Consider the following 44,361-nt stretch of genomic DNA (forward strand, 5'->3'; position numbering starts at 1 on the left):
ACTGCAATCAGTAAGTATCTTTTTTTCATTTTGTTACCCTCCTAATAAAATTTACAGGTTGTTCTGAATTAATGAGTACAGGTATAAGAATTCTCAAAATCTCCTGTTTTACTCTGTATCTCTACTTCTTTTAAATCGTGACAACATTACAATATATTATTTTCTCTGCAATTAATAAATATATAAAATAGGTTTCTCAGTATGATTTCTGTAATACGGCTTTTTTATACTGAGTTCTCAACTCAAGGAAAAATTCGTCATACATCCCTGTTTTAAAATCAGGGAAACTCCATGGATACGAAGTAAATCTGCCCTTGGAATAAAACAGGGTAAGATCAGCCCAAATACCCTTTTCAAGATAAACCTTGTTTCCGTTGTACTTTGCAGAAGGAAGAACCACCTTATCATAATCAAGATAACCTGGATCAAGATTTACTTTACGGTCAGATCCTTCAGCTATCCGGTCTTCAATTTCATTTGTCTTGATTTTTATTAAAGCAATACTGCCCGGATCGATTAATTTTTTATAGCTGTAAAAACATCTATAAATAGGAGTTCCCATCTCTTTTACATAATAATCGGAGACATCAAAGCTGTACTCTCTGCTCTTTACGCCTGTTTCACCAAATTCATCGTATAGAAGAGAGAACGCTTTATCCAGCAATTGTTTTTGTGAATAAAGAATACCGACAAATAATTGTACGGGAACGGGGTTTTGAGGTTTCATTTTATTTTACCTGCAAATTAATTAAATACCATAAATTTAAGATGTTATAGGACATATCTTTCTTTTCTGCCCTGCACCTGGTCTCTCGCAACGCTCGCAGAGACCGCAAAGACAAAAAGGGATAAAGGATAAAACATTTTCTGAAAATCTCCGCTCATGACGGTATTCTGATGATGTCATTCCCTCATGTTTTTAGAGGGAATCCATGGGTGGGGTTTATTTAATCCTCTATCAGAAAAAACATCATTTAACAGAATAATCAATCAGTTCCAGTATCTCTTCAAAAGAGAACAATTCCCCCTGCCCTATTCCGGGGCAGTTCTCTGCAGTCTTTTTCCACACATCTTCATTTCTCAAATTTTTAAACCAGAAAGGGAATGACCTGCACTGCACCGGTCTGACAGGATAAATCCTGCATCCTTTATCAAAAAAAATACATCTGCCGTCATCAAACTCCCTGACAACAACGCCATGTTCACCTGTTTTCAGATATTTGGAAAACAAGTCTTGTTTGGAAATATTTAAAAATTCCGAAATCCTTTTAACATCTTCTCTGCTTACCCTTACAATACCCGGAGCTCCTGTACAGCATGCTCCGCATTGTTTACATGAGAATCTTAACCCCTGTTCAAAAAAATATCTGTTTTTATCTGCTTTTAACTTATCAGTCATTTATATTCCGGCAAACTTTCTTACTGCATCGGAAAATCCGTTTTCATTGTTGCTTTTTACAACAGTGTATAAATTCTTAAGAAGAGGAATTCCGTTTGATACAACTGCGGACTTTTCTGTCCATTTGAGAAGATCAATATCATTGTAGTCATTCCCAATACCAAAAGTAGTTTTTTGTTCAATACCTATAAACTTACACAGCCATTCGGCTGCACTGCTTTTTGACACCTCAGGAGGAAATATCTCAATCCATATTGACTCTCCGTCAAGCGGGGATGTGCTTCTGATTATGTGAGTCCCTTTCAGCTCATCTGTTATAGAAAAGTAGCGATCCTCATCATTTGGAATAATCACAATAAACTGACATGCCGGCCCGAATTTTTCAGCTCTGCCGTTTAAGGGCTCTGCATAATCTTCGTAAAGAGCAACTCTTGCAGAAAAATCCGTTTCTTCTCTTCCCGAATAAAAATATTTAAATGCATGATTTTCAGGAACAGGATAATGTACAAAAAAATCAACATTCATTTTGATTAGTTTATCAATCATTGTCTCAACATAATCAGGATGCATTGAATGCTTTTTAAGAATTTTTCCGGTTTTCCAGTCCATTATTCCTGCACCGGAAGAAAAAATTAAGAAATCAATGGGGAAATCATTCGAAACAACATTTGAAAATGAAAAATAGGATCTTCCTGTGGCAACAACTCTTGTAACACTGTTTTCACCCAAGCTGATAAGAGTATTCCAATCCCGCCTGCTGACAGCTCTGTCAGATCTAAAAAGCGTACCGTCGAAATCAGTCAGTATCATTTTTATATTAGAATTTTTCATTCTACTCCTGATTAGGAAGGTAAAAAACAGCGTCTTTAAATTAAAAAATATAATAAACTTAAGATATTATAAAACATACTGCAATCTGAAAATCTCCGCCCGGAAATGGATGTAGAAATGTTCGCCTACAGCAGCGGGGATTTGTGACAAGTATCTACCCTACCTTACTACAGCAATTTTACCCTTCCTTATCACATTACTACCCTGCAGAATATAATAAATATATACCCCTGACGCTACCTGCTCTCCGATGTTTCCAATACCGTTCCATGAATAAAAATCAAAATCAGGTAAACACATTTTTTGATTTTTATACACAAGAAAACCTGAAGGTGTTATAATCCTCAATACACACAAACCCTCCTTATCAGAAAGAAAAGGAATAGTTAATAGGCTGCCTGAACCGGGGTTAAAAGGATTTGGAAAACTTTTTGGTAAATTCTCTTCTGAAAGCGGTTTTGCACCTTCAAATACTTCCGCATTGTTTACATATCCTTCAGAGCTGTAATCAACAGATCCGCATTTCCATATCTGAGGATTATCAGACACAATACCGGCACTTGCATAATTGCCTACTGGAGTTAAAAACGGAGACTTTGAATAACGTGAAATTTTCAGATATGCCGAATCCGAAGCTGAGTATGTGCTTCTTCTTATATTAAGAGGTATAAGCATACAGCTTTCACCATTGCCATCAATGAATTTATAGTATGCAGCACCTGTTCCCACGATATTTACAGAAAACGCAGTATCACCTGACAAAGTAAAAATTCTATCTGCACGCTGCTGAGGATATAAATCGCCTTCAGGATAGAAACGTGCAGTATCAGACATAGGCCCTGTAGTAGCATTCCACGTATAGAACAGAGATAATTCATCGTTAAACGAGGAACCATGGGTTTTAAGAGTTTTATCAATAGCATCAATCACAGGCAAGGTTACAATATTTTCCCATATTGACGGGACTAAGTGTTTATCTCCGAATCTTTTACTCAAATAGTGAAACCACAGGCACTCTCCGTACATCCTCATTCCGGAATTATAACTAAAGCTGTAATTTGAGCCCCTAAAAAATTCCGGCAAATAATATATATAATCATTAACATAATCATAAACAACATCTTCCATCCACGTTGCACAGGCTTCCATTAAAAATATATCGGTATCACGGAAATTGTACCCGAACTGAATAACATGATTAAATTCGTGTGCAGTTGTGACCCGCATCCCTTTAATACCCTTTGTGTTCGTCTCCTTATAGTCATTATCAATTACTATGTAGGTTATCCAGCCTCCTCCTGATCTGTCTGAATAACTCGTGTAACCGTAAAATCCATTTAAATCCATAATGTAAACATCCCATTCAGGGCCGTCAATATTGTTATCATCCGGAGGCGATTTAAAACCCATATTTTCGACTTCAACATGAAAAGAATAATCAAGGCTGTATGCTGTCTCCTCAACATAGTCGGGAACACCTGAATTATCTAAATCTGCATTAGAAACACTGCTTGAATCACTCTGCTCTGTAGTATAGTGTATCTTAAACAGCTTTTGCGGACTTACAAAACTATTCGGCAGCACAGGCCTGCTTAATATTTTGGAAACTATTTTTCTCTGGCTTGATGAGAATTCATTCCTGTGAAGATAAATTTGATGCATAAGCTGAGTTCCGCATTTAACAGGTTCCTCTTTATATGCTTTTAAATATTCAGGCAGAAATCCGGGTTCAAACATTCTTACTGCTTTAAAGTACAGAGCATCTGTTGCTGAGATATTGCCCTGCTGCATCTCTTGATTAAGCTTTGCCTCAAACGTCTGAGAGAATAAATTCTTAGTAAAAATAATTATAACCACAGCATACAGAAGGTATTTCATTATTAATTCTTTCTAAATGTTATTGATATCGGTACACCTCTGAATCCAAATCGTGACCTGATTTGATTTTCCAGAAATCTTGCATAATTTTTACTTACAAGTTTCGGATAATTTGAGAAAAAGACAAACCTTGGAGGGCTTGCATCAGGCTGAGTTCCGTAAAGCACGCGAATACGTTTTCCGCGCACTGCAGGATGCTGATAGTAACGATTAAGTTCAGCAAGCATTTGATTCAGTTCATGGCTGGAAACTCTCTTTTTACGCTCATTTGCAACTTCAATTACACCTTTTATAACCTGATTGATTTTAAACTTTGTTTTACAGGACACACGTAAAAGCGGTACGTATTCGAATCCTCTCAATCTGATAAAGGAATCCATAGCTTCCCGCGATTTATCTTCATCATTTCTTACAAGATCCCATTTATTCACAACAAGCACAACACCCTTTCTGGACTCTACTATACTTTTTAATATATGCATATCCTGTGAAGTTATACCTTCTTCTGCATCTGTAAAAAGGCAGGCGACATCACTTCTTTTAATTGCGCTCTGTGTCCTTATGTTGCTGTAATATTCAACGCTCTTTTTAACGCGGGCTTTTTTTCTCAGGCCGGCTGTATCAACCATAATAAACCTGTACCCCTTTATATTTGTATAAGAATCAATTGCATCTCTCGTTGTCCCGGGCTGATCTGTTACAACATGCCTGTCTTCTCCGATTATAGTATTAATAAATGTTGATTTGCCAACATTAGGCCTTCCGACAACTGCAAGGCGTATTTCATTCTCATGCGAAGGGATTTCTTTATAATCGCAGTTCTCAATCTCTTGTGCAACAATAGTGAGCATATCACCCACACCTCTGCCGATTAATGCTGATATAGATATAGGGTCGCCAAGCCCCATCTTGGTAAAGACTGCAATTTCCGATTCTCTTAATTCATTATCAACTTTATTAACAACAAGTATACATGGTTTTTTGCTCTTTCTAAGCTGCCTGGCAACATCATCGTCAATATCTGTAATGCCTGTTGTAACGTCAGTAAGAAATATAATTACATCCGCCTCATTTACAGCATGCTGAGCCTGTTCCGTAACCTTCTCTTCAATTACATCTGCAGATTTCGGTACAAATCCTCCTGTATCAATAACAGTAAATTCTTGTCCTATCCACTCGGCATCTGCATAATTTCTGTCTCTTGTTATACCCGGCTGATCATCAACAATTGCTTCACGTCGTTTAATCACCCTGTTAAACAGAGTAGATTTGCCTACATTCGGCCTTCCCACAATTGCCACTACAGGCTTATTCATAAATTTCCCCACATCTCTGCAAAATTATCAACCGGTATAACATTTTTACCAGTTGCTTTTTCAACATCACCGATATTCAGGTTATCAAGAAAAAGTCCCTTATTGTTTATTGTTTTCCCCGGAATCACCAATGTATCCGCATCTGTATTTTCCCCTGCATTTATAAAATCTTTTCCGCACAGCAAGCCGGAAACAGTGACATCGGGCCCGTAAAGAGAATTTTCAGAAGCATGCATTTTTACACTAAGGTTTTTAATTTTGTTAAGTTCTTTAATAACATGCTTTTCAAGTATTGATACAGCCAGCTTTCCTGTAATAATTAATACACTCTTTTCTTTTTCAATAATTTTTGGAAATTGTTTTTTCTCTTCCCTGAAATTATCAATAAAATCCCTCACAAGCCCCACTCCGTTTTCTATCTGCCAGAACTCTCCGTAATGGAATTTATCAGGTAATTTCTCTCCGGCTTTAAGATAAAACTCATCACTGAAATAGACAAACGATTCCTTGAATTTTTTAATAAATTTTTTCTGATTCTTTCTTCCATTTTTCAGAATCTCACGTGCAATATTTTCATTAACTCTTTTAAGCGGTGGAAGTTTTGCTCTGTGAGACGTAAGGCCTACCGGTACAACTGCGAGAGATCTGAAATCAGGATAATATTTTGACAAAGATTCAATAGTATTTTGCAAAATTTCTTCGTCATTAATTCCGGGGCATAAAACTATCTGTCCGTGAAGCTCAATATTGTTTGATGTTAAGAATTTTATCTTCTCTAACAGATGATCGTCCTTCTTAAGGCCAAGCATTTTTTCCCTTACATCAGGATCAACAGCATGCACAGATATGTAAAGGGGAGAAAGCCTCTGCTCTGCAATTCTTTCCATATCATGCTTTGTTATATTTGTTAAAGTAACAAAATTTCCATGCAGAAAAGAATATCGGTAATCTTCATCTTTAAAATATAGATTTTTTCTTAATCCCGGGGGGTTTTGATCAACAAAACAAAAAATACAGGAATTTCCGCATCTCCTCGGTTTCATTGGACAAAATTCAATACCGAGATTACTGCTGTCATCAATATTAACAACTACTTTTTGATTTTCTCTCTTAAGCTCAATTGAGAGATTATCTTCAATAGAATAAAAGTGGAAGTCCAGAACATCTTCCACTCTATTGCCGTTAATACTTTTGATAACATCATAAGGTTTTATCCCTGCTTTTTCAGATACGCTCCCCTTATCTGTTTTCAGAACTATAAGCTCTCTTTTGTTCAAGAATCTCTCTCCAACGTTCTCTTCTTTTCCACTCATCTATAAAGAATTTTATTAATGCCGCAGTAGGAACTCCTATTATCAGCCCCCAAAATCCGAATATCTTTGCGAAAATAAGTACTGAAAAAATAACTGCAACAGGATGAAGCCCAACTCTGTCACCGACAATTTTCGGAGATATTACATAACCTTCAAGCCCTTGTACAACAAGAAATACAGCGCCTATTTCTATTGCAGCCATAAGAGGGTTTGAAGTAAAAAGTGCTGTAAGAAGAGCTAATCCCAGGCTTATGTAAAGGCCTAAAAACGGGATAACATTTAAAAGCCCTGTCATAACACCGACTAAAATTGCAAAGGGTATGTTAAAAATAAACAGCCCTGCCGTTGTAAGGACTCCGACAAATGTACAGACGATTATCTGTCCTCTGACATACTGTCCCAGGATTCTGTTCAGTCTCCATGAATAAAAATAGATATTTTTTCTATACTTTTTCGGGCCAAGGTCAAGAAGCCATTTTTTAATTACATCAAAATCTTTTAAAAAATAAAATGTTAAGATCGGAATCAGAATCAAATTAAAAATTCTGCTTAAAAAGGTGCTCATTCCTGTAACACCTTTCAGCACATTGGACAGAATCTGCTCAAAAGTAGTAGGTATATTCCCCATAAAATGTTCTTTAAATGTATCAACATCTATGTGCAGAAAATGGAGGACTCTCGGTGTCATATCCTGGACCAGATCAGCTGTCTGTACTGCAAGTTGCGGTACTTTTTGTATAAGATCCTGTATTTCCTTGACAAGTGCTGGTAAAAGCAGGAACCCGAAGATTATTACAAGCCCCAACGAAACCAGCATAATAATCATTACCGATACTGTTCTTGAAAAACGGGCATTCTGAAGCTTATCTGCAACAGGATCAAAAAGATATGCTGTAATACCTGCAATGACAAATGGGAATATTACAGACTGAGTCCACGATAAAAACCATATAAAAAGTATAAAAAAAACAACAAATGAAAGAATTCTTGCCGCCTTGTACTCTCTTAACCCTGCAAGTATAATTAGCAGCAGAATCCCCACAAAAAGGGGAGATAAGACTGAATATGCAGCCCATATAAATGCAGACAGAAAAACTAATATGGAAATTACAGACAGATAATTTTGGGTAATGTTATTTTTCATAAAATATTTAAAAAGGAGGGCTTTTAAAAAACCCTCCCTGTTACCTGTTTCTTTTCAATTAATTAACTTTTATAATATCGCCTTTTTTCATACCTCTGCCGCTTACAATAACAGCTTTTGCAGCCTTACCTCCTGTAATCAGCCCCGTTATTTTAATTACTCCTGTCTTCTTTTCCTCAACACCGAGAGAAAGCCCTGTATCCGGATCTATCAATTCTTCCCCTTTTGAATAGACCGTAAATAAATCCCCGGTTTTTACTCCTCCCTCAGATCCAGGTTTAATATAGATAATCGAACCTTTGACAAGAATAATCTTACCGCTCCACGGCATGACTTCCATCTGTTTTTCTATTAAAGCAACTACTGCATTAACAGCATTACGCGTTGCTTTTCCTACAAGAGAATTATCAAAGCTGGTCCTGTCATTAAATCTTCCATTCCTTGAAGAAAATGACAGCCCGGATGAAGATTCTTCTTTCCTCACATTCTCCGCTGCAAGAATTTCTCCTGTAGTAGTATTCACAATTCTAACATCAATTGCCACAGTAGCAGACTGTTTTTTTACACCAATACCAATTCCTTTAATTCTTCCCCGTGTACTGGATTTCTTATAACCGAACTCACTTACTGAACCAAATACAGCAAGTTCAACTCCAAGAAGACGGCCGATTGCTACAGCACTCTGCTGAGTAACTCTGCCGCTTTGGCCCAGGTTCTGCTCCTGCATAATTTTATCTATTTCCTGACGTTCAATCACTCTGTATTTTCCATTCTTTACAAGAGTGGTTACAAGCATGTCAGCCATTCCGTCTCCGGGAGAGCCCCCGTTCCACCATCTATAGGGGTGAGAGGTTTTATCTTCAAACGAAAATACAGCAATACGGCGTTTCAGCTGTGCATTGGCTGCTGATGAAAGTAAAATTATTACTGCAAAAAAAGTAAAATATACTATATTTTTCCGCATAGCGCTGCCTCAAAATTTAATATATCGAAGAAATAAATGATATTGAAATCACATTCTGACTTATTCCGGTAACTTTAATTTTATAATCAGAAACTTTCTGGCCGTCAAGCCTTTCTGCAAATCTATCAGCATTCTCAGTTACAACAACTTCAAGAGTTGCAAAACCATTGTACCAATCACGCTGACTTACTGATTTTACTCCCCGCAAACTTGTAGACAGAAACCTTTTCAATTTTGCCAGTGTAGAAAAGCCTTTAACCCCTTTTACTTTCAGAACAATAACTCCTCCTGAAGACAGATCATCCTGCCATTTATCAAGAATCTTATTCATAATCTTAGTTGAAACAATATGGGAGGCTTTAGCTATTGCTTTTGTACCGCCTACAACATCATCTATGTGCGGAAATGCTCCGTTTGCCATTGCAGATCCAAGTATATCTCCCGTATCAGCTCTTATTGCTTTCACGCTGACAGTTGCCTGCTGAGATTTCTGTTTTGCACCAAAGGCCTCCACAATCGTAGATTTAGCCATAGCCTTGCCTGTAATAATTACTTCAGCTCCTATTGCACGTGCAAGGCTTGCAGCTTCTGCAACATCTCCTTTTAGGATTGCCGCGGCTTTTTCTCTGTCAAGGTTCCTTTGAATAGTCCTTTGATCTACGAATTTAAAACCTTTTTCCATAAAATCATTCATTATAGTATTTTCAGCTGTGTTTAAATCCGTACTTAGATAGGAAAATGACCCCGGTGCTTCACCGATATTCTGCTCATCAATAATAACCATCATTCTCGGCGTGTTTTTCCTGCGCATAAGGTTCTGTATGGCTTCAAGGTCATTTTCAATATCAGCCATTTTAACAGTCGCCTGAACTGTAACTTCATACAGATATTGATCCCTTTTGCGTTCCCGCACAATTTTATAATTTTTTACATACCCTTTTGTTTTTGACATTATATTATCATCAATAACCTGAAAATTCTTCACAAGTGTTTCAGATTCGATCATCATGCCGAGGGTTTGTTCAACACTTCGCCTGAGAGCTTCAAGTATGGCATCATCACGAGCATGTGCGATATCGTTCCCAATTATTGAACCTGTTCCGGTGGCAACAACACTCTTCTCTTTTTGGAGTCCTGCCTGGTCCTGAGCGTATACAAAAAATGTAGCTCCGGAAAGCAATAGAAGGACAAAAAGGAATAAAACGATATTTTTAACAGCTCTCATGATACTCTCCCTTCTCTAAAAAGTAAGCCTTAAAGCATTCTGAAACTTTCTAATCATCAGAAGAGCATCTGCTCCTGATACATGGTCTCTAATACCGAAAGCGCCGTCAAGGTTCTTTGTAGTCATGAATCCTCTGTCAACAGCGAGGCATATTGCATTATATGAAAAATGGCTCGGATTTACATCCGGAAATCTTGAAGTTGATCCGAGATATTTTGTTGCAATAGAATTATCGCCTTTAATAAGTATCAGCATATTCTGAAGGATCATGGCAAAATTTGCACGCGTTATTTTCTGGTCAGGATGGAATGTATTATCAGGAAATTTCTCCATAATTCCCGCATTTACTACCTGTGCAATCCATGTTTTTGCCCAGTGATCAGAAATATCAGCTATTTTTGCCTGTTCCGCTTCTTTCTTTTTCATTTCCGTCCGGCCTTCCGGTGCCCTGAAACTTGTATCATAAGTTTTTGTTTTTCTTTTATCAATAACAGTCAAAATTTTCAGTTCTTCAACGAGAAGAACAGCAAGATCCGACCTGTCAATCTCAGGTATCAGTGCTATTTTTTTACCGAGTTCAGTACCAGGCGCAGCTCTCTGAATTTTCTGTACAAGTTCCCATTCTTTATCTGCAGCCTGTGCATAATCACCTTTTGATGCAATGACCTTTCTAAAAGAATCTGCAGCATCATTAAACATAAAAGCTTCTTTGTACGCAATACCTTGATAGTACATTGCTTTATAGGATTTCGGATCAATTTTCAGCGCTTTGTTAAAACTTTTTTCAGCATTTTTGATCCAGTCTTTGTCTTTTTTCTCTGCAGTAAGAATACGGCCTTTTATAATATATGCATCAACGAATTTTTTGTCTTTGCCAATGGCTTTATCAATCATTTTAAAAGCCATTCCAAAATCTTTATTTTTACAGTTTATCAAAGCTTTGCCCGCATATCCTCCTGCGTAATCCGGTGCAAGCCTGATCGCACGGTCAAATTCTTTATCAGCATCTGTTAGATTTCCTCTTTCAATCTCGCGCAGGCCTTGTTTGTAATGGTTCTGCGGTGTATCGAGAATAGACTGCTGTGGGATTGGCTTTGGGCCGCACCCTGCAATTACAAGAAGTGCTGCAATACATACTCCCGCTGCAATTTTAATTCTGCTATTCATAATTGCCCTCCCTATTGTCAATAAGTGTCTGAGTTACTGAAGAATAAACATAACTTTACAACGCTGAAGGAAATTCATATTACTTGCTGCATTGTGAATTTTCTTCGCATCAGCTTCACTTATTACAAGATCTGTTTTATTGGGCCCTTTTACATCAAGGGCTTTAACAACAAGCGGATTATCTGCAACTCTCTCATTTTTCACAGCACTATTTACGTCCTTATCATATCCTACCATTCCTATATCCACTGCATAGTCTCTGCTTACATATTTGGAACCGTAAATTTCATTGCCCTGAGGGTCAATTAGTTTAGGAGCCATTGCGGGACGCACATTAAGGCCTCTTGCATCAATAATCAAACCCGTATAAACAGCAGAGCTGTTACTATTTGCATTTCCGCCTGTTCTTATAAGTTCTACTCCGGCCGGTACCGGTTTACCGGCAGGCCAGGGCTGTCCGCATACAGGGCATAAAAGCTGGCCGCCTGTCATAAGAACACCGCCTCCGAAATCATGAGGCAAAAGTGCATCTGACATAACGCCTGTAATCGGAACTTCAACATCAACTTCAACATCTCCTGTTGACATATACCTTGTGTCCACAACTCTGAACCCTCTGATTGCGCCCCGGATACGGCTGCTTATATTATCATCCACAATCATAGCATTTCTCACTTCAGTCTCTGATGAAAGAGTAATCCCCTTGACAGTCTCAAGAATATTCCTCAATGCATCAAGTTTTGCAGCTCGTAATGCACCTGCTCTCTGAGCAGTTACAGGATCATTCGGATTAGGTGCACCGATTCCAGTGCATTTAATAACCTGGTTTGACCAGTCTACCCTTCCTGTACCCCCTACATCCTGGACATATCCCTGAGCAAACAGCAAAGGCGATACCATTAAAATAACAGTTATAACTACGCCCCAGATCAAACTTTTCTTATTCATAATAACCTCCATAGACATTTATTGGTTATCTTCAAAAAAAAGAGCGAATGACGGGAATCGAACCCGCGACATCCAGCTTGGGAAGCTGGCGCTCTACCATCTGAGCTACATTCGCATACCATAGTCAAAAAGAATTTATATAAAAGTTATTCTTTCTGATGTAAAAGTCAAGATTTTTCTTATTATTCATCATTCTTCGTCATAGGATATAAGAGACAGTACCGGCACTCCCTTAAACCTATCTCTTCCATTTAAAAATGCAAGTTCAATTAAAAATGCAGCTCCAACAACACTGCCACCCAACTCCCTGACCAGATCAATTGCTGCGTTTACTGTTCCGCCTGTTGCAAGCAGATCATCAACAATGAGTACCTTTTCGCCTTTCTCAATTGCGTCTTTATGTATCTCAATAACATTTGTACCGTATTCCAGAGCATACTCTTTCTGCAGGGTTTCTGCAGGCAGTTTGCCTTTCTTTCTTATAGGTACAAATTTTGTGCCTAATTGTACAGCCATTGCACCGCCGAAAATAAATCCTCTTGATTCAATACCCGCAATAACATCCAAGTCTGAATCTTTATAAGGCTTGCACAAACTGTCAATTGAATCTTTAAAACCCCTGGGATTCTTAAGCAGGGTTGTAATATCCTTAAAAATAATACCTTTCTTCGGGAAATCGGGAATATCTCTTATCAGATTCTTAAATTTATCCATTTTTAAATCCTTTACGATTAATAGGCTACGTCAAAGCCTGTAAATTCATTCCTCGGATTTTCTTTTTTAACATTCAAATCTGTAACATCTGCCATTCTGTTTCCAACCGGAAGTGTTTTTATTAACTCGTCCACCATCCCTTCTTCGCCTTCAACAAGAATTTCCACTTTGCCGCTGTATAGATTTTTAACCCACCCTTTTAATTTCAGGTGCCTTGCAATCTTCATAACAAAAAATCTGAATCCTACTCCCTGTACACGCCCTGAAACAATTATATGTGCACGGATTTCAGCCATGTTTAATCAAACCTTTTTTTCGAGTATTGCAAAAAGAGCCGCTACTGCGGATTCAGGAGTTTCTTCATGAATTATTTTATCTGAGATTTCCCAGCTTTTTAATGACACAACCGGTATTCCCTTCTGCAATGCGAAACTAATTTCTGACAATGTACCGAATTTTCCGCTGACTGCAATCACACCGCATACTGAATTAATGATAAGTGCATTCCTTGCTGATCCCATACCAGTTGCAATTACATAATCAACAAAAGCATTTGCATCCTCCGGTTTGTCTGCAGGAATAATCCCGATTGTAACGCCGCCGAATTCTTTAGCTCCTCTGCACGCAGCTTCCATTACGCCTCCCATACCACCGCATACAAGAGCCGCTCCCCTCTTTGCAATTTCGCATCCGACTATGAAGGCATCATCCAGAATTTGAGATGATTCTGATCTGCCTCCTATTACGCCTATCTGCATTTTATGCATGCCTGCTATCCTTACGGTGTCAGCCTGTGCATTAATCTCGGGAACGGAATTGTTTCCCTTACATGAGGAAGCTTGCAGATCCACGCAACAGTACGTTCAATGCCAAGCCCGAATCCGGAATGAGGCACACTACCGTATTTTCTGAGGTCAAGATACCAGTCAAATGCTTCAACAGGCAGTTCCTGTTCCTTAATACGGGACACAAGGACATCATAATCCTCTTCACGCTGACCGCCTCCGATTATTTCACCGTATCCTTCAGGCGCAAGAACATCAACGCCAAGGGCTTTTGTGGGATCTTTTTCGTCGTGTTTCATATAAAAGGCCTTAATTGCCGCAGGATACCTGTGAACCATGACCGGCCTGTCAAATTCATCGGAAATAATTGTTTCATCAGCTCCGCCGAAATCATCGCCGTATTCAAAATCAGCATTGTTTTTCTTAAGTATCTCTGTTGCCTCGTCATAAGATATTCTCGGGAACGGTGCTACAACTTTTTCAAGAGGTGCAGTATCTCTTTCTATCACTTTTAGTTCTTCCTGCCTCTCTTCAAGTACTCTTTGAACAATGTATGACACAAACTCTTCTGCAAGTTTCATATTGTCATCAAGGTCAGCATATGCCACTTCCGGTTCAATCATCCAGAATTCAGTAAGATGCCTGCGTGTTTTGGATTTCTCTGCACGGAAGGTCGGGCCGAAGCAGTAGACTTTTCCGAATGCACCGATTGTTGCTTCACTGTACAGCTGGCCGCTCTGAGTCAGATAGGCTTTCTGTCCGAAATAATCGGTTTCAAACAGAGTTGTTGTACCCTCACATGCAGCAGGCGTAAAAATTGGTGCATCAACAAGTGTAAACCCTCTGTTATCAAAGAAATCCCTGCATGATTTTATTATTTCATGACGAATTTTCAGTATAGCATGCTGTCTCATAGACCTTATCCACAGATGCCTGCGGTCCATGAGGAATGCAGTTCCGTGCTCTTTCGGAGTAATAGGATAATCCTTTGCAAGCTGCTGAATTTTTACTGTGCCAAGCTGCAGTTCATAACCTCCGGGAGCTCTTTTATCTTCAGCAATTTTTCCTGTAACAATAACAGATGATTCCTGAGTGATTTTGTCGCACTCCTCAAAAGAAGAACTGTCAACATCTGATTTTGATGCAACGCACTGAATAAGTCCTGTACCGTCACGTACAAGCAAAAACCACAGTTTGCCGCTTGATCTTTTATTATAAAGCCAGCCTCTGACTTCTACCTCTTTTCCTGCGTAATTTGAAACTTCGTTAATGTACACGTGCTCCATTGTTACCCCTTTTTCTTTTTCATCCCCATTTTTCTGCTTTCGGATCTCTGGTCATAAGGTCTCTTACAGCATCTCTCGGATCTTTGCCTTCAAAAAGAACTCTGTATACCTGGCCTGATATAGGCATTTCTATTCCTTTTTTTATTGACAGGTCATGCACAGATAAAGTTGTCTTCACCCCTTCGGCAACCATGACCATTTTTTCAAGAACCTGATCCAAAGTTTTTCCTTTTCCGATTTCCTCACCAAGATACCTGTTTCTGCTGTGTCTGCTGGTACAGGTAACAATAAGGTCTCCCATACCGGACAGCCCTGCAAATGTCATCGGGTCAGCTCCCATTGCTGTTCCCAGCCGTGTGAGTTCAACCATTCCTCTATTCATCAATGCTGCTTTTGTATTGTCTCCATATCCGACACCGTCACTTATTCCTGCTGCAATTGCAATTACGTTTTTTAAAGCTCCCCCCAGTTCAACACCTGCCACATCAGTACTGGTATAGACTCTGAAAACTTCATTCATAAATATTGCCTGTGCTTTTTCCGCAGTTTCCCGGCTTTCCGAAGCAATAACAACAGCTGTCGGAATTTTTCTTCCCACCTCTTCAGCATGACTCGGCCCTGACAGTACTGCAATCTTTTGAGTAGCGGCCTGAGATAGATTTTCTTCCAATACTTTCGATAAACGTATTAAAGTTTTATTTTCTATACCTTTGCTGCAGCTTATAATAATTGCATCTCCAAGCATGAACTTGTCAACATTTTCAGCAACGCGCCTGACAATATGAGAAGGGACAACAAATAATATAAAATCTTTATTTTCAACTGCTGTCTGCAAATCCGAAATTATTTTAATAGAGTCCGGAAGTTTGACTCCGGGCAGAAAATTATTGTCTTCTCTTTCCGAAGTTAGTTTTTCACAGCGTTTTTTGTCAAATTCCCATAAAGTAATTTCATGGCCGTTAGAGTTAAGAAGTACTGCAAGAGCAGTGCCCCAGCTTCCGGCCCCAAGGATTCCGACTTTTACTTTATCTTTCACTTTACACCTTTTGGTTCTGCTGCTTTTCTGTTCCCGAATTTATTTTCAGTTCCCTTAATCAGTCTTTTGATGTTAGTTCTATGTGTAATTAATATCAGCAGTCCAAGCACAAATCCTAAAATTAAAAGAGGATTTGATACATCTTTATACAAAACATATTTTTGTATTGATAATACTGCAGGAATTGTAATTCCCGCTGCAATTGATCCGAGAGATACAATTCTGACAAGAAGCACAATTATAAGCCACACACCAAAAGCAATCAGCGACGGTATTGGAGTAAGTGCAAGAAGGGCTCCGAATGCTGTTCCCACGCCTTTTCCGCCTTTAAAACCTGCAAACATAGTCCATATATGCCCGCATATTGCAGCCATTCCTGCAAGAATTTTTATCAGATCTGCATTAACGACACTGCTGCCTATTCCTATTCTTGAGATAAAAAGCACTGCTGCAGCGCCTTTGCCGATATCAATTAACAGCACTGCGAGCGCAGGCTTCCACCCCATTACACGGAATACATTTGTCGCGCCTGCATTTTTGCTTCCGTAATTTCTTATATCGTCTTTAAGAACTATTTTACCGGCAATTATTGCGGTAGGAAAAGAACCAGCGAAATAACTTAGAATAATTGCAGCTGCGATCTGAAACATTATCCCTCCTCCTAAGCTCTGCCGGCCTGTACAGTTCCGATAACAACAGGTTCTTCGCCTTCATCTTCCAATATCTTCATAAGAGGTGTAACTACTTCCGGCCTGATAATTAAAATAAACCCTATTCCAAGATTAAAAGTCTTGCGCATCTCTTCATCAGGCACGTTTCCCGCTTCCTGAATAAGCCTGAAAACAGGCGGTACAGTCCAGTTTCGCCAGTCAATTTTAAGTGTAAGGCCATCAGGAAGCACGCGAATTGTATTTCCTATTATGCCGCCTCCAGTAATATGCGACATACCTGAAATTTTTACTTTACCTAGAAGAGGCGAAATAACATTAAGATAACTTTTATGAACTGCAAGCAGAGCCTCTGCTACGGTTGTGCCCAGTGCATCAATATAGGTATCAGGTTTATAACCTGCTGCATCAAAAAGTACTTTTCTCGCAAGAGAATACCCGTTTGTGTGCAGCCCGCTTGAAGGAAGCCCCAGAAGCATATCTCCATCTTTTATCTCTCTTCCGTCAATAATATCTTTTTTATCTACAATACCTGTAATTGACCCTGCAAGGTCATAATCTCCCTCTTTATAGAAGCCTGGCATTTCTGCCATCTCTCCTCCTATAAGTGCACAGCCATTATTTTTACACCCCCTTACCATTCCGCTGATTATCTGTTCCACAGCATCGGGTTTTAATGTGCATGTGCCTATATAATCAAGGAAAAATAGCGGACGCGCGCCGCCTACAAGTATATCATTTACCGAATGATTTACCAAATCTTCGCCGATTGTATCGTGTTTTCCTGTCATTATTGCGACTTTAAGCTTTGTTCCCACACCGTCAATAGAGCTTACAAGAACCGGTTCCGCATAGCCCTTAATATCCGGCATAAAGAAACCTCCGAATTTGCCAATATCCGTAAGGACATTATCATTAAAAGTCGTACGCACTGCAGATTTTATACGGCGTACAGCTTCTTTTCCTGCTTCTATATCAACACCTGCATCTTTATAACTAATCTTTTTTGTCATATCTGTCTCCGGATAAATATTTTTCTCTCACTCTTTTCAGAAAATCAATAACTGTATCCGATTTATAATCAGGGAAAGTCCAGGGATGCGGCCGGAAATCATTCTGCCTGTACTGCAGCTGAAGATCTCCGTAAACACCTTTTCCTATGTAAATTCTATGGGCAAAATTCTTTGCAGATGCAACAACAAGTTTTGAGCCTGAAAGATATGCAGGGTCAAGATTAACCCTTCTATTGTTTTTTTCTGCAAATTCCTTTTCAATCTCATTAGTTTCTGTCTTAATTTGTGCAAGTTCTCCCGGGTTTATCAAATTTTCAAAACTAATAAATAATTTCTTGAGATATTTGCCCATTTCCCGTTCATAATAATCCGTATATGAAAAATCGAACTCATTACTTCTGTCATCAACCTCGCCGTATAAATATATTAATCTCTCTTCTACTTTATTAAGATCTACTCCTTGCGCGAATGTTACAGCGAATATAAGTTTGACAGGCTTAACTTTTCTAAACTCAGCCACAGGATGCCCTTAAATTTTCTTTTTTTAATAAGGGGGGAATTGCTGTTAACTGCTTAATTGTCGTTCGTTTAATATCGAAAAATCCTTGAAGAATGTCAAGCGATTTTCATTAACATTTACTTTAAAAAAAAATAAGAAAAAAGGATAAAGGATAAAAAAAGACAAAAGACAAAAAAACAGTTGTTTGCCGGCATCTGGAAATTTCCGTTAAAAAAATATTAAAAAACGAACGTCCCGAGAATCGGGAGGAAACCAAGGGAGGAGGGGTTAATCAATAATGTATTTAAAACCCCCACCCCTCCTCTGGATGCCCATTTTCATGGGCACGACAGGATTGAGAATTTTTTCTCCGGCATCTGAAAATTTCCCTTAATTTATTTTAAATTCTTTTAATTCGTGTTAATTTGTGTAATTCGTGGATTAATTAGTGGATCAAGAGGTAAAATTCAACATCTCTTTATCTTTTAATTCAAAATTCAACATTTAAAATTCAAAATTTTTCTCTTCTAATTCACTATTTAAAAATAATCCCCCAATGCCGTCAAGCAGGCCTTTATCACAACCATAGGATAGGCATTTATACAAATTTATAAATATAAAGGCTCTATAAAAGCCGATTTACACATTTTCATTATTGTACACAGTCTCTACTTCATCATGCTGTTTCTGTGTCATTATTTTTTCAATATCAAGCAAAATGAGAATATCATCTTTAATTTTTGCGAATGCCAGAATAAATTCCGTATTCATATTTGTTCTGAAACCGGGAGCATCATCAATATTATTCTTCATAACATCAATTACAGCAATCACTTTATCAACAACAACTCCAATCTGGACAGAACCTTCCAAAGATTCGAATTCAAGTACAATAATCCTGCATTTTCTATCACAATCTCTGTGTTCCAGCCCCATGGCAAGACGAAGGTCAATTACAGGTATAACCCGCCCCCTGAGATTCATAATTCCGGTTAATATTGGATCGGATTTCGGAACAGAACGCATAGGAGCGAATTGTATAATTTCTCTTATACTCATAATATCTATTCCGAACTGCTGGTCTCCTAGATCAAAAGTTAAATATTTCCCTTCAATTCTTCTATCTTCAGCAATTATATCTTCTCCTTCGTCAACTCTTGAGCTGAGAATATCCATGGCCCTTTCACCTGCGCTGTATCCTGTTGTTTTTTTTGCGGCACTTCCATTAACACCACAGGCAGCATCTGCAAATCTAAGATCAACAAACTCATCAAGATCAATAATCTTTCCGATATTCATCTGATCGTGCATATAGTGCTGAACCCGCTCAAGGTCCTCTTTTACAGGATAAAGATCGTCTGTAGTAATTCCCAATGGTTCCGTCAGAACATTTTTCACAAGCTGCGGTTTAATTCCCAGGCTGCCGTCAGGATCAAGGAACGATACCCCAATCTCTGCAGCAAGCCCTGGCTTTTCAGAAATAAATTTTCCAGCTTCTACGAGATATTTTGAAAACTCATATACAGCATCCGAATATTGATCAATAATTTCATCCCGCAATGTTACTACACAGCAAGGATGATCTTCCCACAACTCTTTTGAAAAAAACTGCAGAGAAGCATCCCCTGAAGCAATGGCTTTTGTACCAAGAGGTTCAGCAACGAGATAACCGCAGGCATCAGGGTTTTCAGCCAGCAGATTGGGCATTTTAATGGGAGGAACAACTTCAAAATTCACATCCGTACCTTCTCCTCCTGTAAAACTTGCATTAAGCCCTATATTATCGAAAAACATATGCGCCAGCATGTGATGAATCGACAGCATGTGGGGGATGTAAAAAAATTTATTCCTGAAAAAATCCTGATACGGCTTTTGGTAATCCCCTCCTTTATTATTCCTTACAAAAATACTTCCGTTTTTATGAGCAAGAAGCACCAGTTTGATTGGAACGCCGTAACCGAACAAATCCATGGCAATGGGTGCAAGAACGCATGCTCCGTCAACACTCCCGCTCTCCAGCCCGCTGCTCACAGGATTCCAGCTTTCCATGCAGACTGTTTCAAGCTCAAAATATTCCGGAGAAACTTTACCTGAATCAATCATATGTTTAAGTACACCGAGAACAAGATGGTCTGTAATCTGAATATGTGCAACACGGAATATCACCTTACCCGATTCACTGATTTTCGGCTCCCATGTTCCTTTTTTATTCCCCTCACTCGGGCCGCTGAATGCTTCTTCAATCTTTTTACTTAACTCTTCAGCATTAAATGGTTTTGCAATAAAACTGCTGACTCCTGCATTAGACGCTTTTTCAACCTCTTTTTTCTCACCGCGTCCTGTTGCCATAATAAAAGGGACATCTTTAAAATTCGGTTTCGATCGGACCCATTGCAAAAGCTCATACCCGTTCATGTTCGGCATGTTCCAATCACTGATTACAAGCTCAATATCTTTTTCTTTCTTTAATTTATCAATCGCCTCATTCCCGTCTTTTGCTTCAATGATATTAGAAAACCCTATGCTTTGAAGAGTTTTTTTCTCCATTGACCTCATTACACCGGCATCTTCAACCAATAAAACTACAATGTCCCTGCTAACCGCCATCTTTTCCTCCCTCATCTATTTTACAGCTTCTTTTAATTTTCCATTCTCATCAACTAATTCAGGATAGAGCTTCTTTAAACAATCAGGACAATAGCTGTGTGTAAATTCAGCCTCAGAATGATTTTGGATATAAACTTCCACTTGATTCCAGTATCCTTCATCATCTCTAACTTTCTTGCAGTTGGCACAAATAGGGATGAGTCCGCTGAGAGTCTTAACTTTTGAAAGAGCCTCTTCAAGTTCATTAATCAATTTTTCCTTTTCAAGCTCAAGGCTTTTTCTTTCAATTGCATACCATATAGACCTCGCCAACAGGCTGCTGTTAACCGTACCTTTTACAAGATAGTCCTGTGCCCCTTCTCTTACTGCATCCACAGCTATCTTTTCATCATTCAATCCGCTCATAACGATAATTGGTATCTGGCCGGCATGTTCTCTGATACTCTTGAAGGTATCCAGGCCGCTGCTGTCAGGAAGGGTTAAATCCAAAAGGATAATATCAACAGCTTTTTTATTAAGTGCAGCTGTAGCTGCATGAATACTTTTCTCCCACTCAAGATGATACCTGGATAAGATTGACCCTTTCCCCTCCTGATCCACAAACATTTCATGAATGAGGCGGGCATCACCTTTATTGTCTTCTACAAGAAGAATGCTTATATCTTTTACTTGATTTTCAGACACTTTACTACCCTCTTTTTTCAAGTTATAAATAACTGGTTCCATTCAGGTTTATCTGTTTTAGAGAGCGTTTCCTGTACGTTCTTTCTTAATTCATGTATGTCAACAGGTTTTCTAATATATGGCATTATTGTCTGCCCTCCGGTGACTTCCATTAGAATATTCCTGTCAAGATGAAAACCGCTTATTATTATTAAAGGTATATGCCTGCTGTTAAATTGATTTTTTACCTTTTCAATAAATTCATATCCGTCAATTCCCGGCATCATTAAATCCAGAATTATTAAATCGGGTTTTTCATCTTCCAAAATCCTTAAAGCATCTTCCCCGTCTGTTTTGCCAATTACACGGTACTTATCTCTCTCAAGTACATCTTTAACAAGCATCACAGTATTAAGGTCATCATCTATGATCATTACTGAAGGGACAGGCTCTTTTGTTATTGAAAAATTTATAGAAGTATTGTTATTTCTGTTCCTGCTCAGCCATATTCTTCCCTTATGGCTCAATATACTTGCTCTTGCAATGACCATGCTTAAAATCTCTTCATTTGACATCTCTCCCATAGAAGCCTGCCCGTTTATAAAGACCCTGTTAAATGCACCTCTTGAGAAATCGTGGAATTTTCCTGCAATTGTAAATATTATATCTGATTCAGTATCAACAACGTTAACCAATAACTTATCATTCTGATCAGAATAATAAACACAGAAGCCCAATATTTCAATAATTGCATTCTTTATTTTATCAGAATCCGCATAAACAAATATCTCATCATCAGAGAATGACTTATCAACAGAAAGATTCTTCTCTTTTAAAAAACCATTGGAAGCATCAAGAGACTGCATCACAACTTGGTTCATATTGAAAACGCTTCGCTTTAAACTAAAATATCCTGCTGCTATTGCTGAAAAATCCGCAAGTTTCTCAATAGGCATTATTATTTTTTCAAAGGATTCTCTAATCTCCAATAATTTTTTAATATTCCCGGGTGAGAGTGACTTTTCAGAATCAACAACAAATTTATCAACCTTTTCCCGCATAGTCAGCATATTAATCTTTACGTTCCGGTTTAAAATACCAGGTATTGCATCCCTTAAGGCCTTAACATATTGGTCACTTTTTCTTTTTTTATAATGTTTTGCCGCCTCTTTTTCTTTTTTCATTACAATTATTGATATCATGCTGCTTGACAAAATAATTACAAACACACCGAGAAGCCTTATCCATATTGTAATCGAATCTCCTGGCAGCAGATATTTGAAGAAATATTTACTGCCGGATAAAAATTCATCTCTCAAAGTATCGAGAAGCCAGTACAACATACTGAAAAACACACCTGTCAGCATGATTTGAGTATAAATTTTTTTCTTTTTCATATTGTACATATCCCGATTTTTATGATAACATTGTTTCTACGGTATTCAACAGATCATCTTTTTCATAAGGTTTTCTGATTATCCTTTTCACTCCGTATTTATCTGCAGTTTTCTTAATAGAATCGTCTATTATTCTCCCTGTCAAAATAATTACTGGTATTGTAGATGTCATAGGAATTTTACTGATACGATCCAAAAGCGAAAAACCGCCGCCTGCAGGCATCATAAGATCTAATATTATCAGATCCGGATTTGATCTTATTGCAGATTGAGTACCTCCGTATGCATCAGTTGAAATACTGACATCATATCCTGCAGACTGCAGCCTCACTGCAATCATTTTTGCATATTGGATCTCATCCTCAACAACGAGAATTTTCTTTTTATTTTCCACTCACGCTTCCTTGCTGACAACAGGGGAATTAACTATTTGGTTTTCCATACCTTTTACATTATATACAGGTATAGTGAAAAATATATCCGTACCTTTTCCTAAAACAGATTCCGCCCAAATTTTTCCGCCATGCCGCTCAACAATCCTTTTACAGAGCGCTAAGCCTAATCCTGCACTTTTTTGATTATTCCTATTCCCCAGGCTTTCGAATAATCCAAAAATCTTTTCTGAATCTTTCATGTCAAATCCGATACCATTATCAGAAAATCTAAACTTCCATAATTTCGAATTTCTTTCTGCATGAATATTTATTACACATGTTTCATTCCTTCTGAATTTAATGCTGTTTGAAACAAGATTTTGAAAAAGATGCCCTAACTGCACATTATCGCCTAAAATTACCGGCAGTTCATCTTTAATAATTACAGCACCGCTCTCCTCAATTAAAAATCTTAAATCCGAAAGAACTTTTTCAAGAACCATGTTTGTATCCACAGCCCTGAATTTTCGGCCGTGTGTATTTACCCTTGCAAAATCAAGAAGCCCTTCAATCATTTCCTGCATCCTCTTTGCACCCTGTACAGCAAAATCAATAAAACTTCTTCCGTCTTCATCAATAGAATCTTTATACCTCTTTTCAAGAAGTGTTAGAAACTCTGACACCATTCTGAGAGGCTCTCTTAAATCGTGGGATGCAAAATACGCGAATTGTTCAAGATCATTATTGGAACGATATAGCTCTTTATTTAATTCCGCCAATTTCTCCTCTGCCTGTTTCCGCGGAGTAATATCTTTTATTACACCTCTATAACCTTCAAAAGTGCCGCCTTCCGAGACTATTGGGATTCCTGTTAATGAGATGCATACCTTCAGCCCATTCTTATTTTCGGTCCACCATTCAAGCTCATTAATTATTTTTTGTTTTACCGATAGTTCATTAAATTCTGTTTCACCCTCTCCACCCAGAAACTTTGATAAATTTTTATTTATAATTTCATGCGGTTCAAAACCTAAAATAGATTCTATTTTCTCTGAGCTGTATATACAAATTCCCTTTTTGTCCGTCTCCCATATCCAGCCTGCCATACTTAAAACAATATCTCTGAACCTTTCCCCGCTTTCCCGCAGAGCCTCGTCAAGTATCTGCCTCTCTGAAATCTCAAGTTTCAAAGCATCATTCTCAAGAACCAGCCTTTTGTTCTCATCTTCCAGCTTCTTCTCTGCTGTGCCGACAAGGACATCGATTTTTTCAGTTCTTTTCCTCATAAAACGGCAGCCTTACTGTTTTAAACCAAAATCTGTCAATAGTATCAATAATTTTGAAATATTCTTCCACATCTACAGGTTTCACAATAAAACAATTTGCATGAAGATCGTAAACCATATTCACACTTGCACGAGAATCGTCTGTTGACATAATAATTACAGGAATCAAACGAAGAGTTCTGTTATTTTTTATTATTTCCAATATTTCCCAGCCGTTCTTCCCTGGCAGGTTTAAATCCAGAAATATTAAATCGGGAGAAAGTTCAGGATTTTCAGCTACTCTTTTTAAAAGATACTCAATTGCCTCATTTCCGTTACTCTGTACAGTAATTTCATAATTCCGGTATCTGCCGAATGCTTCTTTTGCCAGCCAGATATCTCCCTCGTTATCCTCAACAAGAAGAATGTTGTATTTATTATTACTCATCTTCCGTTTCATACTCTTTTTTAGGTAGCGTAAAAATAAATTCAGATCCTGTGTTATTTCGTGATTCCGCTTTTATTGTCCCTTTGTGATGTTCAATTATTTTTTTACACATAGCAAGCCCGATTCCCGTTCCCTGAACAGAATCATCCTTATCAAGCCTTTCAAAAATATTAAACATTCTTTGTGAATCCTTCACCTTAAACCCGGGGCCGTTATCTGTAACACAGAACTCAAAGAAGTGATCTGTTTCCCTTACAGAGATATCTATTTCAGGCCTCTCTTTATCACAAAATTTAATTGAATTTGTAATTAAATTCTGAAAGACCTGGCCCAGCTGAATTGGATCGCCTGTAATGACAGGTAAATTCTTTTTTGTGATTTTTGTATCTGTCTCATCAATATAAAACATCAAATCAGCCTGCACTTTTTTCAGAACATCATTTAAGTCAACATTTGAAAATTTCGTTTTCCTTGTTGTCAATCTTGAGAAATCAAGCAGGTCTTCAATCATAGCCTGCATCCTAACAGCGCCATTGGAGGCAAAATTTATAAAACTGTCGGCATCCTCACCAAGCCGGCCCTTGTATCTTTCCGAAAGAAGCCTCAAAAACTCTGTGACCATTCTGAGCGGTTCCCTTAAATCATGGCTCGCAACATAGGCGAATTGTTCAAGTTCGCTATTAGACCTCTCAAGTTTTCGATTTAAATCTCTTAACTTGTCTTCTGCAATTTTTCTCTCGGAAATGTCCCTGCTTATGCCCAGAATGCCTTCAGGTAAATTTGAATTATTTCTAATAAGGGATATTTTTGTTTCAGTCCATATATCTTTATTCTCTATTGTCCTGAACGGAAGTTCGATCATTATAGACGAAAATTTATTATTTTCTGCTGTAATTTCCGTTAATTTTCCCAATTCTTTTTCCAGGACAACCTTTGCCTCGTCAGCCATAATATCCAGCCAGGGTTTATTAATTATTTCATCGCTTTCATATCCCAGAAGATTTTTCACAGAAGGGCTTGCAAACGTAATTTCAAGGTCGTAATTAACTATCCATACAAAATCACTCATATTCTCAGCAAGAAGCCTGTATCTGCTCTCACTTCTTTCAAGTGCCTCCTCAGCTTCACGCCTTCTTGTTACATCAGTAACTATCAGCATTACAGAAGATACAGCATCTTCTTCAAAAACAGGGCCGAACCTTACCTCATACCAGGCCTGTGCATTCGGATTTCCACTGCCTCTGCAAATAATACTATCAGGCCTGCCGGATTCAAAAACCCTGGTTATGTGCTCGTTAAATATCTCCGTATATTCTGTATCTGTAAATGCTTCAAACTTTTGCCCTATAACTTCTTCTTTTAAAAATCCGGGGAGTTTTCTGTTTACATAAGTAATTTTCCCTCTTTTATTGATATTCATAATAAAATCGGGAGAATTGCGCAATAGAACTTCGAATCCTTCGGCCTCAGGAAAATTGTTGCTTCTTTCAGTCAATGTACCCATATAAGGCATTTCCATTTTCAGAATAACTCCTGTAAATCATGCACTATAGACCATGCATTTTTCTGAACTTCCGCAGAAATTTTATGTTCATCAAAAATAATAATCAAATTTTGAAATTTCCCGTTTTTCGAATACAGAAAATATTTTTTTTGTATTATTTTTTTAATTATTCCATTTATCGTTTTAAGATAAAGCCTCTGTATAGCAGGCCCTCTTTCAGTAATGATCCTGCTGCTGAAATTTATTCTTCTCCGGACACAATCAGAATCTCCATATGTTTTATAAATCAAATCAACATTTGATCCTATGGTTTCTGTTTCAGGCCATTCTGTTATACCTGCCGCTCTATTATTAATCATATTTATTTCACCTGCATCATCAACTAAAATTACCCCCGCGGACAATCTTCCTATCATACTGACAAGTTTCATATAGGCCATGCCCATCTTCTGCTCGAATTCAGCTTTATCCAAAGCGCATTTAATCGTTAAATTCAGCTCTCTTGAGTTAAATGGTTTTTGTATATAGCCGTAAGGATTTGTCGCCATGGCCCTGCCGTATGTATTCTCATCAGTATTGGCTGTTAGAAAAATTATCGGTATATTGAACTCCTTTCTAATTTTCTGAGAAGTCTCAATACCATCCATATTGCCCTTTAATTTAATATCCATCAAAATAACATCAGGAGTATGGTGATAAAGCTTTTCAATAGCATCAATGCCTTCATCAACAGACCCGATAATTCCATACCCCATTTGTTTTAAATGTTCCTGCAATTCAAGAGACACAATCCATTCATCTTCAACAATGAGTACAGATGGTTTCTGAACAGTCTTCAATTCCGCCGTATTCATAAATCTCCCTGGAAGCAATGATATTTTTCAATTTATATCAGGGCAAAGTTCTTGCCATGAAGCCTATTTTTCAGATTTAAATTGGGCATGAAAATAAAGGAGTTACACGTAGAAATGCAATTTATTTAAAGTGAAATAATAAAAGGCAGGGAATTTCTACCCTGCCTTAAGTAATTTTTTCTTACCGGGGAAATATTCTATGTTTAATTATTTATTTAGATTTTCATTTAACTTATCAGCAACAGTTTTAACAGCAGACATTATGTGTTCTGTTTTTGATGCAGTATTAATGATAACTAAGTACTGTTTATTTAAAAATGAATATATTTTAATCTCACTACTGTCTTTGATATTGTACTCCGGGTTATCAATCAGGATAGAATCAGACAACATTTCGGCAATGCTGTCGTTTCCTGATTTATAAATAGTAACTGTAAATGATGAATCAATATTACTGCCCCAACAATAGACAGCCTTTCCCATTTTATCAATTTTTGCGCTCAATCTCTGTTCTATCTCGCCCGCTCTGCCTGCAGCAATCTCTGAATGTTTATATTCCACAGGCATATTGTCCCATGACCATCCCTTTTCAAATCCAGGTCCGGGAAAAAGCGTCCTTAAATCATTTTTATCACCCTTATCACAAAAAAGAGAAACTGAAGCTAATGCAATTATTACAAATAAAATCCGGTTCCTTGTCATTTTTACTCCCTTATTAACTAATACTAATTCTCATTCTTTCCTTTCACAGCAACTATTATGGAAGAAAACCTTTTTAACCATTTATGCCTTACTTTAGCATCCTCATTTGAACGCGGTTTAACCTTGCTCCAGCTGTATGCCTGGCTTTCCAGAATTGAAGCCCATTCTCTTGCCTGTTTTATCAGCTTATCTGCACTTTGCTTATCTTTTTTATCTTTATCCCACTCTGCCTCGACAATTCTTGAAAAAACAATTGAGTATGTTTTAATGCTCCTGCAAGCTTCCCATGCAAAATGATCTGTAGGAGGGAATGTGTGGTTACTCAAAGAATCATTGATTTTGTGTAAAATGTCCAAAGACTTTGTATAATCTTTATCCAGCCAGCATTCTGCAGCTTTATTAATAATAGTCTCTGTTTTCGTCAAATACTGCTCAATGCTGACCTGTCCGAAAATAGGGCCTGCAAACACATTAAAAACAAACAAAAAACAAATACAGAGTCGTATCCAATGTTTTATTTTAAAATCTAACATAGACTACAATCTTAATCCTGTTTGAAAATTTCTATCCCTCATCCCTGAAAATCACCTCAACGTTTTTAACATCCCACAGAGGTTCTATTCTCTCTATTATCTCATTTCTTATATTATTTGCAAACTGATGTTCAGGGGCTAAATTTACCCATACAGAAACATTTCCCTCATCAATCTTTACATCTGATACAAGTTTTGTTTTTACAATATCAACACCAACAATGGGATTTATCACTCTTGACAATCTTTTGGAAACTACCTTCTCATCAGTCGGTATTTTGTTTTTAATCAGGCCATGCTGATGTTCATAGTTTTCAATTGCAGTATGCAGCGCATCAACTGCAAGTACAGCGCAGTGAACCTTAACAGGAGGCAGCCCTCCAAGGGCTTTATCCGCTTCTTTCCAGTTGATCTTCTTTGCATCACCAATGGATTTTCCTAATGCAAGGTCTGTAATAATTGATCCTGTAGCAATATTTGAAGCGCATCCGTATGACTCAAACTTTACGTTACTGATTCTTTTTGTTTCTTCATCAATCTTGAGATAAAGTTTTACCATATCTCCGCATGCAGGGCTTCCCTCTGTTGCCTTTGCGTCAGCATCCTCTATTTTACCTACATTATGCGGATGCCTGAAATGATCTAAAACTATATCAGAATACGGCATTGACATATCTATTCTCCGTTAAATATTTATTTATGACATAGGGCTTATTTTTCTTAATGTATCAACAATCTCTCTGGAAGCATCTACTGCTTTATCAATTTCTTTAATATTGTTAAATTTACTTAATGTAAATCTTATTGAGCCGTGGGCTCTCTCATGGCTGAACCCCATTGCCATCATTACATAACTAGGCTCAAGCGAACGTGAAAAGCATGCAGAGCCGGTTATTACTGCTATTCCCCTCATATCAAAGTGCAGGACGACTGATTCTCCTTCTATTTTATTAAAGGAAACATTAACATTTCCGGGAAGACGTCTGCTTAAATCCGCAGGCCCGTTCAGAACAACTCCTTCGATTTCTGAAGTTAATCTGCTAACAAGTCTTTTCTGCATACTCCTTATCTTACTGATATCTTCGGTATTTGCAAGTTCAACTGCTTTTGCAAAGCCCACAGCACCCGCAACATTTTCTGTCCCAGGCCTTATATCGAATTCATTGTATCCGCCATGAAAAATTTTCTTTAGATTAGTTCCCTTCCTCACAAAAAGAGCGCCTATTCCCTTAGGCCCGTGAATTTTATGTGCAGATAGAGATAAAAAATCAGCAGGAATTTTTTTAAGGTCAATATTAATATTAGTAAAAGTCAAAACTACATCCGAATGAAAAAGCACTCCGTTTTCTTTACAGATCTCTGCAATTTTATCAATATCCTGCAATGTACCGGATTCCTGATTTCCATGCTGAATCGACACAAGAAGAGTTCTTTCATTAATTGAATCTTTAAGCTGGCCCATATCAACAAATCCCTGGTTATCAACTTTAAGATATGTTACAGAATAGCCCTGCTCTTCAAGCCATCTGCAGGAATGAATAACGCTGTTGTGTTCTATCTCTGAACAAATTATATGATTTTTATTCTCATCTGCACCGTACACTACTCCTTTTACTGCAAGATTGTTTGATTCTGTCCCGCCTGAAGTAAAAATAATCTCCTCCGGCAAAACATTCAACTTACCTGCAATTATATCTCTTGATCTGTCAAGAGCATCTCTTGATCTGATTCCCGGTGTATGGCTGAACTGAGAAGATGCTACTGCATAATTCTCTGTAAAATACGGAATCATCGCTTCAACAACAGCAGGGTCCGTTTTTGTTGTAGAAGCATTATCAAAATAGATTAAATTATCTTCCATTATTTCTCCACAAAAAAAGGGTTATACCGATATTCACTTTCCTCAGCAGAACCCTTTGGCAAATTTTGTCGGGGTGGTGAGATTTGAACTCACGGCTTCCTGCTCCCAAAGCAGGCGCGCTGACCGAGCTGCGCTACACCCCGTAATACTCTTATCAAACGGATATAAAGATACGCTATTTTTACTTTTTATACAACACTTTTTTTCTCTTTTTATCCGTTTCACCCTGTTCTTTCCTCCTGATACTCAGGGCATCAAAAAAATTTTCCTTATTTCTTCTGCAGCCTTTCTAAATGCTTTTCCTCTGTGGCTTATTCTGTTTTTCTCTTCCTTTGTCATTTCAGCAAAAGTTTTCCCCTCTTCTTTTACAAAAAAAACAGGATCGTATCCAAAACCCCGGGAACCTGTAATCTTGTCAAGAATCAGGCCTTCACACACTCCTTCCACGGAAAATTCCACATCTTTATAAACAAATGCTGCAACACAGCGGAATCTTGCGCTTCGTTTTTCACTGCTTACACCGTTTAAAAGTTCAATAAGTTTTTTATTGTTATCAGCATAAGTTGCATTTTCTCCGGCAAAACGTGCCGAATAAACACCAGGCGCCCCGTCAAGGAAATCAACTTCCAGCCCTGTATCATCTGCAATAGACGGCAGCCCTGTTTCTTTAAAAGCTGCATGTGCTTTTATTAAAGCATTTTCTTCAAGAGTACTGCCGGTCTCTTCAATATCTATATTGGAAATATCTCCCAAAGAAACAAGGGAGATATTCGAATTATCAAGTATTGCCTGCAGTTCTTTAATCTTGTCTTTATTATTAGTTGCAAGGAGTAATTTTGTTAATTCCACCTGAATTTAACCCAGTATCTCTTTTTCATTACACTTACAGACACCAACCATCTTCTGGTTGAATCTCCATGCAGCACTTTTATCAGATTTTTCAGAAGTTATCAATTTCACATACGATATAGCTTCCCCGCATACAGGGCAGTGTTTTGAAAAATCACTTGTAGCTTTGTTCATTTTGTCAGCAAATGATGCCATTTTTCCTCCGTTACTAATTATTATTCGGTATTCATTGAATTATCATTAAAAATTATCGGCCCCTGTTTCAATTCACGTATCTGCTCTACAAGCTGTATACGCTCAAGTTCCGTTGTAAACTGCCCTGTAAGAAGAGTCAATATGTCTCTGCCTTTTTCACCGTATTGGTTTGGTGTAGAACTTTCAAAAGAGACACTTCCCCAGACATTCTCCCCTCTTCCGAGAGGTACTGCAAGAAAAGACCGCATTTTATGGTTATGATCCTCATCTTTTGAAAATCTGGGCCTTACATAGTCGCCTTCTTCCATATCTCCAATTAAAAGCGGTGTTTTTCTTCTTATAACAAGCCCGGTAAGGCCGTCATCAAGATTAAAGCGCCTTCCTTTATCGAGAGAATCTACTTCACCGAAAACACTCTGGATTACTCCCATATTACCGTCAACCGTACAAAGTGTAAATCTGTCAAAAGGAAACAACTTTTGTGTATACTGCACAAATATGTTAACCGCATTATCAAGATCTTCCGCATTTAAAAGTTCCCGTTCCATATTAAGATGCACGGCATATACTTCCTGATCTGTTTCCCATTGAAGTCCTCTGTGGCATACTGCCATAACCTGTGTTATAACATTTCCACAGCGTTCTACAATTTTAAAGTCTTCTTCGCCAAAACTCTCAGCCGTATCACTTCCAAGGGCAAGTACACCTATGATTTCATCAGACCATTTTAAAGGTATACCGACAAAAGACCTCATCTCAAAATCAGGAAACCCGTCCAGTTCTGTTCCAATGGGGAGATTGCTTTCCATTAAAGGCTCTTTGCTTTTTGAGATTAAATCAACAAGCCCTTCTCTCGAAGCAATTGCAGAATTCCTGATTATTTCACCGCCTGCAAGCCCTGCAAGCATCTCAAAAATTTCCGGTTCTGTTTTTAAATATATCGCAGCATAATTTGCAACAACTGATTCTCTTACAATAAACAATATTTCTTCATAGGATTTTTTAAATGCTTCGGCAAAACCAGACCAGGATTCACTTTGTAAAACGCCTCCCGGAATATTGACATCTGCACTATCATCAAAATCAGGTACTGACCTTAATTTAGCTGGCCCTGATTGAATTTTAACATAAAACAAAAGAAAATACAATACTCCGAAAACGCCGATAAAAAGCAACACTTTCAGAATCTGCATTAAAACATCTCTTCCGGAAACCGGAACAAAAAAACCAAAAATAAGTGCAATTACGACACTTATAAATAATATCAGCCTTTGTTGTTTATTTTCAATAACTTTCACAGTTTATTATTTCTCATAAAAATTAATACTATGCAACGTAGTTAAGTTAATAAAAATATTAGCAAAGTCAATAAAAAATCAAATTACATAAAGGAATTTTTCTTGACAAATTATTAAGATATGATTACATTAGAATATATTATTATAGATTTATTTCACCTTTGCAAAATGCCCGGAGTTTTTAATTTTGAAAATATTTCAGAAAATATTTTTCATACTGTTGATTTCAATTCCATCAAGCCCTGCTCTTTATGCTTTTCAAATAAATCACCTGAATAAAACCATATTAAACCGGAATACAGCATTCACCAATAAAAACAACCAATTTTACCAAAACAGCTTTATAAAACGAAATAACAATTACAAATATGAATTCGGATTTTCCGCACATCTTTTCTACCCGAAAGTAAAACTGGAAAAACTTTTTGAAACATCTTTTGGGCTTGGAATATCAGCATCGTACCGGATTTATCCCAAATGGAATGCCGGTATTTCCCTATCCTTCACCCCCCTTGTCCCGATATCCGAATTTAATAAATCGAATTTATTGAAATCCGCTTACATTTTCAATACATCTATTCTGCTAAAATACATGATAGCTCAGGAAATTTTTCTTAATACAAAAGCCGGATTCCTTTACTATTCGGTAACAACCAACTCTTTCAATACAGATGATACAGAAAGCAGCGGTACTCTTCCCGATAAAATTAAAACCGGAACATGGTGCCCTGTAATTTCTTTAGGCCCTTCTTTTCTCTTCACATGGATTAAGAATGTAAATTTTATGCTTGACTTAAGTTATAATACTTTCTTTTTTGATGCATCATACAGATATTATTTTCTCGCCAAAATAACAATTTCTTTTGTTAAATGACCACTTGTGACAGAAGCAGTTATCCTAAACTGTACAGCTCACTCGATAAATCTCTCATCATCTTTTGTTGTTGAAAGTTTACGTATATTTTTCTCTAACCATCCTATTTTATCTACTTCTCTTATATCAAATCCCGGAACATAGGGCTTTATATCTAAAAGAGGAGTTCCATCTACAATGTCCACATCCTGAATATGGAGTATATTCTTTTTAATTCCAATAAGACGCACTACAGAAATGCCTATAGGATTTGGTCTGCTTGATCCACGCATTGCAAAGACTCCGTGTGCATCGTCATCCATGAACGGTTTTACAATCAGGCTGAAGTCTTTGGATAGATTAAAATGATATATCAAAATAATATGAGAAAAATCTTCCAAATCTTTTAATCCATCGGTATATTCCGGAAATATCTCAATTGTTCCATCGACTTTTTCAGCACCTGCAGGTTGAATAGGTGTTCCTTTTGGTTTTTTAAATGGGGAATGTACGACTCCGATTGGTTTATAAATTATCTCATTCACGATTTTACCTTTACATACGTAATATACATATAATTCCATACACAAATTCAGTCATTCAAAATATACAGTTTTAATAACATTACCAAGAATCAATATGATATATACAATCAAATTATTTGAACCTGATCTATTTGAAATTTTAAATAACTTTAAATATTTCACTTAAGTAAGCGCCCATACAGCTTTTAGGAAGGGAATTAACACAGGGTGCATATTTTAAAGAATACACACCCTGCATCATGTTTGTCATTTAATTTTCAATCTTTTTGCCAATCTTACCGGCAGTGCATCCTTATGAACCATTATTGCAATAGTCCTCAGGCGGAAATAAGCTTCTGACATATACAAATATCCGTTAAATTTTCTGTCTACTGTACCCCCCGAATTCTTAATATAATAAAATTTATCACCCTTCTGGTCATGTGCAAGCCCTACAATATGCATTAAATGATCATCAGTTGTGGTGAAATTATCATATGTCTCTTCTCTCATTTCCTGCGAGATTTTCTTTTCCTTAACCGGTTCGGTAATTTTTTGTTTACGCTCTTTCTTTGTCATATCTTCCCAGTCTTTTTCAGGAACTATTGCATAACCTTTTTCTCTCGAGCTGAAATTACGATCACTTACATCACCGTCCCAAACAACTGTGTACCCGTTTTTTAAAGCATGGTCAACTATTTTTTCAAAATCTTTAAGAGGCACATTATAGTACTGCCTGTTAAAATCCCAGTTATCTGGAATTTCGGGAAGGCACTGTTTGTAGAACGGAAAATGAGTGTAAGATGTCAATTCAATGTAATTATCAGGATTAAACTGAAGAACTTTCTCAGCAAATGTTTTTGGTGTATAACTTTCATTTTTATAAGTGAAGGATTCAGGGACTTTCCCAAGATAGGCATCAAGAGTTGCTTCAAACGCATCCTTCCACCTTGGAGTAAGTTTTCCTCCCCTTCTTTTAATTACCGCATCAAGAATACCTTTTAAAACACTAAACATTTCTCCGTGATTGTGGCGTTTCTCTCCTATGTTCAAGCCTGTATATACATTATCAGGAACAATACCATAATGCTTAATCGAATTCATCACATCATGAGCTTGCCCTCCTTGTCCGAAATTAGCTTCACCATGCCGTTTTACAAACAAATCAGCTTTATGAGGATATGTATGTCTTACTGTGAACATTTCGGAAAGATCAAACTCACCCTTGCCCATTCTCAATAATTCCGATTCAACGTATGAAGTTGTTGAGAAGCACCAGCACGTACCTGTCCTGTACTGATTCTTAACAGGAGTATGGGGAAGCTCTGTATCAATTTTAAATTGATACGCTTCCTTTTTCTCCGTTTTCTTTTCCTTTTTATCCTGTGCAGAAACTGAAATAGATGAAAAAATGAAAAAGAAAAGAAGAACAAAGACATATAAAATTCTATTATTTCTCATTGTAATTCTCCCGGTATTACTGAATATTTAACTTTGTTTTTATATCATCCGGTAAAGCATTCTTATTTATCATTATTGCTATGTCATTGAGAAGCATGTAGGGTTTTGACATATAAAACATTCCCTTGTACTTCATATCTTTTCCCCAAGAATTTTTTGTAAAATAGAATGTAGCTCCGGTCTGGTCGTGAGCAAGGCCTACAATGTGCATGGCATGGTCATCTGTAGCTGTAAAATTATCAAAACATTCCTGCTTCATATCCTGAGTAATTGTTTTTTCGGGTACAGGTTCTGTAATTTTCTTTTCTCTCTCAGCTTTTGTCATATCTTCCCAGTCTTTTAAAGGCACAATAGCATATCCGTCTTTCGGTGCTTTAAAGAAATGGTTGCTTACATCTCCGCCCCATACAAAAGAGTAACCGTTCTTTAAAGCATAATCGGCAATCCTCGACAGATCATCAATAGTTACATTATAGACCTTGTTATGGCACCAGTTATCAGGCACTTCGAGATCAAATTTCTCATAAAAAGGATGATGTGTAAACGATGATATTTCAATATAATCATCAGGATTAAGCTGAAGATAATTTTTTAAAAATGTTTTAGGAGTGTAAAATTTTCCTTCATACGTAAACTTCTCCGGTACTTTGCCGAGATATGCATCAAGTACATCATCAAATGCTTCTTCCCACCTGGGAGTTAATTTTCTTCCCTTTTTGACAGCATTAAGCATTGCAGTAAGAACACGGGACATTTCCGAATGGTTGTGTTTTTTCTCTCCGATATTCATTCCACTGTATGCAGACTCAGGAACCATTCCGTATCTTCTCATCTGATTTATAACATCATGGCTGTAAGCGCCCTCTCCAAAAGTAGTATTGCCGTGCAGTCTTATATAGCTCTCGGCTTTCAAAGGATATGTTTTTCTTACTATGAACATCTCGGAAAGATCCATCTCTTTTTTGCCCATTCTGAGCAGCTCTGATTCAAGAAATGAAACAGTTGAAAAACACCAGCACGTGCCGGTTTTTGCCTGGCTTTTAACCGAAGTATACTCGACTTTATAATCATCAGTAAACTGATATACATCTTTTTTCTTTGATGAATCAGCCGGAGTTTTCTCCTGAGAAAAAACTGAAACAGCAAAAAACAGCATAAACAATAAAAAAACTTTTCGCATCTTCAACATAGTACTACCTCCTTCTTCTTTTCAAATTAGACGGAGAATTAAATGCAACTATATCCTCCAATGGTAAAAATTTTCTGTCTGCACTTCTCTTTTGAGTATCGGGATAACCTAAAGCCATGAGACTGTATACGTTAAATTTTCCAGGAAGTTTCAGTTCTCTTTGTGCTTTTTTCCTGTTAAACCAGCCTATCCAGCATGTACCAAGCCCTAACTCTGCAGCCTGAAGGGAAATATGTTCACCTGCTATACCCAAATCAAGCACATGGAAAGGTATTCTCTGCAGTTTCCCTCCAATAGTATGAGCAAGGATATTTGTCTCAGCAATAATAATGATAATAACAGGCGCGGAAAAAGCCCATTTTGTATGTTTGTATATTCCGCCTGTAACTTGTTTGAGGAAATCATCTTTTACTTCGGGATCATCTAAAACTAAAAAACGCCATGGCTGAATATTTTCAGCAGAAGGCGCAAGGCGTGCAGCTTCTATACAGCAGAGGATTTTTTCCCGTTCCACTTTTTTATCCGAATAGGCCCTGATACTTCTACGCTTCTTCACTGCGCTTATAATTTCACAATCTTTTATCATTTTTTATTAGCAATTCCACACAAATCTTCTATTTTCATTATCCCTTTTTCCCTGCAGAAATCATTGATTCCCTTAACAATGCTCAGGGAAGCCCTGGGATCAACAAAATTAAGAGTACCCACCTGAACCGCAGACGCTCCGGCCATTATGAATTCAACAGCATCTCGCCAATTCATAATCCCGCCAAGCCCTATTATTGGAATATTTACAACTTGTGCTACCTGATATACTTTTGCAACTGCTATTGGCTTGATAGCAGGCCCGGATAAACCTCCGGTTCCCCTTGCAATAAGAGGTTTTGCGGACTCGATATCAATTACCATTCCAACAAGTGTGTTAATAAGAGAGACTGCATCTGCGCCTGCCTCTTCAGCAGCTTCTGCAATTTGAGTAATATCAGTAACATTTGGAGTAAGCTTGACAATTATCGGTTTATCTGTTGTCTGTCTGACTCTTTTTGTAACTTCAAAAGTACCTTCAGCAGAAACACCAAGTGCAATACCGCCTCTGTCAACATTAGGGCATGAAACATTGACCTCAATTGCATCAACACGTTTATGGCCTTGTACAAGCTCTGCAACTTTGCCGTACTCTTCCACCGTGCTTCCGGCAATATTAACAACAACGGCAGAATCCAGGGTTTCCAGTGCAGGCAGTTTTTCCAAAAGGAATTTTGCCGAGCCTACATTTGCAAGTCCGATAGAATTTATCATGCCTGCAGGAGTCTCTGCAATACGCGGCACAGGATTGCCTTCCCGCGGCTCCAAAGTTATTGTTTTGGTAATTATTCCGCCGAGTTCGGAAGGATTCATAAATTCCGAATATTCAGTACCATATCCAAATGTTCCGGACGCTGTGAGTACAGGATTCTTCAGTTTTAATGATCCTATATTAACTGTAAGGTCAACCATCAAAATCTATATCCTCTAATTTAAATACGGGACCGTCTTTACATGCCATTTTATAACTCTTATTCTTCATCTGTACTGCACAGCCCATACATACACCTACTCCGCATGCCATTCTCTCTTCCATGGAAACATACCATTCAATACCTATTTTATCAGTCATAGACTGTACTTTTGCAAGCATTGGATTCGGCCCGCAGATAAATCCCCTAACTTTGATATTCGGGTCAGTATTGAGAATAAACCTTGCAATAAGGTCTGTAACAAACCCTTTATGGCCTATAGATCCATCATCTGTCGCGAATTTAACTTCAATATTTCTATCCCTTAAATAACCGGCATTCCATATTTCTTCTTTTGATTTCGCACCCCACAAAAATGTTGCTTTTTTCCCTGCTTTGGCAATTTCATCAGCGAGGAAAAAAAGAGGTGCAACACCCATTCCGCCTCCTGCAATAAGAGCATGATCAAAATCCTCTCTTATATCAAATCCTCTGCCAAGCGGCCCCATAACATCAAGTAGAACCCCTTCTTTTACATTAGCGAGAATCTCAGTGCCCCTGCCTATAACACGAAAAAGGACAGAGACTTCCTGCTTTCTTTTATCAACGTGATGAATTGAGAAAGGCCGCCTTAAAAGCGGGTCTATGGAATTACTAACTCTGATATGTACAAACTGTCCGCTCTTTGCGGATTCAGCTATTTCAGGAGCTCTAATATTCAGGATAAAAACATTACTGCATAATTTATTGTTTCCGGTTACAACGCAGGAAAATATATCCACAAATTGCCTCTTTATTCTATTTTTAATTCCTTAAGCCGGATGCGCAGAGTCAGCCATGAACCAACAGGCTTTCCCATAGCAACTGCAGGTTTGAATTCTGTTTTTCTTACAGCAGCACTTATCACAGCAAGTAATGTCGAATTTTCTTCCTTGCCCACAAGTTCAATCTTTTCAGGTTCTCCCTTGATATTAATAAATACCTGGGCTACAACGATCGTAGGTACTGACTTTTTAAGCACATCAGGAATTGAAATATTTTTATTTAAAGCTTTTATACCGCCGACAACGTAAGCATTTGTTTTTACTGATACTCCTGTACTGTCTGTAAAGGGAGTTTCTTTTCCAATATTCGGAGTTTGAGGAGGTAATTCTTTATATTTAATCTTTTTCTCAAGCGTTTGCATAGATTCATCTTTTTTCAGGGCAGGTTTCTCTTTGCTCTCAGGAATCTCCTTTTCTTTCTCCAATTTTTCTAATGTTTTATCTTTTATCAGCACAGATGCAGAATCTTTATGTACAGCAGCATTCTTAAAAATTTCAGCGTTATCTGTACTCTTTTCTGTTTTCTTTGCTTCTGCTTCAGCTTTCCTATTTGCCTTTTCAAGTTCTGCTTCTGCCTGTTTCTTTGCCTGATTCACAGCTTCTATCTTTGGTTTCACATTAATTGAATATGGTGAATCCGGATATCTAACAAGAAGTGTGTCATATATGGAAGTTGCCAGCCTTAGGGAATCCCACAATGTTTCGCATATCCAGCCCTGAATATAAAGAGCTTTTGCATCAAATTCAGTTCCGGGAAAACGCTTATGTACATCATCATAAATTTTAAAAGCTTCATAAGCATTGTTTTTTTCAAAAAGAATTTTTTCGGCCTTTTCAAACAAACTTTTAACAGAATCAATTTTTGTAGGAATTACATCCATACCCAGTTTTTTTCTTGCATAATTTGCAAAATCAGTAGCAGGATAATCTTCTATCAATTTTTGATAACAGGTATCAGCACTGGCAGAGTCATGGTAAATATCTGAATTTATATAACTTATCACATACAGAGCTTTCGGGGCATATTGACTTTTGGGAAATTTATTCAACAGCATTCTGAATCTATTTACTGCAGAATCATTTAAAGAAAATATTGTAAAATAAAGCTCTCCAAGCAGATAAATATTTTTATCCAGTTCCTCTTTTTTAAATGATGACAGCTCGGGATTTTCTGCAGGGCGCTTTGGTTTCTTTTTTGCCTGCTTCTTTCGCATCTCATCATCCCGCAGCAAAGCACTACTTTCATCTTCTGCAGCCGGAGGCCTCATTCCATTGCTGAGATCTTCTGAATTTATATTCCGGGAATCCAGTTCCTTTCCGTTTTTCAGTGTGGAATCTCTCTCTGCAATTGCTGCCAGGGAATCTGCCTCAAATTGAGTACTGTCTTTTTCAATAGAAACTCCTTCGCCTTTTTCGCCGGTAACTGCCATTTTAATAACCTGCCTTAAAGCCTGAAGACGCAGAATATCCCTCTTTTTGATTTCTGCAGAATCTGCATACGCCGAAGCCCTGAATTGGCTTTTTACCTGCCCGTAATTAAATGCCGCCTTATCATAATCCATCTTCTGCTTTTCAAGTATTTCTCCAAGGCGGTAATATGCTTCCGCTGCTTCCTTCTTCTTTTTAAATTCCTGAGTTATGTCTTCCAATGCGATAACAGCACCGTCAACATCCCCTTTTAATGCAAGACAGTCTGCAATTTCAAGATTCAATCGCCCTGCATGCTTTTTATTGAAATCGTTCAACAGAAGGCGTTCAAATATTTTTATTGCACTGTTATAATCCCCGATCTTCTTTTTAAGCACTCCGATGTTAAATCGTGCCTGAAATCTTACTTCACGGGTTTGCCCTGTTTTCAGTGATTTTTCACAATACTTAATTGCATTTTCAAACTCGCCGAGCGAATCAAAACAAGCTGAAATTGTAAAATAATAATCGGATTCTGCCTCTTTTTCTCCGGATTTAAGGGCATTTTTGTATTCATCAATTGCCTGCTTAAAGCGCCCCGTGTGCAAATAAAGTTCACCGAGAGAGCTGTGAACACTGCTTCTAAGCCGCTTTGGTATTGTACTGTACTTTAGATTATTAAGCGATGTTTCAGCTTCATTGTATTTTTCTTCGGCAATTGCAATCTTACCAAGCCACAGGTTTGCATCAAAAGAAAGCTTGCTGTCAGGGAAATGCTCCTTAAGTTTTAAGAGCCTCTCTTTAGCTTTATAAAACTGCTTTAGATAAAAATGGGATTCACCCATAATAAGCAGTGCATCATCAACGTATTTACTTTTCGGGTATAGAGTAATAAGCTTTTCCGACTTTTCAATTGCCTTTTTGTAACTGGCTCTTTCTTCCGATGAAAGTTTATCGCTTATATTCTTTTTTGTTGCACGGGTACCTTTGCCGAAATAGTATTTAGCATTATAAAAAGTATTAAAATATGCACATGAAAAAATAACAGGAATAAAAAGCAGAAGGAGTAAATAAATTTTCTTCATTGATAATTCCTTAAATATTAGTGATGTTTAAGTTACAATAAAATTAAATCTTTGTCAAGAATAAAATCCGGCCTACACCAGGCATACACTTAACCCTGTTTCCAATCCAGAGGTTTTCCTGACACAGAGGAAAAATATTAAATGCAATTTCCAGAATTTTTCGGTGAGTGCAGGAATAAAAATCCTGCATATTATTCTTGAATTTAGAAATATTATTAATTATCTTTACTGAACTAATCCTTATTAATCCAAAGACGAGTTTAACTTATGGTACCTATTATCCTATTCCTTTCATGGAGCCTTTTTGTACTTTTAATCTCAATGTCTCTTGCATTTATCATTACTTCCATTCATGAAAAACGATTCAGGCCGGTTTTTAAAATCCTTGCAATTCTGCCGGGAATATTCTTTTACGGCCTTTTGTTGTACATATCGTTCCCTTATAAATACATTATTCTTGAAATTATTTTAATTTTTACATTTGCCGGATCCCTTATTTTCTTTTTTATACCAGTGGGAAGACGAAACAATATAAAAATTGTCGGCAGCCAGGAAAAAGTTGATGAAAGAGATGCACTTTTTCATAGATTTTACAGGATTAAACCCGGGATGGAAGAATTCGATAAGTACTACAAAATGCACCCTGAAAATAAAGAGATTGACAATGAAGTAAGGGAACTTCCCAACCTTAATGAACCCGGATCAATTTCTTACAATAAGATGACATCTCCTTTTCAACAGGCTGCTTTTGACATATTGGATACATTTAACAAACAAGTGGACTTCTGGCCTCCTGTTAAAACTGACATTAAAGTTGCTGCATCCGCAAAAGAGTTTACAAAAAGAATCAAGGGTTTTGCCCGGTATCTCGGAGCAGACCTTGTAGGAATAACACCTCTAAATCAGGCCTATGTTTACAGCAACATCGGAAGATCTCCGGGAGAATGGGGTGAAGAAATAACATTAAACCATCCTAATGCAATTGCAATTGCAGTAAAGATGGATTTTGATATGATGAGATTTGCTCCTCATCACATTGTAACAACTGAAACTGCTTTCAAGTATTTTGAGGCGGCAAAAATTTCGGCAATAGTAGCGAGATACATTCAACTTCTCGGTTACAGTGCAAGAGCAAACCTTGATGGGAACTACCGCGTCATGTGCCCTCCCATTGCTGCAGATGCAGGGCTTGGAGAACTGGGACGGCTCGGTCTTCTTATAACTCCCAAATTCGGCCCTCGCGTAAGAATTGCCGTAGTAACAACAGATATGCCTCTGGAATTTGATAAACCGATCTCTTTTGGTGTTCAGGATTTCTGTACTTTTTGTAAAAAATGTGCGGTTAATTGTCCGTCCGGTTCTATTGATAAAGGGGATAAGAAAGTTTACCGCGGAGTTGAAAAATGGCAATCCAATCAGATTACATGCTACAAATTCTGGAGAATGCAGGGTTCTGACTGCTCTATATGTGTTAATGTCTGCCCATTTTCGCATCCTTCAACATTTCTGCATAATATTATACGATGGGGTATAAAGCGCAACTGGTTTTTCAGAAGATTTGCACTTATTGCTGATGACTTCTTCTACGGAAGGCGTCCTGTTAATCAGGCACCGTTCCCATCCTGGCATAAGCCTGCATAATATCTTTAAAGGATGTAATATGTACGGTAAAAGAATTAATATCAAAATTCGCAAATGCACATCTGAAGACTATAATATTATCATAGACATCTGGGAAAAAGCCGGGCTTAAATTCAAGCCTCTCGGAAGAGACAGCAGGGAGAAGATGGCTGCTGAAATGGAAAGAGGAGTCGGCACTTTTTTTATCGGTGAAATTGACGATAAACCTGCAGGCTGCATTCTTGCCACACACGACGGCAGAAAAGGATGGATCAACCGCGTTGCTGTTGACCCTGAATACAGACGGCTCGGCATAGCTACAGCTCTTATCCGCCATGCAGAAAAACACCTCGAAAACCTTGGTATGGAGATAATTACATGCCTGATAGAGGATTGGAATAAATCCTCGATGGAACTATTTTTGTCTCTCGGGTATGTTAAGCATGACGATATAATCTATTTCAGTAAACGTAAAAACGATGATGTATAAAAGAATGAATCAGATTCTATTTTTTCCAAAAAAATACTATTTTAAAATATAGGCTGTTCTAAACTAACTTGCATTATTCACAAATTTAAGAGGGAAAAAGAAAAATGTGGATTCCCCCCGATTTCATCAGGGAAATACACACTATTAACGGACAATACGTGCTTTCATGGCCACGATTTTTAGATCGTGGCTTAAAAAATTCTAAAATCTTTGGGCTTTAGCCCCAAATTTAATGTTATTTTATTGGGCTGAAGCTCGTGGCAATAAAAACTCTCAATTGCCGAATATACACTAATGTCTCCCCTATGAGGTTCTGTATTTAGGGTTTCCTTAAAAAATAAAATTCAGTATTAAAAGGCAATTTGTGGATAAAAAAACCAACCTTTTTTGAAATTTATCAACCTTGCAAAAAAAGAAAAAAGAGAACGGATACGCTCCCAACGCGCAAGGTTCATTACAAACAGCACTGCTACTATCCAACTTTCACTTGTGCTCATTGTCTTTGCCTTTACAAGGCCAAGATCATACTTCCTTTTGCCTTAGATTACGTCTATTATCCGTTCTGTGTGTTCTCTAACGTCATTTAATAGATCAATGTCAGTAGGAAATTGGATATCCTGAGGCGCTACTGATGCATCTATTATCAAAATTCCTTTTTTATCCGGCTTCCCTGAAG

Annotated in this window: 44 protein-coding genes and 2 tRNA genes; 3 read left to right on the forward strand and 43 right to left on the reverse strand. The window is 37.6% G+C overall.

The features are described 5' to 3' along the window. Window positions 1-196: 196 nt before the first annotated feature. From J7K93_12460 to J7K93_12635, 36 genes are all read right to left on the reverse strand, one after another. The gene (locus J7K93_12460) at window positions 197-727 is read right to left on the reverse strand and encodes a DUF4416 family protein (GenBank protein MCD6117822.1); all 531 of its coding nucleotides are present in this window, start codon (window positions 725-727) and stop codon (window positions 197-199) included. Between the two features lie 243 nt (window positions 728-970). Beyond that, complete coding sequence (locus tag J7K93_12465) at window positions 971-1,399, reverse strand: YkgJ family cysteine cluster protein (protein MCD6117823.1); 429 nt, start codon at window positions 1,397-1,399, stop codon at window positions 971-973. Continuing rightward, window positions 1,400-2,230 (reverse strand): HAD family phosphatase, encoded by an 831-nt coding sequence (locus J7K93_12470; GenBank protein ID MCD6117824.1) that lies wholly within the window; start codon window positions 2,228-2,230, stop codon window positions 1,400-1,402. Between the two features lie 159 nt (window positions 2,231-2,389). Continuing rightward, window positions 2,390-4,108 carry a hypothetical protein gene (locus J7K93_12475; protein ID MCD6117825.1) on the reverse strand — a complete coding sequence of 573 codons (1,719 nt, stop codon included), beginning with the start codon at window positions 4,106-4,108 and terminating at the stop codon, window positions 2,390-2,392. A gap of 2 nt (window positions 4,109-4,110) precedes the next feature. Further along, a complete protein-coding gene (der, locus tag J7K93_12480) occupies window positions 4,111-5,424 on the reverse strand; it encodes a ribosome biogenesis GTPase Der (GenBank protein MCD6117826.1) in 1,314 nt (437 codons plus the stop codon). Beyond that, window positions 5,421-6,701 carry a DUF512 domain-containing protein gene (locus tag J7K93_12485; GenBank protein MCD6117827.1) on the reverse strand — a complete coding sequence of 427 codons (1,281 nt, stop codon included), beginning with the start codon at window positions 6,699-6,701 and terminating at the stop codon, window positions 5,421-5,423. The genes der and J7K93_12485 overlap by 4 nt, the downstream gene beginning before the upstream one ends. Then, window positions 6,664-7,881 (reverse strand): AI-2E family transporter, encoded by a 1,218-nt coding sequence (locus J7K93_12490; GenBank protein ID MCD6117828.1) that lies wholly within the window; start codon window positions 7,879-7,881, stop codon window positions 6,664-6,666. The genes J7K93_12485 and J7K93_12490 overlap by 38 nt, the downstream gene beginning before the upstream one ends. A gap of 58 nt (window positions 7,882-7,939) precedes the next feature. Further along, entirely contained in the window at window positions 7,940-8,845 is a 906-nt protein-coding gene (locus J7K93_12495; GenBank protein ID MCD6117829.1) for a hypothetical protein, read from the reverse strand. Window positions 8,846-8,861: 16 nt separating this feature from the next. Then, on the reverse strand, window positions 8,862-10,070 hold the full coding sequence (locus J7K93_12500; protein MCD6117830.1) for a hypothetical protein: 1,209 nt from the start codon (window positions 10,068-10,070) through the stop codon (window positions 8,862-8,864). Window positions 10,071-10,085: 15 nt separating this feature from the next. Beyond that, entirely contained in the window at window positions 10,086-11,237 is a 1,152-nt protein-coding gene (locus tag J7K93_12505) for an S-layer homology domain-containing protein (protein ID MCD6117831.1), read from the reverse strand. A 33-nt stretch (window positions 11,238-11,270) separates the two neighbouring features. Then, complete coding sequence (locus J7K93_12510) at window positions 11,271-12,185, reverse strand: LPP20 family lipoprotein (protein MCD6117832.1); 915 nt, start codon at window positions 12,183-12,185, stop codon at window positions 11,271-11,273. A 42-nt stretch (window positions 12,186-12,227) separates the two neighbouring features. Beyond that, window positions 12,228-12,300, reverse strand: a tRNA-Gly gene (locus J7K93_12515). Window positions 12,301-12,374: 74 nt separating this feature from the next. Then, window positions 12,375-12,899, reverse strand: a complete 525-nt coding sequence (locus J7K93_12520; GenBank protein ID MCD6117833.1) for an adenine phosphoribosyltransferase — start codon at window positions 12,897-12,899, stop codon at window positions 12,375-12,377. A 17-nt stretch (window positions 12,900-12,916) separates the two neighbouring features. Further along, the gene (locus tag J7K93_12525) at window positions 12,917-13,195 is read right to left on the reverse strand and encodes an acylphosphatase (protein MCD6117834.1); all 279 of its coding nucleotides are present in this window, start codon (window positions 13,193-13,195) and stop codon (window positions 12,917-12,919) included. Window positions 13,196-13,201: 6 nt separating this feature from the next. Further along, on the reverse strand, window positions 13,202-13,657 hold the full coding sequence (locus tag J7K93_12530; protein ID MCD6117835.1) for a TIGR00725 family protein: 456 nt from the start codon (window positions 13,655-13,657) through the stop codon (window positions 13,202-13,204). 20 nt (window positions 13,658-13,677) lie between these two features. Continuing rightward, entirely contained in the window at window positions 13,678-14,970 is a 1,293-nt protein-coding gene (gene asnS, locus J7K93_12535) for an asparagine--tRNA ligase (protein ID MCD6117836.1), read from the reverse strand. Window positions 14,971-14,989: 19 nt separating this feature from the next. Next, entirely contained in the window at window positions 14,990-16,006 is a 1,017-nt protein-coding gene (locus tag J7K93_12540) for an NAD(P)H-dependent glycerol-3-phosphate dehydrogenase (protein ID MCD6117837.1), read from the reverse strand. Next, window positions 16,003-16,656: a glycerol-3-phosphate 1-O-acyltransferase PlsY gene (gene plsY / locus J7K93_12545; GenBank protein ID MCD6117838.1), complete on the reverse strand. Its 654-nt coding sequence runs from the start codon at window positions 16,654-16,656 to the stop codon at window positions 16,003-16,005. Before plsY ends, J7K93_12540 begins: the two co-directional genes overlap by 4 nt. An 11-nt stretch (window positions 16,657-16,667) precedes the next feature. Further along, window positions 16,668-17,687: a phosphoribosylformylglycinamidine cyclo-ligase gene (locus J7K93_12550; GenBank protein ID MCD6117839.1), complete on the reverse strand. Its 1,020-nt coding sequence runs from the start codon at window positions 17,685-17,687 to the stop codon at window positions 16,668-16,670. After that, window positions 17,671-18,207 (reverse strand): DUF4416 family protein, encoded by a 537-nt coding sequence (locus J7K93_12555; GenBank protein MCD6117840.1) that lies wholly within the window; start codon window positions 18,205-18,207, stop codon window positions 17,671-17,673. Before J7K93_12555 ends, J7K93_12550 begins: the two co-directional genes overlap by 17 nt. A 618-nt stretch (window positions 18,208-18,825) precedes the next feature. Beyond that, entirely contained in the window at window positions 18,826-20,793 is a 1,968-nt protein-coding gene (locus J7K93_12560) for a chemotaxis protein CheW (protein ID MCD6117841.1), read from the reverse strand. Window positions 20,794-20,808: 15 nt separating this feature from the next. Further along, window positions 20,809-21,477: a response regulator gene (locus J7K93_12565; GenBank protein ID MCD6117842.1), complete on the reverse strand. Its 669-nt coding sequence runs from the start codon at window positions 21,475-21,477 to the stop codon at window positions 20,809-20,811. A gap of 17 nt (window positions 21,478-21,494) precedes the next feature. Beyond that, window positions 21,495-22,853, reverse strand: a complete 1,359-nt coding sequence (locus J7K93_12570) for a response regulator (protein MCD6117843.1) — start codon at window positions 22,851-22,853, stop codon at window positions 21,495-21,497. 19 nt (window positions 22,854-22,872) lie between these two features. Further along, complete coding sequence (locus J7K93_12575) at window positions 22,873-23,247, reverse strand: response regulator (protein ID MCD6117844.1); 375 nt, start codon at window positions 23,245-23,247, stop codon at window positions 22,873-22,875. Further along, the gene (locus tag J7K93_12580; GenBank protein ID MCD6117845.1) at window positions 23,248-24,513 is read right to left on the reverse strand and encodes a PAS domain S-box protein; all 1,266 of its coding nucleotides are present in this window, start codon (window positions 24,511-24,513) and stop codon (window positions 23,248-23,250) included. Next, window positions 24,497-24,940, reverse strand: a complete 444-nt coding sequence (locus J7K93_12585; GenBank protein ID MCD6117846.1) for a response regulator — start codon at window positions 24,938-24,940, stop codon at window positions 24,497-24,499. The genes J7K93_12580 and J7K93_12585 overlap by 17 nt, the downstream gene beginning before the upstream one ends. Next, complete coding sequence (locus J7K93_12590; protein ID MCD6117847.1) at window positions 24,933-26,459, reverse strand: PAS domain S-box protein; 1,527 nt, start codon at window positions 26,457-26,459, stop codon at window positions 24,933-24,935. The genes J7K93_12585 and J7K93_12590 overlap by 8 nt, the downstream gene beginning before the upstream one ends. A gap of 2 nt (window positions 26,460-26,461) precedes the next feature. Beyond that, window positions 26,462-27,298, reverse strand: coding sequence for a response regulator (locus tag J7K93_12595; GenBank protein MCD6117848.1), 837 nt, complete (start codon window positions 27,296-27,298; stop codon window positions 26,462-26,464). A 207-nt stretch (window positions 27,299-27,505) separates the two neighbouring features. After that, entirely contained in the window at window positions 27,506-28,000 is a 495-nt protein-coding gene (locus tag J7K93_12600) for a hypothetical protein (protein ID MCD6117849.1), read from the reverse strand. 23 nt (window positions 28,001-28,023) lie between these two features. Next, window positions 28,024-28,533: a hypothetical protein gene (locus tag J7K93_12605; protein MCD6117850.1), complete on the reverse strand. Its 510-nt coding sequence runs from the start codon at window positions 28,531-28,533 to the stop codon at window positions 28,024-28,026. Between the two features lie 31 nt (window positions 28,534-28,564). Beyond that, the gene (locus J7K93_12610) at window positions 28,565-29,206 is read right to left on the reverse strand and encodes an iron-sulfur cluster assembly scaffold protein (GenBank protein MCD6117851.1); all 642 of its coding nucleotides are present in this window, start codon (window positions 29,204-29,206) and stop codon (window positions 28,565-28,567) included. 24 nt (window positions 29,207-29,230) lie between these two features. Beyond that, window positions 29,231-30,394, reverse strand: coding sequence for a cysteine desulfurase (locus tag J7K93_12615; protein ID MCD6117852.1), 1,164 nt, complete (start codon window positions 30,392-30,394; stop codon window positions 29,231-29,233). Between the two features lie 68 nt (window positions 30,395-30,462). Next, window positions 30,463-30,537 (reverse strand) — tRNA-Pro (locus J7K93_12620). 103 nt (window positions 30,538-30,640) lie between these two features. Then, window positions 30,641-31,243 (reverse strand): XTP/dITP diphosphatase, encoded by a 603-nt coding sequence (locus tag J7K93_12625; protein ID MCD6117853.1) that lies wholly within the window; start codon window positions 31,241-31,243, stop codon window positions 30,641-30,643. Between the two features lie 6 nt (window positions 31,244-31,249). Beyond that, window positions 31,250-31,438 (reverse strand): hypothetical protein, encoded by a 189-nt coding sequence (locus tag J7K93_12630; GenBank protein ID MCD6117854.1) that lies wholly within the window; start codon window positions 31,436-31,438, stop codon window positions 31,250-31,252. Window positions 31,439-31,458: 20 nt separating this feature from the next. Continuing rightward, window positions 31,459-32,736 (reverse strand): GAF domain-containing protein, encoded by a 1,278-nt coding sequence (locus J7K93_12635; GenBank protein MCD6117855.1) that lies wholly within the window; start codon window positions 32,734-32,736, stop codon window positions 31,459-31,461. Between the two features lie 187 nt (window positions 32,737-32,923). Here J7K93_12635 and J7K93_12640 point away from each other — a divergent pair, with 187 nt between their 5' ends. Beyond that, complete coding sequence (locus J7K93_12640) at window positions 32,924-33,610, forward strand: hypothetical protein (GenBank protein MCD6117856.1); 687 nt, start codon at window positions 32,924-32,926, stop codon at window positions 33,608-33,610. Window positions 33,611-33,648: 38 nt separating this feature from the next. Here the strand turns inward: J7K93_12640 and tsaA are convergent, their stop codons facing one another. The 7 genes from tsaA to J7K93_12675 all read right to left on the reverse strand — a co-directional run bounded on the left by tsaA (window position 33,649) and on the right by J7K93_12675 (window position 41,575). Further along, window positions 33,649-34,173, reverse strand: a complete 525-nt coding sequence (gene tsaA, locus J7K93_12645) for a tRNA (N6-threonylcarbamoyladenosine(37)-N6)-methyltransferase TrmO (GenBank protein MCD6117857.1) — start codon at window positions 34,171-34,173, stop codon at window positions 33,649-33,651. Window positions 34,174-34,380: 207 nt separating this feature from the next. Continuing rightward, window positions 34,381-35,574: an aminopeptidase gene (locus J7K93_12650; GenBank protein MCD6117858.1), complete on the reverse strand. Its 1,194-nt coding sequence runs from the start codon at window positions 35,572-35,574 to the stop codon at window positions 34,381-34,383. A 16-nt stretch (window positions 35,575-35,590) separates the two neighbouring features. Beyond that, window positions 35,591-36,763: an aminopeptidase gene (locus J7K93_12655; GenBank protein MCD6117859.1), complete on the reverse strand. Its 1,173-nt coding sequence runs from the start codon at window positions 36,761-36,763 to the stop codon at window positions 35,591-35,593. Window positions 36,764-36,767: 4 nt separating this feature from the next. Further along, window positions 36,768-37,349 (reverse strand): nitroreductase family protein, encoded by a 582-nt coding sequence (locus J7K93_12660; protein ID MCD6117860.1) that lies wholly within the window; start codon window positions 37,347-37,349, stop codon window positions 36,768-36,770. Beyond that, the gene (locus tag J7K93_12665; GenBank protein MCD6117861.1) at window positions 37,346-38,260 is read right to left on the reverse strand and encodes a dihydroorotate dehydrogenase; all 915 of its coding nucleotides are present in this window, start codon (window positions 38,258-38,260) and stop codon (window positions 37,346-37,348) included. The genes J7K93_12660 and J7K93_12665 overlap by 4 nt, the downstream gene beginning before the upstream one ends. Beyond that, on the reverse strand, window positions 38,253-39,041 hold the full coding sequence (locus tag J7K93_12670) for a dihydroorotate dehydrogenase electron transfer subunit (GenBank protein MCD6117862.1): 789 nt from the start codon (window positions 39,039-39,041) through the stop codon (window positions 38,253-38,255). The genes J7K93_12665 and J7K93_12670 overlap by 8 nt, the downstream gene beginning before the upstream one ends. Window positions 39,042-39,052: 11 nt before the next feature. Continuing rightward, complete coding sequence (locus tag J7K93_12675) at window positions 39,053-41,575, reverse strand: tetratricopeptide repeat protein (GenBank protein MCD6117863.1); 2,523 nt, start codon at window positions 41,573-41,575, stop codon at window positions 39,053-39,055. A gap of 267 nt (window positions 41,576-41,842) precedes the next feature. Between J7K93_12675 and J7K93_12680 the strand changes: the two genes are divergently transcribed. Together J7K93_12680 and J7K93_12685 are read left to right on the forward strand one after the other, a co-directional pair. After that, entirely contained in the window at window positions 41,843-43,216 is a 1,374-nt protein-coding gene (locus J7K93_12680; protein MCD6117864.1) for a reductive dehalogenase, read from the forward strand. A 19-nt stretch (window positions 43,217-43,235) separates the two neighbouring features. After that, a complete protein-coding gene (locus J7K93_12685) occupies window positions 43,236-43,685 on the forward strand; it encodes a GNAT family N-acetyltransferase (protein MCD6117865.1) in 450 nt (149 codons plus the stop codon). Window positions 43,686-44,361 lie beyond the last annotated feature (676 nt).

This window comes from bacterium, assembly GCA_021158245.1.
Classification (GTDB): Bacteria; Zhuqueibacterota; QNDG01; order QNDG01; family QNDG01; genus QNDG01.

Excerpts from the sequence above, each read along its gene's own strand:
- J7K93_12660 (MCD6117860.1), bottom strand. The coding sequence starts at position 37,349 with ATGATAAAAGATTGTGAAATTATAAGCGCAGTGAAGAAGCGTAGAAGT.
- J7K93_12615 (MCD6117852.1), bottom strand. The coding sequence starts at position 30,394 with ATGGAAGATAATTTAATCTATTTTGATAATGCTTCTACAACAAAAACG.
- tsaA (MCD6117857.1), bottom strand. The coding sequence starts at position 34,173 with ATGGAATTATATGTATATTACGTATGTAAAGGTAAAATCGTGAATGAG.
- J7K93_12490 (MCD6117828.1), bottom strand. The coding sequence starts at position 7,881 with ATGAAAAATAACATTACCCAAAATTATCTGTCTGTAATTTCCATATTA.
- J7K93_12470 (MCD6117824.1), bottom strand. The coding sequence starts at position 2,230 with ATGAAAAATTCTAATATAAAAATGATACTGACTGATTTCGACGGTACG.
- J7K93_12595 (MCD6117848.1), bottom strand. The coding sequence starts at position 27,298 with ATGAATACGGCGGAATTGAAGACTGTTCAGAAACCATCTGTACTCATT.
- J7K93_12675 (MCD6117863.1), bottom strand. The coding sequence starts at position 41,575 with ATGAAGAAAATTTATTTACTCCTTCTGCTTTTTATTCCTGTTATTTTT.
- J7K93_12650 (MCD6117858.1), bottom strand. The coding sequence starts at position 35,574 with ATGAGAAATAATAGAATTTTATATGTCTTTGTTCTTCTTTTCTTTTTC.
- J7K93_12500 (MCD6117830.1), bottom strand. The coding sequence starts at position 10,070 with ATGAGAGCTGTTAAAAATATCGTTTTATTCCTTTTTGTCCTTCTATTG.
- J7K93_12505 (MCD6117831.1), bottom strand. The coding sequence starts at position 11,237 with ATGAATAGCAGAATTAAAATTGCAGCGGGAGTATGTATTGCAGCACTT.
- J7K93_12655 (MCD6117859.1), bottom strand. The coding sequence starts at position 36,763 with ATGTTGAAGATGCGAAAAGTTTTTTTATTGTTTATGCTGTTTTTTGCT.
- J7K93_12525 (MCD6117834.1), bottom strand. The coding sequence starts at position 13,195 with ATGGCTGAAATCCGTGCACATATAATTGTTTCAGGGCGTGTACAGGGA.
- der (MCD6117826.1), bottom strand. The coding sequence starts at position 5,424 with ATGAATAAGCCTGTAGTGGCAATTGTGGGAAGGCCGAATGTAGGCAAA.
- J7K93_12550 (MCD6117839.1), bottom strand. The coding sequence starts at position 17,687 with ATGACAAAAAAGATTAGTTATAAAGATGCAGGTGTTGATATAGAAGCA.
- J7K93_12610 (MCD6117851.1), bottom strand. The coding sequence starts at position 29,206 with ATGTCAATGCCGTATTCTGATATAGTTTTAGATCATTTCAGGCATCCG.
- J7K93_12680 (MCD6117864.1), top strand. The coding sequence starts at position 41,843 with ATGGTACCTATTATCCTATTCCTTTCATGGAGCCTTTTTGTACTTTTA.
- J7K93_12475 (MCD6117825.1), bottom strand. The coding sequence starts at position 4,108 with ATGAAATACCTTCTGTATGCTGTGGTTATAATTATTTTTACTAAGAAT.
- J7K93_12465 (MCD6117823.1), bottom strand. The coding sequence starts at position 1,399 with ATGACTGATAAGTTAAAAGCAGATAAAAACAGATATTTTTTTGAACAG.
- J7K93_12530 (MCD6117835.1), bottom strand. The coding sequence starts at position 13,657 with ATGCAGATAGGCGTAATAGGAGGCAGATCAGAATCATCTCAAATTCTG.
- J7K93_12630 (MCD6117854.1), bottom strand. The coding sequence starts at position 31,438 with ATGGCATCATTTGCTGACAAAATGAACAAAGCTACAAGTGATTTTTCA.
- J7K93_12605 (MCD6117850.1), bottom strand. The coding sequence starts at position 28,533 with ATGTTAGATTTTAAAATAAAACATTGGATACGACTCTGTATTTGTTTT.
- J7K93_12560 (MCD6117841.1), bottom strand. The coding sequence starts at position 20,793 with ATGGCGGTTAGCAGGGACATTGTAGTTTTATTGGTTGAAGATGCCGGT.
- J7K93_12585 (MCD6117846.1), bottom strand. The coding sequence starts at position 24,940 with ATGAGTAATAATAAATACAACATTCTTCTTGTTGAGGATAACGAGGGA.
- J7K93_12520 (MCD6117833.1), bottom strand. The coding sequence starts at position 12,899 with ATGGATAAATTTAAGAATCTGATAAGAGATATTCCCGATTTCCCGAAG.
- asnS (MCD6117836.1), bottom strand. The coding sequence starts at position 14,970 with ATGGAGCACGTGTACATTAACGAAGTTTCAAATTACGCAGGAAAAGAG.
- J7K93_12510 (MCD6117832.1), bottom strand. The coding sequence starts at position 12,185 with ATGAATAAGAAAAGTTTGATCTGGGGCGTAGTTATAACTGTTATTTTA.
- J7K93_12570 (MCD6117843.1), bottom strand. The coding sequence starts at position 22,853 with ATGAAAAAGAAAAAAATTTATACTCAAATCATGCTGACAGGTGTGTTT.
- J7K93_12600 (MCD6117849.1), bottom strand. The coding sequence starts at position 28,000 with ATGACAAGGAACCGGATTTTATTTGTAATAATTGCATTAGCTTCAGTT.
- J7K93_12460 (MCD6117822.1), bottom strand. The coding sequence starts at position 727 with ATGAAACCTCAAAACCCCGTTCCCGTACAATTATTTGTCGGTATTCTT.
- J7K93_12665 (MCD6117861.1), bottom strand. The coding sequence starts at position 38,260 with ATGGTTGACCTTACAGTTAATATAGGATCATTAAAACTGAAGAATCCT.
- J7K93_12685 (MCD6117865.1), top strand. The coding sequence starts at position 43,236 with ATGTACGGTAAAAGAATTAATATCAAAATTCGCAAATGCACATCTGAA.
- J7K93_12590 (MCD6117847.1), bottom strand. The coding sequence starts at position 26,459 with ATGGAAATGCCTTATATGGGTACATTGACTGAAAGAAGCAACAATTTT.
- J7K93_12495 (MCD6117829.1), bottom strand. The coding sequence starts at position 8,845 with ATGCGGAAAAATATAGTATATTTTACTTTTTTTGCAGTAATAATTTTA.
- J7K93_12580 (MCD6117845.1), bottom strand. The coding sequence starts at position 24,513 with ATGAGGAAAAGAACTGAAAAAATCGATGTCCTTGTCGGCACAGCAGAG.
- plsY (MCD6117838.1), bottom strand. The coding sequence starts at position 16,656 with ATGTTTCAGATCGCAGCTGCAATTATTCTAAGTTATTTCGCTGGTTCT.